Source organism: Brachybacterium ginsengisoli (assembly GCF_002407065.1).
In the GTDB taxonomy this organism is placed as follows: Bacteria; Actinomycetota; Actinomycetes; order Actinomycetales; family Dermabacteraceae; genus Brachybacterium; species Brachybacterium ginsengisoli.
In genome coordinates, this window is sequence record NZ_CP023564.1 from 1425297 (window position 1) to 1482967 (window position 57671).

Annotated in this window: 49 protein-coding genes, 1 other RNA gene and 1 pseudogene (2 of these 51 cut by a window edge); 32 read left to right on the forward strand and 19 right to left on the reverse strand. The window is 70.5% G+C overall.

Going from position 1 to position 57671, the window contains the following annotated elements; genetic code table 11:
• Both CFK41_RS06280 and CFK41_RS06285 read left to right on the forward strand, forming a co-directional pair.
• Nucleotides 1–284 carry the 3' portion of a DUF3499 domain-containing protein gene (locus CFK41_RS06280; RefSeq protein WP_096798887.1) on the forward strand. 115 nt of this gene lie to the left of the window's left edge, so only the last 284 of its 399 coding nucleotides appear in the window; its start codon lies beyond the left edge, outside the window; its stop codon occupies nt 282–284.
• Nucleotides 277–2070, forward strand: a complete 1794-nt coding sequence (locus CFK41_RS06285; protein WP_096798888.1) for a phosphomannomutase/phosphoglucomutase — start codon at nt 277–279, stop codon at nt 2068–2070. Before CFK41_RS06280 ends, CFK41_RS06285 begins: the two co-directional genes overlap by 8 nt.
• 12 nt (nt 2071–2082) lie before the next feature.
• Here the strand turns inward: CFK41_RS06285 and CFK41_RS06290 are convergent, their stop codons facing one another.
• On the reverse strand, nt 2083–2934 hold the full coding sequence (locus CFK41_RS06290; RefSeq protein ID WP_096798889.1) for an RDD family protein: 852 nt from the start codon (nt 2932–2934) through the stop codon (nt 2083–2085).
• Nucleotides 2935–3050: 116 nt separating this feature from the next.
• Here CFK41_RS06290 and CFK41_RS06295 point away from each other — a divergent pair, with 116 nt between their 5' ends.
• From CFK41_RS06295 to CFK41_RS06305, 3 genes and pseudogenes are all read left to right on the forward strand, one after another.
• Nucleotides 3051–4046, forward strand: coding sequence for a stage II sporulation protein M (locus CFK41_RS06295; protein WP_096800970.1), 996 nt, complete (start codon nt 3051–3053; stop codon nt 4044–4046).
• Nucleotides 4047–4399: 353 nt separating this feature from the next.
• On the forward strand, nt 4400–5143 hold the full coding sequence (locus CFK41_RS06300) for a phosphotransferase (RefSeq protein ID WP_169928793.1): 744 nt from the start codon (nt 4400–4402) through the stop codon (nt 5141–5143).
• Between the two features lie 35 nt (nt 5144–5178).
• Nucleotides 5179–5532, forward strand: a pseudogene (locus CFK41_RS06305) (class I SAM-dependent methyltransferase); the annotation flags it as partial.
• A 536-nt stretch (nt 5533–6068) separates the two neighbouring features.
• Here the strand turns inward: CFK41_RS06305 and CFK41_RS06310 are convergent.
• The 5 genes from CFK41_RS06310 to CFK41_RS06330 are packed head-to-tail and all read right to left on the reverse strand — an operon-like array spanning nt 6069 to nt 11442.
• A complete protein-coding gene (locus CFK41_RS06310; protein WP_096798891.1) occupies nt 6069–7367 on the reverse strand; it encodes a DUF58 domain-containing protein in 1299 nt (432 codons plus the stop codon).
• Nucleotides 7368–7377: 10 nt separating this feature from the next.
• Nucleotides 7378–8406: an AAA family ATPase gene (locus tag CFK41_RS06315; RefSeq protein ID WP_096798892.1), complete on the reverse strand. Its 1029-nt coding sequence runs from the start codon at nt 8404–8406 to the stop codon at nt 7378–7380.
• Nucleotides 8403–9611 carry a DUF4350 domain-containing protein gene (locus CFK41_RS06320; protein WP_096798893.1) on the reverse strand — a complete coding sequence of 403 codons (1209 nt, stop codon included), beginning with the start codon at nt 9609–9611 and terminating at the stop codon, nt 8403–8405. Before CFK41_RS06320 ends, CFK41_RS06315 begins: the two co-directional genes overlap by 4 nt.
• Nucleotides 9608–10300, reverse strand: coding sequence for a DUF4129 domain-containing protein (locus CFK41_RS06325; RefSeq protein WP_227873232.1), 693 nt, complete (start codon nt 10298–10300; stop codon nt 9608–9610). The genes CFK41_RS06320 and CFK41_RS06325 overlap by 4 nt, the downstream gene beginning before the upstream one ends.
• 2 nt (nt 10301–10302) lie before the next feature.
• A complete protein-coding gene (locus CFK41_RS06330; protein ID WP_096798895.1) occupies nt 10303–11442 on the reverse strand; it encodes a glycerophosphodiester phosphodiesterase in 1140 nt (379 codons plus the stop codon).
• A gap of 225 nt (nt 11443–11667) precedes the next feature.
• Here CFK41_RS06330 and mtrA point away from each other — a divergent pair, with 225 nt between their 5' ends.
• The 7 genes from mtrA (at nt 11668) to secA (ending at nt 22021) form a co-directional block, all read left to right on the forward strand.
• Nucleotides 11668–12363 (forward strand): MtrAB system response regulator MtrA, encoded by a 696-nt coding sequence (gene mtrA / locus CFK41_RS06335; RefSeq protein ID WP_096798896.1) that lies wholly within the window; start codon nt 11668–11670, stop codon nt 12361–12363.
• 16 nt (nt 12364–12379) lie between these two features.
• Nucleotides 12380–14101 carry an MtrAB system histidine kinase MtrB gene (gene mtrB / locus CFK41_RS06340; RefSeq protein WP_096800971.1) on the forward strand — a complete coding sequence of 574 codons (1722 nt, stop codon included), beginning with the start codon at nt 12380–12382 and terminating at the stop codon, nt 14099–14101.
• Nucleotides 14098–15801, forward strand: coding sequence for an LpqB family beta-propeller domain-containing protein (locus CFK41_RS06345; RefSeq protein ID WP_096798897.1), 1704 nt, complete (start codon nt 14098–14100; stop codon nt 15799–15801). The genes mtrB and CFK41_RS06345 overlap by 4 nt, the downstream gene beginning before the upstream one ends.
• A 111-nt stretch (nt 15802–15912) precedes the next feature.
• Nucleotides 15913–16701: a ComF family protein gene (locus tag CFK41_RS06350; protein WP_096798898.1), complete on the forward strand. Its 789-nt coding sequence runs from the start codon at nt 15913–15915 to the stop codon at nt 16699–16701.
• Nucleotides 16702–16865: 164 nt separating this feature from the next.
• Entirely contained in the window at nt 16866–17537 is a 672-nt protein-coding gene (gene hpf, locus CFK41_RS06355) for a ribosome hibernation-promoting factor, HPF/YfiA family (protein ID WP_096798899.1), read from the forward strand.
• A 102-nt stretch (nt 17538–17639) separates the two neighbouring features.
• Nucleotides 17640–18902 carry a winged helix-turn-helix domain-containing protein gene (locus tag CFK41_RS06360; protein WP_096798900.1) on the forward strand — a complete coding sequence of 421 codons (1263 nt, stop codon included), beginning with the start codon at nt 17640–17642 and terminating at the stop codon, nt 18900–18902.
• Nucleotides 18903–19000: 98 nt separating this feature from the next.
• Complete coding sequence (gene secA / locus CFK41_RS06365) at nt 19001–22021, forward strand: preprotein translocase subunit SecA (protein WP_096798901.1); 3021 nt, start codon at nt 19001–19003, stop codon at nt 22019–22021.
• Nucleotides 22022–22041: 20 nt separating this feature from the next.
• Here the strand turns inward: secA and CFK41_RS06370 are convergent, their stop codons facing one another.
• The gene (locus CFK41_RS06370) at nt 22042–22443 is read right to left on the reverse strand and encodes an Rv3235 family protein (protein ID WP_096798902.1); all 402 of its coding nucleotides are present in this window, start codon (nt 22441–22443) and stop codon (nt 22042–22044) included.
• On the reverse strand, nt 22440–23270 hold the full coding sequence (locus CFK41_RS06375; protein ID WP_169928794.1) for a LysM peptidoglycan-binding domain-containing protein: 831 nt from the start codon (nt 23268–23270) through the stop codon (nt 22440–22442). The genes CFK41_RS06370 and CFK41_RS06375 overlap by 4 nt, the downstream gene beginning before the upstream one ends.
• A gap of 315 nt (nt 23271–23585) precedes the next feature.
• Between CFK41_RS06375 and CFK41_RS06380 the strand changes: the two genes are divergently transcribed.
• Nucleotides 23586–24131, forward strand: coding sequence for a hypothetical protein (locus CFK41_RS06380; RefSeq protein ID WP_096798904.1), 546 nt, complete (start codon nt 23586–23588; stop codon nt 24129–24131).
• 39 nt (nt 24132–24170) lie between these two features.
• Here CFK41_RS06380 and CFK41_RS06385 read toward each other — a convergent pair whose 3' ends face one another.
• Nucleotides 24171–24410 carry a helix-turn-helix domain-containing protein gene (locus CFK41_RS06385; protein ID WP_096798905.1) on the reverse strand — a complete coding sequence of 80 codons (240 nt, stop codon included), beginning with the start codon at nt 24408–24410 and terminating at the stop codon, nt 24171–24173.
• Nucleotides 24411–24635: 225 nt separating this feature from the next.
• Here CFK41_RS06385 and CFK41_RS06390 point away from each other — a divergent pair, with 225 nt between their 5' ends.
• Genes CFK41_RS06390 through CFK41_RS06400 form a run of 3 tightly spaced genes read left to right on the forward strand, consistent with a single transcriptional unit; the run spans nt 24636 to nt 26985 of the window.
• Nucleotides 24636–25280, forward strand: coding sequence for an SAF domain-containing protein (locus CFK41_RS06390; RefSeq protein WP_227873233.1), 645 nt, complete (start codon nt 24636–24638; stop codon nt 25278–25280).
• On the forward strand, nt 25277–26542 hold the full coding sequence (locus tag CFK41_RS06395) for an AAA family ATPase (protein ID WP_096798906.1): 1266 nt from the start codon (nt 25277–25279) through the stop codon (nt 26540–26542). The genes CFK41_RS06390 and CFK41_RS06395 overlap by 4 nt, the downstream gene beginning before the upstream one ends.
• Nucleotides 26539–26985, forward strand: coding sequence for a DUF6912 family protein (locus CFK41_RS06400; RefSeq protein WP_096798907.1), 447 nt, complete (start codon nt 26539–26541; stop codon nt 26983–26985). The genes CFK41_RS06395 and CFK41_RS06400 overlap by 4 nt, the downstream gene beginning before the upstream one ends.
• A 120-nt stretch (nt 26986–27105) precedes the next feature.
• Here CFK41_RS06400 and CFK41_RS06405 read toward each other — a convergent pair whose 3' ends face one another.
• Entirely contained in the window at nt 27106–27612 is a 507-nt protein-coding gene (locus CFK41_RS06405; protein ID WP_096798908.1) for a DUF2505 domain-containing protein, read from the reverse strand.
• Nucleotides 27613–27724: 112 nt separating this feature from the next.
• On the opposite strand from CFK41_RS06405, the gene CFK41_RS06410 reads away from it, so the two are divergent.
• Nucleotides 27725–29218: a sensor histidine kinase gene (locus CFK41_RS06410; RefSeq protein WP_096798909.1), complete on the forward strand. Its 1494-nt coding sequence runs from the start codon at nt 27725–27727 to the stop codon at nt 29216–29218.
• Nucleotides 29219–29422: 204 nt separating this feature from the next.
• Here CFK41_RS06410 and CFK41_RS06415 read toward each other — a convergent pair whose 3' ends face one another.
• Nucleotides 29423–29671, reverse strand: coding sequence for a WhiB family transcriptional regulator (locus CFK41_RS06415; RefSeq protein ID WP_015776066.1), 249 nt, complete (start codon nt 29669–29671; stop codon nt 29423–29425).
• A 377-nt stretch (nt 29672–30048) separates the two neighbouring features.
• Between CFK41_RS06415 and CFK41_RS06420 the strand changes: the two genes are divergently transcribed.
• Nucleotides 30049–30471, forward strand: coding sequence for a hypothetical protein (locus tag CFK41_RS06420; protein ID WP_096798910.1), 423 nt, complete (start codon nt 30049–30051; stop codon nt 30469–30471).
• Between the two features lie 72 nt (nt 30472–30543).
• Here the strand turns inward: CFK41_RS06420 and CFK41_RS18230 are convergent, their stop codons facing one another.
• The 6 genes from CFK41_RS18230 to CFK41_RS06450 all read right to left on the reverse strand — a co-directional run bounded on the left by CFK41_RS18230 (nt 30544) and on the right by CFK41_RS06450 (nt 38018).
• Nucleotides 30544–33063, reverse strand: coding sequence for an FtsX-like permease family protein (locus CFK41_RS18230; RefSeq protein WP_096798911.1), 2520 nt, complete (start codon nt 33061–33063; stop codon nt 30544–30546).
• Complete coding sequence (locus CFK41_RS06430) at nt 33063–33800, reverse strand: ABC transporter ATP-binding protein (protein WP_096798912.1); 738 nt, start codon at nt 33798–33800, stop codon at nt 33063–33065. Before CFK41_RS06430 ends, CFK41_RS18230 begins: the two co-directional genes overlap by 1 nt.
• Nucleotides 33801–33967: 167 nt before the next feature.
• On the reverse strand, nt 33968–34669 hold the full coding sequence (locus tag CFK41_RS06435) for a response regulator (protein ID WP_096798913.1): 702 nt from the start codon (nt 34667–34669) through the stop codon (nt 33968–33970).
• A complete protein-coding gene (locus CFK41_RS06440) occupies nt 34666–35970 on the reverse strand; it encodes a sensor histidine kinase (protein WP_096798914.1) in 1305 nt (434 codons plus the stop codon). The genes CFK41_RS06435 and CFK41_RS06440 overlap by 4 nt, the downstream gene beginning before the upstream one ends.
• Nucleotides 35971–36109: 139 nt before the next feature.
• Nucleotides 36110–36856, reverse strand: a complete 747-nt coding sequence (locus CFK41_RS06445) for an SOS response-associated peptidase (RefSeq protein ID WP_096798915.1) — start codon at nt 36854–36856, stop codon at nt 36110–36112.
• Nucleotide 36857: 1 nt separating this feature from the next.
• Nucleotides 36858–38018 (reverse strand): YihY/virulence factor BrkB family protein, encoded by a 1161-nt coding sequence (locus tag CFK41_RS06450; RefSeq protein ID WP_096798916.1) that lies wholly within the window; start codon nt 38016–38018, stop codon nt 36858–36860.
• A gap of 197 nt (nt 38019–38215) precedes the next feature.
• On the opposite strand from CFK41_RS06450, the gene CFK41_RS06455 reads away from it, so the two are divergent.
• The 11 genes from CFK41_RS06455 to smpB all read left to right on the forward strand — a co-directional run bounded on the left by CFK41_RS06455 (nt 38216) and on the right by smpB (nt 50235).
• A complete protein-coding gene (locus tag CFK41_RS06455; protein WP_227873234.1) occupies nt 38216–38494 on the forward strand; it encodes a hypothetical protein in 279 nt (92 codons plus the stop codon).
• Between the two features lie 190 nt (nt 38495–38684).
• A complete protein-coding gene (locus CFK41_RS18045; RefSeq protein WP_174705962.1) occupies nt 38685–38891 on the forward strand; it encodes a hypothetical protein in 207 nt (68 codons plus the stop codon).
• Between the two features lie 316 nt (nt 38892–39207).
• Nucleotides 39208–39999: a hypothetical protein gene (locus tag CFK41_RS06465; protein ID WP_096798917.1), complete on the forward strand. Its 792-nt coding sequence runs from the start codon at nt 39208–39210 to the stop codon at nt 39997–39999.
• A gap of 97 nt (nt 40000–40096) precedes the next feature.
• Complete coding sequence (locus CFK41_RS06470; RefSeq protein ID WP_096798918.1) at nt 40097–42487, forward strand: DEAD/DEAH box helicase; 2391 nt, start codon at nt 40097–40099, stop codon at nt 42485–42487.
• Nucleotides 42488–43311: 824 nt separating this feature from the next.
• Nucleotides 43312–43719 (forward strand): pilus assembly protein TadG-related protein, encoded by a 408-nt coding sequence (locus CFK41_RS06480; RefSeq protein WP_227873235.1) that lies wholly within the window; start codon nt 43312–43314, stop codon nt 43717–43719.
• Nucleotides 43716–44861 (forward strand): glycerate kinase, encoded by a 1146-nt coding sequence (locus CFK41_RS06485; protein ID WP_096798920.1) that lies wholly within the window; start codon nt 43716–43718, stop codon nt 44859–44861. The genes CFK41_RS06480 and CFK41_RS06485 overlap by 4 nt, the downstream gene beginning before the upstream one ends.
• A 73-nt stretch (nt 44862–44934) precedes the next feature.
• A complete protein-coding gene (prfB, locus tag CFK41_RS06490) occupies nt 44935–46050 on the forward strand; it encodes a peptide chain release factor 2 (RefSeq protein ID WP_096798921.1) in 1116 nt (371 codons plus the stop codon).
• A 172-nt stretch (nt 46051–46222) separates the two neighbouring features.
• The gene (gene ftsE, locus CFK41_RS06495) at nt 46223–47338 is read left to right on the forward strand and encodes a cell division ATP-binding protein FtsE (RefSeq protein ID WP_096798922.1); all 1116 of its coding nucleotides are present in this window, start codon (nt 46223–46225) and stop codon (nt 47336–47338) included.
• A complete protein-coding gene (ftsX, locus tag CFK41_RS06500) occupies nt 47335–48252 on the forward strand; it encodes a permease-like cell division protein FtsX (RefSeq protein ID WP_096798923.1) in 918 nt (305 codons plus the stop codon). Before ftsE ends, ftsX begins: the two co-directional genes overlap by 4 nt.
• Before the next feature lie 2 nt (nt 48253–48254).
• The gene (locus tag CFK41_RS06505; RefSeq protein ID WP_096798924.1) at nt 48255–49580 is read left to right on the forward strand and encodes a M23 family metallopeptidase; all 1326 of its coding nucleotides are present in this window, start codon (nt 48255–48257) and stop codon (nt 49578–49580) included.
• Nucleotides 49581–49728: 148 nt separating this feature from the next.
• Nucleotides 49729–50235: an SsrA-binding protein SmpB gene (gene smpB / locus CFK41_RS06510; RefSeq protein ID WP_096798925.1), complete on the forward strand. Its 507-nt coding sequence runs from the start codon at nt 49729–49731 to the stop codon at nt 50233–50235.
• A 27-nt stretch (nt 50236–50262) separates the two neighbouring features.
• Here the strand turns inward: smpB and CFK41_RS06515 are convergent, their stop codons facing one another.
• A complete protein-coding gene (locus CFK41_RS06515; protein ID WP_151904696.1) occupies nt 50263–50835 on the reverse strand; it encodes a hypothetical protein in 573 nt (190 codons plus the stop codon).
• Nucleotides 50836–51050: 215 nt separating this feature from the next.
• On the opposite strand from CFK41_RS06515, the gene ssrA reads away from it, so the two are divergent.
• Nucleotides 51051–51421, forward strand: a transfer-messenger RNA (tmRNA) gene (ssrA, locus tag CFK41_RS06520).
• Nucleotides 51422–51491: 70 nt separating this feature from the next.
• On the opposite strand, the gene CFK41_RS06525 is transcribed toward ssrA, so the two are convergent.
• Complete coding sequence (locus CFK41_RS06525; protein WP_096798926.1) at nt 51492–53519, reverse strand: glycoside hydrolase family 3 N-terminal domain-containing protein; 2028 nt, start codon at nt 53517–53519, stop codon at nt 51492–51494.
• Nucleotides 53520–53732: 213 nt separating this feature from the next.
• On the opposite strand from CFK41_RS06525, the gene CFK41_RS06530 reads away from it, so the two are divergent.
• Both CFK41_RS06530 and hrpA read left to right on the forward strand, forming a co-directional pair.
• Nucleotides 53733–54680 carry a phosphotransferase gene (locus CFK41_RS06530; protein ID WP_096798927.1) on the forward strand — a complete coding sequence of 316 codons (948 nt, stop codon included), beginning with the start codon at nt 53733–53735 and terminating at the stop codon, nt 54678–54680.
• A gap of 73 nt (nt 54681–54753) precedes the next feature.
• Nucleotides 54754–57671 carry the 5' portion of an ATP-dependent RNA helicase HrpA gene (hrpA, locus tag CFK41_RS06535; protein WP_096798928.1) on the forward strand. The gene runs 1024 nt beyond the window's last position, so the window shows 2918 of its 3942 coding nt (coding positions 1–2918); its start codon is at nt 54754–54756; its stop codon lies beyond the right edge, outside the window.

Genomic DNA, 57671 nt, shown 5'->3' on the forward strand with positions numbered 1-57671 from the left:
CCCACGCCTACGACCTCTGCCGGGACCACGCCTCACGCATGACGGCACCCCGCGGATGGGAGCTGCTGCGGGTCGCCGGGGCGGAGGAGGTCAGCGACGATCTGGTCGCCCTGGCCGATGCCGTGACGCGTCGACAGGACCCCGCGGAGACCACCTCGCCCGCGACCGCACCGGGCTCCGGGCGGACCCCGTCCACCCGCCCGGGCGTCGAGCACCGCGCCCCCGGGCCGGGCGAGCAGACCTCGCCCCGCCACCTCCACGTCGTCAGGAGCCCCCGTGACTGAGCAGAGCACCCCACAGACCTCCGCCGCCCCCGGGCGCAGCGATCTCTCCGGCATCGTGCTCGCCAACGACGTGCGCGGCCGCGCCGGTGACACCCTCACACCGGAGATCGCCCGTGCCCTTGGTGCGGCCTTCGCCGACCAGCTGGATGCCCCCGCGATGATCGTCGCCCACGACATGCGCCTGAGCTCACCGGAGCTGTCGCGAGCGGTGATCGAGGGGGCCGTGCGTCGCGGTGCGATCGTCGCCGACGCCGGGCTGTCCTCGACCGATCAGCTCTACTGCGCCTCCGGCCTGCACCACGCCGCCGGCGTGATGGTCACCGCCTCCCACAACCCCGGCGGTGACAACGGCTTCAAGCTGTGCCTGCCGGGTGCTCGCCCCATCGGGCGGGACTCCGGTCTCGAGGAGGTCCGTCGCGGAGCCGAGGCGTATCTCGACGCCGGCGAGATCCCGCAGAGCGGCGAGGGACGCGCCGAGGGCATCGACACGCTCGAGGACTACGTGGCAGCTCTCCAGGGCCTCGTCCCCCTGCCCGCCGGGCGCTCCGTCAAGGTCGTCGTCGACGCGGGCAACGGCATGGCCGGGCGCACCGCGCCCGCGGTCCTGGGGACGCTCGACCAGGTGGAGCTCATCGGTCTCCACCTCGAGCTCGACGGCAGCTTCCCCCACCATCCTGCCGATCCGCTGCGGCCGGAGAACCTGCGCGACCTGCAGGAGGCGGTGATCCGGGAGGGGGCCGACCTCGGTCTCGCCTTCGACGGGGACGCCGATCGCTGCGTGGTCCTGGACGAGCACGGGACCCCGGTGCCGCCCTCGGCGATCACCGCCCTCATCGCTCAGCGGGAGATCGCGCGTGCCCGCGCGGGCGGGCAGGACCGACCGGCCGTGGTCGCGAACCTGGTCTCCTCCCGTCACGTCGCCGAGGCGGTCCAGGAGGCGGGCGGCGAGCACGTGCGCACCCCCGTCGGTCACACGCTGATCAAGACGATCATGGCCGAGCACGGTGCGGTCTTCGGCGGGGAGCACTCCGCGCACTACTACTTCCGCGACTTCTACTTCGCCGACTCGGGCATGCTCGCCGCCCTGCACGTGCTGACCGCGCTGGTCGAGACCGACGGCACGGCCTCCGAGCTGGTCTCGGCCCACTCCCCGTACGTGGCCAGCGGGGAGATCAACTCCCGCGTGGCCGACGCGCCCGCGGCCCGGGAACGGGTGCGCGCGCACGTCGTCGCTTGGCCCGGGGTGAGCACCGATGATCTCGACGGCCTCACCGTCGAGCACTGGGGTGAGGAGCTCCCGGCCGAGGAGCGGTGGTGGTTCTCGCTGCGCTCCTCGAACACCGAGCCGCTGCTGCGCCTGAACGTCGAGGCTGTGGAGGAGGCGACCATGGTCCGGATCCGGGACGAGGTGCTCGCGATCGCGACGGCCGACGCGACGGGGATGCCTGCTGCGGGCGACGGCGCTGACGACGCGGCCGACGGAGCCTCGGCGGTTCCGCTCGGGAACCCGGATGACACGAGGTCGGCTGACGAGACCTCGGCGGCCGTCGGCACAGGATCACCCGCCGGCACGGAGCTGCCCGCCGGCACGGAGCTGCCCGCCGGTGCGAGCGGCGCGGACGTCCCCGAGTGGGTGCGGTCCATCCTGCGCTGCCCCGACTGCGGCGGCGAGCTGCGCGATGTGGAGCGTGCCCTGCAGTGCACGAGCTGTGCTCACGTCCACCCGGTCGAGGGCGGCATCCCGGTGCTGATCGAGGGGCGGAACGAGGCTCCGACGCCGTCCTGAGCTCCGGACCGCTCAGGCGGTGAACGGCGTGGAGCGCACCTCGAGGGACAGCTCCCGCTGGCGCTCCTGACGTCGGCGCAGCAGCTGCTCGTCCCGATGCGAGCGCTCGGAGGTCACCGCCGCGAGGAACTCCTCGGGATCGGTCCCCGGCGGCGGAGCCGGGGCCACGTGCGGCAGGGTGCGGTGCAGCAGATCGCGGGACAGCTGCCGCCGCGACTCGGGGTTGATCGTGGCGGCCCGGGGCAGGAACGAGCGGATGTCCTGCATGAGGGGGAGCGGGAGCCGGCCGACATCCGCGCTGCGCGCCCAGTCCCGCAGCGACTCCGGCACCTCGACACGCTGCGGGGTCATGCTGCGCATGCGCTCCTGGATCACCATCGTGCCGGCCAGGAGATCACCCACCCTCCGGGATCGGCGATCGATCACCGAGCAGGTCAGCGCGACCGCCCCGGAGGTGGACCAGATCTCGAACATCGCCATCACCGCGCGGAGCAGGCTCTGGCGCACGTGCACCGGGCCGCCGTCGTCACGCACCACGCGCGTGCCCATCGCCAGGCGACCCACCGAGCGCCCGCCCAGCAGCAGCTCGCACAGCACGGGATAGCCCACGTAGGTGAGAACGGACATCAGCACGACCCCGGCGGCGAGGTATCCGTCGTCCAGGTCCATGCGCGCCGCGGCCCAGACCAGGCCGATCGAGCCGCCGACGAGCAGGGCCAGCTGGAGCACTCCGTCGATCGCCGCGGAGATCATGCGGACCGCGAAGGACGCCGGGCGCAGATCGAGCACGACCGCGTCGCCGGTGACCAGGGCATCGTCGGCTCGTGGGGAGGAGACCGCTGCTGCCGCGCCGAGAGATGCCATGGGCCCATCCTGACACCGCGGTCGGTTCCGCGTCAGTGCCGACCGTCGGCTTCCGACGCCCTGGCGTCCGACTTTCGTCGGCGGTCCGCGGCGAGGCGGGAGCCTAGTCTGGCGTGGTGGACACCGACGCCTTCATCGCCGTGCACCGACCGCAGTGGGAGCGGCTCCAGCAGCTGACGCGGAGCCGCGCTCTCGACGCGGCCGGCATCGATGAGCTGCTCTCCCTGTACCAGGAGACCTCGACCCATCTGTCCACCGTCCGATCCACCAACCCGGACCCGGCGCTGATCTCGCGCCTCTCCCTGCTCGTGCACCGCGCCCGGCTGCGGATCACCGGGGCCCGGATCCCGCTGTGGAAGCACGCCCGGAACTTCTTCTGGGAGGACCTGCCCTCCACCCTGTACGAGGCCCGATGGACGGTGGCGCTGTCCGCCGGACTCTTCCTGCTGGCGGCCGTGGTCAGCGGTCTGTACTTCGGCCTGGACTCCACGGCGCGGGCGATGGTGGTCCCCGAGGCGGATCAGCGCAAGCTCGTCGAGCAGGACTTCGTGAGCTACTACTTCCAGGGCGAGGCCTCGGGCTTCGCCGCCCAGGTGTGGACGAACAACGCCTGGATCACGGTCCAGGCCGTCGTGTTCGGCGTCACCGGGTTCTGGCCGGTGGTGATGCTGCTGCAGAACGGACTGAACGTGGGGCTGTCCGCCGGGGTGATGGGTGCCCATGGCGGGCTGGGCACCTTCTTCGTGTACATCCTCCCGCACGGTCTGCTGGAGATCACCTCGGTGCTGGTCGGCGCCGGGGCCGGGCTCCGCACCTTCTGGGCCTGGGTGAGACCCGGGCAGATGCCACGGCTGTGGGCGCTCTCCCACGCGGCGAGGGCCCTGGTCACGGTCGCGATCGGGCTCGTGCCGGTGCTGCTGGTCTCGGGATTCATCGAGGGCTTCGTGACGCCGAGCTCGCTGCCGCCCGCGCTGCGGATCGCCATCGGCGCGGCGGCGTGGATCGCCTTCCTGGTGTTCATGCTGGGTCGCGGCCGTCAGGTCCATCGCGCCGGCGTGACCGGCGACCTCTCCGAGGAGCTGGTCGGCGCCCGCGTGGCGACCGCCGGCTGACCGGCGCCGCGGCGCAGGGTCGGCCGATCGTGGTCGGTCCGTCTCGGCACGGCGAGCCTGTCGGGGCCGACCCGTCCGTCGGCTGCAGTCGGCCTGGTCGGGTACTGGCGCCACGGCAACGAGTATGCCGATATCGCCGCAGTCATCGCTCCTGCGCCAGCAGACGTCCATGACGCCACGAGCACCCGCCCTGCGAGGCCTGATCGGACGGCCGCGCCGTGCTGGGCGGTCATACTGGGCTTGTGACGAGCACTCTGAGCGGGTTGCCCCGACACGTGCTTCCCGCCCTGCAGGAGCTGTGGTCGGACTTGCCCTGGCACCGAGCGCGGGAAGCACATGGTGCCTTCCACCATGTGCTGCTGCTGCCTCCGGTCGCAGCGCTGCGGATCCGTACGGGCACCGCGCACGTCTCCGCGATCGACCGTGAGCACTCGGTCGCAGCGGCGCTGTCCGCGGCACGCCTGCGGGTCCCGCGTCCGATCCGGGAGCCCGTGCACGCCACCGGTTGGTCGGCGATGGCTGTCGAGTTCGTGCCCGGGGCCGGTCGCGAGGCACGCACCTGGGAGGAGGACAGGTCCGGCCTCCTCGCGATGCTGGAGAGCCTCGCCGACGCCGGGAGGAGCCATCCTGAGCTCGAGGAGTCGCTCCCGGCGGCGCGGGCGTGGTGCGGCGGCGAGGAGTGGCCCGATCTCGTGGACGAGCTGACCGGACCGGATGCCACCGTGCGGGCCGCCGCACGCCGCCGCGTGGATGCCGTCCTGGAGGTGGAGGCCACGGCGGAGCGCTCGCCGATCCACGGCGACCTCGGCTGGCACAACATCCTGGAGGAGCCCACCCGCGGGCCGATGCTGATCGATGTCGACCATGCGGCCTGGGCGGATCCGGCGATGGACATCGCTCCGCTGCTCGCCGTCTATGGCCGCCGGGCGATGTCCGCGGACATCCCCGACCGGACTCTGGATCGGGCCGCAGCGCATCGACGGGTCCTCTCGCTGCAGGTGGCCGTCGCAGCAGAACTCCGAGGTGACGTGAGGCTGCGGGATCATGCACTGCAGAACTTCGCCCGGAGGATCCGGAGCAGGGACCCGCAGTGGTGACCTCCGCCAGCGGTCCCCCGGGGGAGAATGGTGCCATGCAGAGCCGCAGCGAGGAACGGGACTTCTCCGGATACAACGCCGCACAGGAGGCCCGGCCCGTCCGGCCGCTCGCGGTCGCCGCTGTCGAGGCGCTGGATCTCGGGCCCGCGCGAACCGCGCGCACGGCGATCGAGCTCGGCTGCGGGCGGGGCATCGAGGCACGTTTCCTCGCCGAGAACGAGTTCGCGGTGCACACCTACGATGCCGATCGCAGCGTCGAGCAGCTCCTCGTGGAGCTGGGACAGGTCCTGCCTATCACCCACTCGACCATCGACCTCGCGCAGATCACCGCTCTGCCCTCTGCGGATCTGGTGCTCTCCTGCGCGACGCTTCCCTTCGTGCGCCGGGAGGCGTTCCCGACGCTCTGGAGCATCATCCGGGAGTCGCTGCGCCCGGGCGGGGTCCTCGCCGTGGATCTCTTCGGGATCGTGACGGCTGGGCGGCGACCGACGGCACCTTCCTCACCCGGAACGAGGTGGAGGAGCTCCTGCACGGGCTCGAGGTGGTCGATCTGGTCGAGGAGGAGCGGGAGGGCAGGTCCTTCGGCGGGGCCAAGCACTGGCACACCTACCGCGTCGTCGCCCGGAGCAGCTGAGGCCGCCGCCGCATCGCGTCCGGCTCGCCGTGGTCGGGTACGGGCGCCACCGCGAGGGGTATGCCGATATCTCCGCAGTCATCGCCCAGGCGCCAGCAGACGACCAATGCGGCGGCCGGCCCGAGCGGCCGACGACCAGTGCAGCGATCGGCCCGATCAGCTGACGACCAGTGCAGCGGCTGCCCCGAGCAGCCGACGACCAATGCGGCGGCCGCCCCGCGCTCGCCGTCCCGAGCGCGGCGCGGGAGGGGTCGCAGGACGGCGTCGGACCGGCGACGTCCGGCGACGGCGTCACAGCCGGCCGGCCGCCTTGAGCGCGAGGTAGGCGTCGGCGAGAGCCTGGGGAGCCCGCTCGGGCGGGGCATCGACCACATGGGCGCCGACGCGCTCGAGCGCGTGGGAGACCCCCGCGCGTTCGGTGCGGGCCTGCTCGGCGGCGGCCGCCGTGTACACCGAGTCCAGATCGCCCCGACCGGAGGCGAGCTCGTCGAGAGCAGGATCGGAGACCGAGGCGACCACCAGCGGATGATCCCTGGCCAGCCGTGCGGCCACCGGCAGCAGCCCTCCGTGGATCACCGGCTCCTCGACCGGGGTGATCAGCACGACGAGGGAGCCGCGTCGGGTGCGCTCGGTGATCGTGCTCGCGGCGAGCTCCCAGTCGGTCTCCACCAGGGCGGGGTCCACCGCGGCGGTCGCGGCGACCATGTCGTGCAGCACCTTGGTGCGGGTCGAGCCGAGCACCGAGACGTGGGGGATGCGATCCACGCACACCAGGTCCACGCGGTCCCCGGCCTGTCCGGCCAGGGCGGTCAGCAGCAGCGCCGCGTCGAAGGCGGCATCCAGCCGGGTGGCCTCCCCGAGCCGGCCGGCGGAGGTGCGGGAGGTGTCCACGACGATCAGCACGTGGCGGTCCCGCTCGGGCCGCCAGGTGCGCACCACGACGCTGCGCCGCCGGGCGGTGGCGCGCCAGTCGATCGAGCGCACGTCGTCGCCGTCGACGAAGTCCCGCAGGGAGTCGAACTCGGTGCCCTGTCCCCGCTGGTGGATGGCGGCCAGGCCCTCGATCTCCCGGAGCCGCTGGACGCGGGAAGGGAGGTGTCGGCGGGAGCCGAAGGGATGCAGGGCGAGGAGCCTGCCCGGGGCGTCGACCGCAGCGGTGCGCCGTGCGAGGCCGAGCGGGCCCCGCGAGGCGACCAGCAGGGCCCGCGAGCGATGCTCTCCGCGCCGGGTCGGGGTGAAGACCTGGTTCACAGCCCGTCGCTCCTGGGCGGGGAGGCGCAGCGCGGAGCGCTGTGCATCGAGCCCGGCCGTCGGGTTCCAGGCGTCGCGCACCTCGAGGGAGGCGTTCCGTGAGGTCGGATTGATCAGCAGCAGGCGTCCGGTGACGGTGTTGCCGAGCCGGACCTGCGTGGGGGACTCCCGTCGGACGCGCAGGCGGCGCGGGTCCGCGGCCAGCAGCGCATCGGCGAGGACCACCAGGGCCCACACCACGGCCAGGAGCGCCAGCACCCACCACCGGGGCCACAGCACGATCACCGGCAGCGCGAGCAGCGCCACCAGTGCCGCGCGAGGGGTCAGGGAGATCCGCATCGGCGCGTCCTCAGCGGGGGACCGGCACGGAGGCGAGGGTGGCGGCGAGGACGGCCTCGACCTGGGTGCCCTCGAGCTCCGCCTCGGTGGTCAGCCGGACGCGGTGGGAGAGGGTCGAGGGAGCCATCGTCTTGACGTCGTCGGGGGTGATGAAGTCCCGCCCGGTGAGGTAGGCCCAGGCCCGAGCGGTGCGCAGCAGCGCGATCGCGCCACGGGGCGAGACCCCGAGGGCGAGGCTGGGGGAGCGGCGGGTCGCCCGGCACACGTCGACGATGTACTGGACCACCGGGTCCTCGGCGACGACGCGGGCCACGTCCTGCTGGGCGCGGTGCAGCGAGGGGACGTCCACCACGGCGCGCAGACCCGTGGCGGCGAGGTCCGTGGTGTCGAAGCCGTCCGCGTGGCGGCGCAGCACGTCCACCTCCACCTCGCGATCGGGCAGGGGCATCACCGCCTTGAGCAGGAAGCGGTCCAGCTGCGCCTCGGGAAGCGTGTAAGTGCCGTCGAACTCGATCGGGTTCTGGGTGGCGATCACGAGGAACGGGTCCGGCAGCGGGCGGCTGGCGCCGTCCACCGTCACCTGACGCTCCTCCATCGCCTCGAGCAGCGCCGACTGGGTCTTCGGGGGCGTGCGGTTGATCTCGTCAGCCAGCAGGAGGTTGGTGAACACAGGTCCCTCGCGGAAGACGAGGTCGCTGGTGGTGTTGTCGTAGATCAGCGAGCCGGTGATGTCGCCCGGCATCATGTCGGGGGTGAACTGGACGCGCCGCATGCGCACATCCATGGCGGCGGCCAGGGAGCGCACCAGCAGGGTCTTGGCCACGCCGGGAACGCCCTCGAGAAGTACATGGCCGCGGCACAGCAGGGCGACGACGAGGCTGGTCACCGCAGCGTCCTGGCCGACGACGCCCTTGTGGATCTCGTCCGAGAGCAGCTGCAGCCGGCTGCGCGAGTCCTGGTCGAGGTCCGGTCCGGAGGGGGCGGGGGCACCGGTTCCGTGGGCGGGTCCGGGAACGGCGCCGGGGGTGGTGTCGGTCATCGGTCGATCTCCTTCTCGAGATGGTCGAGGTCGTGCGCGAGACGGACGAGGTCCGGATCGCTGGTGACGGGGGTGGGGCCGAGCAGGGTGCGCAGCTGTTCCGGGGTGCGCCTCGAATGCGGGGCGAGCGCCGCGATCAGTCCGTCGAGGGAGGACTCATGGTGCAGTCCCAGACGGTCGGCCAGGCGGATGGAGGTCGCCGTGCGCAGCGATGCGGCGGCGGCATCGCGGGACCCGGAGCGCTGGAGCAGCCGTGCGCGACCCAGCACCAGCTCCTGGGGTCGGACGGTGACGGGCAGAGGTTCGATGACCACCGGGCCGAACCGCCGACCGAGGGCCACGAGCGCGACGACGGTGACGAGCAGCAGCCACAGCACGACCGGACCCGCCCAATCGGGAAGGAAGCCGAGCGGGGTCTGGGAGGTGGCCGCCATCGGGTCGTTCGCCGAGGGCACGTACCAGCTGAGATCGTCCTGGGCTCCCAGCAGGTTCAGGGCCAGCGCGGAGTTGTCGGCGTGGCCCACTCCGGCGTTGGTCAGGAGGTCCGCACTGCCCAGCACGACCAGCCCGTCGTCCTCGACCACGAGGGAGCCCTTCTCGGTGCTGAAGCAGCCCTGGGTCCCGTCGGCGGGCCGGTAGAGGAGGGCGGCGCTCCGGATGGTGTCCGCCTCGGCGGGGATCTCGAGCACCCGCGCGCGGTGGGAGAGGTCGGCGCAGCCGGGGCCGGCATCGACCCGGGCCTTCGTGCGCAGCGATCCGACGGGGGTGATCTCCGAGCCGAGGGAGGACAGGGCCATGCCATCTGGCTGGACGAGCACCAGGGTGCCGCCGGTGCGCTCCTGCGCCTCCGCGAGGGCGGTGAGCTGCCGGTCGCCGAGGCGGCCGGGGTCCGTGACCAGCACGGTGCTCCCCTCGTCGAGGGCGTCGACCGCGTCGGCCGTGTGACGGTCCACGTCGACCGTGACCCCGAGGCCCTCCAGCACCTGGACCACTGCCTTCGAGCCCTGCGCGGTGGGTGCGTCGGGTTCGAGGGGACCATCGCGGTAGTGGCCGCGCGCCACGGCGGCGAGCACGGCGGCGAGAACTGCGATCACCATGATGGTGACGAGGACGGGGTGCCGGCGGTCGGTGTCGGGGACGGACGACGGGCCCGTCGGGCCCTGGGCGGTGCGCGCGGACAGGGCGGCGGCAGGGGCGAGGCTCATGCTGCGCCGCCCGTCCCGGTGGTGGGAGCGCCCGACGCGACGGAAGCCTCCGCGCCGATGCCCGACGGCTCCAGGGCCGAGAGATCGGGGGAGGACTCGGCGATGTACACGGCAAGACGCAGCAGGTCATCCGCCTGCTTTGAGGAGGCCTGCCGGTGCGAGTAGGCGGCGGTGTCGAAGGCGTCGGCACCGCGCTGCAGGCGCCCGCGCAGCTCCGGGAAGGAGGCGCTGGCGCGGGAGGCCGCCTCGTGCGCGGTCATCCCGGCGGCGACGTCGAGCAGGGTCCTCTCCTCGAGGTCGCGCACCAGGGCGCGCAGCGCCAGCACCGTGCCGTCGTCCAGGCGGCCCGCGGCGATCGACTCCTCCGCGGCCCGGCGCAGCTGGGCGGCGCTGAGGACGGGCTCGGCGTCGAGCTCCGGGTCGACGGAGAGGGCGTGGCTGCGGCGGATCAGCCCGGTGCGTCGCAGCACCAGGAAGGCGGCGGCGCCGAGGGCGAGCAGGATCAGCACCGCGATGCCGGCCTGGGTGGTGGACGAGCCGTCGATCCCGTCGAGGACTCCCACCAGCCACTTCTCGATGGAGCCGAGCAGCCACTGGATGAAGCCGGGGGAGTCGTCGTACTCGGCCTTGGACAGCTCCTCGAGGGTCCGTGTTCGGGCCTCGTCGGGATCCAGAGGAGGGCCGGCCATGATCATCGTGCGCCGCCCTCGGCCCAGGCGTCCCGCGCCCGACGGGTCAGCTCCACGTCCCAGGCCTCATGACGCATCCGGCTGTCCGCGTAGACGGCCACGAAGCCGGAGGAGAGGAACGGGGCGAGCACGAAGGTGGCGGCGTAGCTGCCCAGCATCGTGAGGATCGTCAGCACCACCACGCCCGCGACCACGCCCTCGAAGCCGGTCGCGAGCAGGATGACGAGATAGGCGACGAAGGCGACGGTTCCGAAGACTCCGCTGATGACCTGCACCGCGAGGTAGTAGACGAGGTACACAAGCAGCGAGGTGCCCAGCACCCGCCACATCCTGCGCCCGCGCGTCAGCACGAGGCTCCGGCGGATCGCGCCGAGCACCGTGGCGTCCTCGAGGACGAGGGCCGGGACCGCGAGCAGGGTGCGCGCCCAGATCCAGAGGACCGCGAGTGCTCCGAGCACGGCTCCGATCACGATCGGCACGACGGTCAGCCAGCTCGCCTCCTGGAGCACCAGGACGGGCACCAGACCCAGGCCCACCAGCAGCACGAGGGCCGCCATGCTGAGCACCCCGATCAGCAGGCTCACGGCCGTGGCCGGCAGCCAGCGCCGACGCATCGTCGCCCACATCTCGGAGGTGGGCGCGTGCTCGCCCACTGCCTCGCCGAGCGCGACCCGCGTCAGGGCCACGGTGACCAGCGCCGTGGAGACGAGGCTGATCACCGTGGTCACGGCGGTGGAGACCAGGAAGAGCACCAGGTCCCTCAGCGAGCTGAGACCGGTGACGTCGCTCGTCGCCTCGGTGTCCTCGATCATCGACTGCATGTCGCCGAACATCGGCACCATGGATGCCCCGGTCGCGAGGGTGATGATCACGAAGGCGACGCCGTAGACGGCGGCGGCCACGCCGAGGACGGACTTCGGGCGCAGGCGGTAGATCCGCACCGCGGCGCCGAACACCTCCGCCAGGCCCAGCGGGCGCAGCGGGAACAGCGGCAGCGCCTGCGTCAGCTCGCGGCGCGGCCCGCCGGACGCCGGGCCGCCGGGGCCGCTCGACGCGGTCGCCGTGAAGGGCCCCTCCGCGACGGGCGTCGGGTCCGACTCATCGCCGCCGGTCGCCCCCGGGGCGGTCCACTGCGTGCTCATCCGTCCTCCTGCTGGTCGTGGTTCCTGCTGTCCGCACCGACCGTGGCCGAGCGCTCGGGAGCAGAACTCCTGAGGTGACACTACGGAGTGCCGGGCCCCGGGCCGATCCGACGATCGTCGACGACCGTGCATCTTCCGGACACCGCTGCGGGATCGGGCGCCGCCCGCGGACCGGACACCCCTGGCGGGCCGACCTCCAGGGACCTGACCGGGAGCGGTGGCACAATGACCTCCATGACGACGACTTCACGGATCCTCGTGGTCGATGACGATCAGGCCATCGCCGAGATGGTCGGCATCGTCCTGCGCGGGAAGGGCTACGAGGTCGCCACCTCGCCCGACGGCGCCTCGGCCCTCGAGACCTTTCCCCGGCTGCGGCCCGATCTGGTCCTGCTGGACCTGATGCTGCCCGGGATGGACGGCATCGAGGTGTGCCGCAGGCTCCGCCACGAGTCCGGCGTGCCGATCATCATGCTCACGGCCCGCACCGACACCGCGGATGTCGTCGAGGGCCTCGAGGCCGGCGCCGACGACTACCTCACCAAGCCCTTCGAGCCGGAGGAGCTGGTCGCGCGCATCAAGGCCCGCGTGCGTCGGGTCGACGAGCCCACCACGGAGAAGCTGAGCATCGGCGACCTCACCATCGACGTCGACGGCCATGAGGTGCGCCGCGGGGAGGACCTGATCTCCCTGACCCCGCTCGAGTTCGACCTGCTCACCCAGCTCGCGCGCAAGCCGTGGCAGGTGTTCACCCGCGACGTCCTGCTGCGCGACGTGTGGGGCTACCGCCACAGCGCGGACACCCGCCTGGTCAACGTCCACGTCCAGCGGCTCCGTTCGAAGATCGAGCACGATCCGGAGAACCCCGAGATCGTCGTGACGGTGCGAGGAGTCGGCTACCGTGCCGGAGGCGGGTCCTGAGAGCATCGGCACGCAGGTGAGCACATTCCTCGACGACGGGCGGGCCGTCTCGAGGAGCATGCGCCTGGCGCGCGCCGCCGACCCGCGCAGCTGGCCCCTCGCCCTCCGGGTCGTCATGGTGACGACCCTGCTGGCGCTCGTGGCCCTGCTGACCGTCGGCGCCTATCTCTCCTCCGTGATCGCCGACGGGCTCTACGAGCAGCGGCGCGACCGCGTGCTCGAGGACACGCTCGAGGTCAGAGGGGATCTCTCCGAGACGCTCTCCGAGGTCTCCGGGGCGACCAGCACCCAGCAGCAGGACGCCGTCAACGCCTTCGTGCAGACCGCCGGCGGGCAGGGCGGGGGCGACCGGCGCGAGGTGGTCCTCATCCCGGTGGAGACCTCGGGGACGCTGCTGCCGGTGGCCTCCTCGGACGGGTCCCTGTTCAACGAGATCGACGACGAGCTCTCGGCCGCCGTCGGCGAGCAGCCGGACTCACTGTCCTGGCGGTCGATCGGTCGCGAGGACGCCGCGGGCAGGACTCATCCCGCCCTGCTGGTGGGGACCCGGGTGATCGTCCCCGGGGGAGGCTCCTACGACCTCTACCTCGTCTACTCCCTCGAGGAGGAGCAGGAGTCGCTCGCCTTCGTGCAGCGCGTGATCCTCGGCGGAGGGACCGTGCTGCTGGCCCTGATCGTGGGCATCGCGATCGTCGTGGCGCGCATGGTCACCACCCCGCTGAAGCGGGCGGCGCACGCCGCGGAGAGGCTCGCGGCCGGCGACCTGACCAGCCGCGTCGAGGTCGAGGGGGGAGACGAGCTGGCCCGGGTGGGGGACTCGTTCAACGAGATGGCCCGCAACCTCGAGCAGAAGGTCGCCGACCTCACCGAGCTCTCCCATGTCCAGCAGCGCTTCGTCTCGGACGTCTCCCATGAGCTCCGCACCCCGCTGACCACGATCCGCATGGCATCGTCCGTGCTCGACGCCCGCAGCCAGGATCTTCCCGGCGAGCTGCGCCGCACCACGGAGCTCCTCTCGGCGCAGGTCCAGCGCTTCGAGGTGCTGCTGGCGGATCTCCTGGAGATCTCCCGGTTCGACGCCGGGGCCGCGGAGCTCGAGGCCAGCCGGCAGGACATCGACGCGCTCGTCGAACGGGCCCTCGAGGACGTCCGACCGCTCGCGAGCGACCGGGGGTGCGCGCTGGACCTGCACCTGGCCGGGGACGATGTGGTGGCCATCGTCGACGCGCGGCGCATCGACCGGATCCTGCGGAATCTCCTGACCAATGCGATCGAGCACGGCGCCGGGCATCCCGTGCTGGTGCAGACCGCCTCGGATGCGGACTCCGTCGCGGTGGTCGTCCAGGATCACGGCCATGGGATCTCCCCGGAGGCCGCGCAGCGCGTGTTCGACCGCTTCTGGCGGGCGGACCCCTCGCGTGCGCGGACCCTCGGCGGAACGGGGCTGGGGCTCTCGATCTCGGCCGAGGACGCCCGCCTCCATGACGGCTGGCTGCAGGCATGGGGCCGCGAGGGCGAGGGGGCGGTCTTCCGGCTGACCATCCCTCGACGACCGGGGGCGGTGCTCTCCCGCTCGCCGCTGCTGTTGGAGCGCCCCTTCGACGGGTCGGCGGCCGCGGCCGCGGTCTCGTCGACCCCGACCGGGGAGATCAGGGTCGGACCCGGGCTGCTGCCCGATCTGGACGGCACCGCGGAGGATCCGCCGGCCGGTCCCGAGGACACCGGAGGTGAGCGATGAGGCCTGCACGACGCGATGTGCTGCGCGTGGCGGGTGCGGCCGCGGTGCTGGGTCTGGGGGCCGCCTGTGCGCGCATCCCCACCGATTCCCCGGTCTCGAGCAAGGCGCTGACGGGGCAGACCCAGCCCGGCGCGCCCTACGTCCGCGCGCTCCCGCCGGCCGAGGGGGCGACGGCCGTGGAGGTCGCGGCCGGGTTCGTGCAGGCAGGTGTCGGCTCCGAGGAGGACTTCGCGGTGGCCCGGCACTACCTCACCGCGGAGGCCTCTGCCGCCTGGAACCCCGATGCGATGATCACGATCTTCTCGGGCAGCCAGGAGCTGACGGTGAAGAAGGCCGGGGAGGACCAGCTCGTGATCGTCCTCCAGGCCGTCGCGCTGATCGACGAGAACGGTGTGCGCAGCACTCTCGCAGGGCCCGCCTCCCGTGAGGTGGAGTTCGCGGTCGAGGAGGTCGACGGCGAGTGGCGGCTGAGCGAAGTGCCCGACGGGATCTTCCTGTCCGAAGCGACCTTCGAGACGCTGTACTCCGCCGCCCGCCTCTACTTCCTCGACACGCGGGAGCGGCACCTGGTGCCCGATCATCGCTGGTTCCCGGTCCGTCGCGGTGCCTCGGCCGTGCTCGAGGCGCTCGTCGCGGGGCCGTCCCCCTTCCTCGAGGGAGCCGTGACGAACCGGGTTCCCCGCACGTCCGGCGTCGCCGAGGCGGTCAGCTCCACCGGTCCCGACGGCACCACCCAGATCATGGTGCCCGCCGCGGTCGCCCGTCTGGACCTCGTCAACCGCACCCGCGCGCTCTCCCAGATGGAGGCCTCGCTGCGCTCGCTGCGCTCCCTCTCGGGGGTGCGCCTCATGCTCGACGGGCAGGACGTCGCCCTCGACGAGGACCACCGGGTCGAGCGCGCGCTGCCCGGGCATCGGCCGATCGCCGCGGGTGCCACGGGGGTCATCTCGCTCGCGGACCCCGACGCCTCCGCTGCGGCCCCGCAGCTGGTGCCGGACCTCTCCTCGCTCGAGATCTCCTCGCCGGCGATCGCCCAGGACGGAGTGCTCGCCGCGGCGCTGGACACCGAGGGATCCAGCGTGCTGATCGCCACCACGGACGGGTCGCTGCCCCTGCGCGAGGCCGCGACAGGAGGATCCTTCGTGGCGCCCCGGGTGGATGACGCCGGGTACGTCTGGACCTCCATCCGCTCGAGCCCCGGGGCCCTGCTCGCGCTGTCGGGCGAGGGGTCCGATCGCGACGCGAAGGTCGACGCTCCCTGGCTCATCGGCCGGGAGATCCGGGGGCTGGACATCGCGGCGGACGCGACACGGATGATCGTGCTCTCCTCGGACAGCGCGGGGTCCAGGGTGGACCTGTGCGCCGTGGTGCGGGATGAGCACGGCGTCCCCTCCTCGCTCACCGATCCGAGGACCGTGCGCGTCTTCCTCACCGACATCCAGCAGATCCTCTGGTACGACGAGGTGGCTCTGCTCATGCTCGGCACCGAGCCGACGGCGGGGGAGCGGCGGGCGCAGATCCTCGACCTCTCCGGCAGTCGGGAGTCCCTGCCCACTCTCGCCGTCGGCACCCACCGCGTCGCCGGTTCCGTCGTGGCGGAGGCGGTGTGGGCGGGCACCGTCGACGATCGGCTGCTGCGCAGCGACGGCGACGGCTGGACCCCGGTCGAGCAGGAGGGCCACGACCCGGGGTTCTACTGATCCCGGTGCTCGAGGGGACCTGCCGGGCGGTCCTCTCCTCCCCGAGGGCCCGCCGTCCACAGGTTCCGCCGTGAGAGTCCAGCGCGGCCCGCTGCGTGCTGGGATCCGGTCATGGAGATCGACGGGGGATGGATCGCACCGCTGCGGGAGGTGGTCGCCCAGACCTGCGCGCTGGTCGCGCCGAGGCAGTGTCCCTGCGGTGACGAGGGCGCCTGGCTGTGCCGGGACTGCGCGGGCCTGCTGGAGGTCGCCCCGTGTCGGGTCGAGAGCAGCTGCGACGCCCTGCAGGTGCTCAGCGCGGCGAGGGTCCGCGAGGAGCTGCACGGCGATGTGCTCCTGCCCGCCGGCGTGGACCACACCCCGCTGCTGCCGGTGCTCGCGCTGGGCGAGTACGGCGGGAACCTGCAGCGCCTCGTCCTGGCCTGGAAGAACGGCGGGATGATGCATCTCGGAGCGCGGCTGGGACCGGCGCTGGCGCCGGCCGTGAGGGAGCTCGCGGACGCCGCAGGGGTCGGAGACCCGGGGCTCGTCCCCGTCCCGTCCCGGCGCGGCGCACGGCTGCGGCGCGGTGAGGACCACACCTCCGAGCTGGTGCGATCGATCGTGCGCGCCGGCGCCGGGCGCGCCCTGCTGCTCCCGGCCCGACCCACCACCTCCCAGGACGGCCAGGGCGCCCGTCAGCGACGGACCCGACGGATCCGTCTGGACGGGAGGAGGGCGCGGGCTGCGGGACGTCGCCGGCAGCAGGTGATCATCGTCGACGACGTCGTGACCACCGGCGCCACCCTGCGCGGGATGCATGACGCGCTCACGGCGGCCGGCATGGAGGTGCTCGGCGCGGTGGTGGTCGCCGCGGCGCGGATCCCGTCCCCGGAGGCCGCGCCGCACCGGTCCGGATGACGATCCGGACCAACGACGAGGAAACCTTCAGGGAATCGTGGCATGCTTGTGGCACTCGCCACATCAGGGCGGGACCCCCTTCACCAGGAGGTGCGACACCCAGCCGAAGAGCCATCGCGGCCGGGCTCAGAGCGGCCGCATCCTGACAGGAGGAGTACCCACTCATGGAGATCAATGTCGTCGGACGCCACATGGACGTCCCGGATCGTTTCCGTCGTCATCTCACCGACAAGCTCGACAAGGTCACCCAGTTCGCCCCCGCGGCTCTGCGCGTGGATGTCGAGATCTCACAGGAGAAGAACCCCCGACAGGCCGAGCTCAGCGACCGGGTCGAGCTCACCGTGCACGAGAACGGTTCTGTCATCCGTTCCGAGGCACGAGCGGACGACCTCTTCGGTGCGCTGGACATCGCCTACGGCAAGCTCCTCGAGAGGCTCCGGCGCGCACGCGACCGCCGCAAGGACCACCGCCGCGGCCGCGACAAGGCGCACCAGGAGACCGGAGCGAGCCTGCGCACCATGCCCGCCGATCAGGACCTTCCCGCACCCCTCCAGGAAGAGTCGGCGGAACCCGAACCGGAGCGCGAGACCGAGGTCGGCGCCGCCGTGGGCGGGAACGAGATCGATCTGGCCGAGGCCGGCAGCCCGGTCGTCATCCGGAAGAAGAAGCATCCTGCGACACCGATGAGCATCGACGACGCGCTGAATCGGATGGAGCTCGTGGGACATGACTTCTTCCTCTTCGTCGACGCCGACTCGGGCAGCCCCAAGGTGGTCTACCGCCGCAAGGGCTGGAACTACGGCATCATCGAGCTGGAGTCCGAGCTGACCGCCTGACCTCCGCTCACAGACCTCGGGGCGGGAGGAGCCCGATCGGCTCCTCCCGCCCTTCCCTGCCCGTGACCCCGACCTCCCCGACCACGCAGGAGCACCTCGCCGATGAGCCAGACCATCACCTGGACCCGTGCACGTCGGATCGCCCTGCGTGCGCAGGGGATGGGCCGGGCGCGCCGCAGCGAACCGGCGACCGCGGCGAGCAGCCGCCGCGCCCTCGAGCGCACCCTCGAACGCACCCACATGCTCCAGATCGACTCGGTCAGCGTGTTCGCCCGGGCCCATCACCTGCCCGTGTTCACCCGCACCGGTCTCTGGGACCCGTCCGTCCTGGACAGAGCGGTCCGTCCCGGTCCGCGACGCATGCTGCGGGAGTGCCTCGCCCACGAGGCCACCTACGCCGTCCCCGAGGTCCACCACCTGCTGGACTTCCGCCGCCGCGCCGTCTCCGAGCGGGACTGGGGCGTCGTGCGGGAGATCGCGACCTCCTCACCGCATCTCTTCACCGAGATCAAGCAGGTGCTGGCCGACATCGGTCCCGCGAGTGCGGCAGCTGTCTCGCAGCATCTGGGGGACACCGACCGCGGTGAGGGCTGGGGCTGGCGGCGCACCTCGACCCAGTGGGCCGTGGAGTACCTCTTCCGCACCGGCGAGCTGGACTGCGTGGGCCGCTCCGCGCAGTTCGAGCGGCTGTACTCCATCGCGACGGACGACCGCTCCGCCCCGGATCGGGAGTCCTCCCTGCGGGAGCTGGTCGAACGGGCTGCCCGCTCGCTGGGCATCGCCGAGCCCTCCTCCCTGGCGGACTACTTCCGCCTCCGCGCCGGGGACATCGCTCCGGCCGTCGCGGAGCTGGTCGCGCAGGGCCGGCTGGAGCAGGTCACGGTGACGCATCCTGCCGGGGACGTCCCGATGCTCCTGCACCACGAGGCCCCGGCTCCCACCCCGCTGAACGTCGCCGCGCTCGTCAGCCCCTTCGACCCGATCGTCTTCCACCGGCCCCGGCTGTCCCGTCTGTTCGACGTGGAGTATCGCATCGGCATCTACACCCCGGCCGCGAAGCGCACCACCGGCTACTACTCCCTCCTCTTCCTCCTCGGGGACCTGATCCCCGCCCGCGTGGATCTGCGCGCGGACCGCGCCCGCGGGGTGCTCGAGGTGCGCGGCACCTATCGGGAGCCGCTGCCCCACCTCCCGGCGCGCCAGCGGCCGCAGGACCGCGCGATCGCGGAGGCCCTCGCCGGGGAGCTGCGTCGAGCCGCCCTCTGGCAGGGGCTCGAGGAGATCGAGGTCCTCACCGGTCCGGGCACCGGTGAGCTCTCGAGCGCGCTCGAGGCGGAGGTCCGTGCCGGAGCCGACATCGCGTGACGATGCGCGCAGGTGGTCACCTTCTCAGACGGTGACGCTTACGATGGGTCAGGCACCAGCCGCCTCATGGGGCGGACACGCGATCTACGGGAGCACGAGTGGTCAACCTCTTCGACAAGATCCTGCGCGCCGGCGAAGGCCGGGAACTGCGCAGGCTCGCCGCCATCGCCCAGCGAGTGGGGGAGGCAGAGGACGTCTTCACGGAGCTCACCGACGAGGAGCTCCGCGCCGAGACGGGCCATTTCCGGGAGCGTCTCGAGGACGGCGAGAGCCTCGATGACCTCCAGGTCGAGGCCTTCGCGGCCGTGCGCGAGGCGGCTCTGCGCACCCTGGGCCAGCGCCCCTACGACGTGCAGATCATGGGCGGCGCGGCGCTGCATCGCGGCCGCATCGCGGAGATGAAGACCGGAGAGGGCAAGACCCTGGTCGCGACCCTCCCGGCCTATCTCAACGCGCTCGCCGGCAAGGGCGTCCACATCGTGACGGTGAACGACTACCTCGCCGGCTACCAGAGCGACCTGATGGGTCGCGTCTTCCGCTTCCTGGGCCTGACCACGGGCGTCATCAAGTCCGGCATGACCCCGGTGGAGCGTCGCGAGCAGTACGCGGCGGACATCACCTACGGCACGAACAACGAGTTCGGCTTCGACTATCTCCGCGACAACATGTCCCTCTCCCCGGAGGATCGGGTCCAGCGCGGCCACTTCTTCGCCGTGGTCGACGAGGTCGACTCGATCCTCATCGACGAGGCGCGCACGCCGCTGATCATCTCCGGACCCGGCTCCGGTGACGCCAACAAGTGGTTCAGCGAGTTCTCCAAGGTCGTGAAGCTCCTGCGCAAGGACCGCGACTACGAGGTCGACGAGAAGAAGCGCACCGTGGGCGTGCTCGAGTCCGGCATCGACAAGGTCGAGGACCACCTCGGCATCGACAACCTCTACGAGTCCCTCAACACGCCGCTGATCGGCTTCCTCAACAACGCCATCAAGGCGAAGGAGCTGTTCAAGCGCGACAAGGACTACGTGGTCCTCAACGGCGAGGTGATGATCGTCGACGAGCACACCGGCCGCATCCTCGCCGGTCGCCGCTACAACGAGGGCATGCACCAGGCCATCGAGGCCAAGGAGGGGGTGAAGATCAAGGCGGAGAACCAGACCCTCGCCACGATCACCCTCCAGAACTACTTCAAGCTCTACGAGAAGCTCTCCGGCATGACCGGCACCGCCGAGACCGAGGCCGCCGAGTTCATGAACACCTACTCGCTCGGCGTGGTCCCGATCCCCACGCATCGGGACATGCAGCGCACGGACGAGCCCGATCGCATCTACCGCACCGAGAAGGCCAAGTTCGACGCCGTCGTCGAGGACATCGTCGAGCGGCACGAGGCGGGCCAGCCCGTCCTGGTCGGCACCACGAGCGTCGAGAAGTCCGAGTACCTGGGCAAGCTGCTGACCGCCCAGGGCGTGAAGCACGAGGTGCTCAACGCCAAGAACCATGCCGGGGAGGCCGCGATCGTGGCGATGGCCGGCGCCAAGGGCGCGGTCACCGTGGCGACCAACATGGCCGGCCGAGGCACCGACATCATGCTCGGCGGCAACGTCGAGTTCATGGCCCATGCGGAGCTCGAGAAGCGCGGCCTGGACCCGGAGGAGGACCAGGAGGCCTACGAGGCGGCCTGGGACGACGAGCTCGAGCGGGCCAAGAGCGCCGTGGCCGAGCAGCATGACGAGGTGGTCGAGCTCGGCGGCCTGTACGTGCTGGGCACCGAGCGCCACGAGTCCCGCCGCATCGACAACCAGCTGCGCGGTCGCTCCGGCCGACAGGGCGACCCGGGCGAGTCCCGCTTCTACCTCTCGCTGCAGGATGACCTGATGCGCCTGTTCAACTCGGGCGCGGCGGAGTCGCTGCTGGCCCGAGGCGGCGTGGAGGAGTCGATCCCGCTCACCGGCCGGATGGTCTCCGGAGCGATCCAGCGTGCGCAGAACTCCATCGAGTCGCGCAACGCCGAGATCCGCAAGAACGTCCTGAAGTACGACGACGTCCTGACCAAGCAGCGCAAGAAGTTCTACGAGGAGCGGTCGCGGATCCTCGAGGGCGAGGACCTCGACGAGCACATCACGCGCTTCGTCGAGGAGGTCATCGGCGGCACCGTCGACGCCCACACCAAGGGGAAGACCGCGGAGGACGTCGACCTCGAGGAGCTCTGGGGTGCGCTGCGCCCCGCGTACCCGGTCTCGCTGACCGCGGACGAGCTGATCGAGGAAGTGGGCGGCAAGGAGAACCTCGAGGCGGGTGTCCTCAAGGAGGAGATCCTCGCGGATGCTCAGGTCGCCTACGACAAGCGCCGCGAGGAGCTCGGCGAGGAGGGGATGCGGCAGCTGCAGCGCCGCGTCTTGCTCTCGGTGCTGGACCGCCGCTGGCGAGAGCACCTCTACGAGATGGACTACCTCAAGGAGGGCATCGGGCTGCGCGCGATGGCGCAGCGCGACCCGCTCATCGAGTACGAGCGCGAGGGCCACCTCATGTTCAACGACATGATGGCTGGGGTGAAGGAGGACGTGGTCGGCTACGTCTACCACCTCGAGGTCCAGGTCGAGAAGGCCGACCCGGTGGTGCCCAAGGCCGTCAGCGACCTGCTGCGTGGCGCGAGCACCGCGGCCCGCCGTGCGGTCGAGGCCGCCGCGGGATCGACGGCGGCGTCGGCGGAGAAGGATGCCGAGGCCCCGACTCCCGACGTGGAGGCGGAGGGTGCGCCCTCCGAGTCCGTCGCCGGGACGACCGGCGCGGAGGAGGACGCGAGCGACGACCCTGCGGCCGACGGCGACGCTTCCGAGGACGAGGACGAGGACCCGCTCGCCCAGGAGAACTCGGTGGTGCTGCATGCCAAGGGCCTGGACGACGGTCCTGCGGGACGCCAGCTGCGCTACAGCTCGGCCGAGGGGAGCGGCGTGCAGGACGCCTCGACCCTGTCGCGGGCCCAGCGCCGTCACCGTGCACGTCATCACTCGGACGGGGCGGAGACCGCCGCGCACGACACGGTGCAGGACAAGCCCGAGGGTGCTCCCCAGGGTGATGGCCAGAACCGTGCCCAGCGTCGCAGGAAGCGCCGCCGGGGCTGATCCGGCCGATCGGTTCCGACTCAGCCGATCTCCAGCACGGTCACGCGCCAGCCCGTATGGCGCAGCTCCCACCGCATCGCCAGGAATCGTGCACGGTCGGGCTCGCGCAGCACGCAGCTGGCCTCGACCGTCTGCTGGTTGACCACGCAGATCCGCACGCCCGTGACCATCATCTGGCGTTGCGGCGCATAGCCGGTGGTCGCGCGCAGCCGGCGCGTCAGCGAGGCGCGACGCGCGAGGTTCTGCCCCACCTCCGGGGTCACGAGGCGCGCCAGCGAGTTCTCGGGCCGCATGTCGCGCACGATCTCGATGGCACGGCGCGCCACGGGTGCGACCAGCGCCTCGACGGAGCGAGGGTCCTCCGGGGCGAAGGCTGTCGCACCGGCGACGGACTGGGCGGTGCGCTGGTCGGTGGTGGTCATGGCGTGTCCTGAGGGGTCAGTGCGGAGGGGACGGTGAGTTCCTGTCCGGGCTCGAGGAGGTCCGGATCTTCGCCGAGGAGGTCACGGTTGGCCTCGTGCAGCAGCGGCCAGGCGGCGGCGATGTCCTCGGGATCCGACGGCGCGGGCCCCAGGAGCTCGTCCGAGATGCTCCACAGGCTGTCCCCGCGGTCGACGACGACGGTGCGCACCGGCAGCTGAGCCGGTCCGCGGGAGGTCGGGGCGCCTGTCGACGGTCCAGAGGTGCCGGAGCCGGACGCCACGTCTGAGCCCCCGGAAGCAGCTCCCGCCGGGGACGTCCCCGGATCTCCGTCCCAGCCCAGAGGCGGCAGGCGAGGAGAGGTGTCAGGTCGCTCGGCGGCGCCGCCCTCCGGGGCCGACGCCTCGGCTGCGGTGTCAGCGGGCTCGGTCCCGCCCGCGTCGAGCTCTGCAGACTGGGTGAGGGGAGCCGGCTCGAGATCGGGACCGGTCGACAAGGAGTCCTGAGCGGCCAGGCCGGGTGCCAGGGTGAGGGCCGTGGTCGCCGTGGCCACCGCCGCTCCACCCACGAGGCGGCGAGCCAGTCGGGGCGCGAGCACCCGCAGCATGACCAGCACGGCGGCACCGGTCCGGCTGGCTGGGCCGGCGAGCAGGATCATCACCGCGAGTCCCCAGACCAGCGCCAGATAGGCGCACAGCAGAGTGCCCATCACGGCGAGGCCGAGCAGCACCCAGGCGATCAGGGTCTCGTGCCCCTGGGAGGACTCCAGCAGGTCATGCAGGGTGGGGATCGCCAGGCCCATCGCGGCGGCGCTGGCCGCCGCGATCACCCCGCACACCAGACTTGCGCCGGGTCTGGCCGGTGCGGGTGTCGACGTGTCCTCGTGCATGGATCCCCCCGAGAGTCGTGCATCGCCGCGATGAGTGGAAGTCATGCCGGATGATGCAGTTTGATCGCGTTTGGTGTTCGTTGCGATCTTTCCATGCAAAGTAGTCGCATGTGATGTGTTTCGCAAGATCCTTCAGGCACCGTGTGGACGGGGAGCACGTGGGGAGGATGCGTGGTCCAGTCACGGCAGGATGCCCGGTCGTCGGGCTCTCAGCGCGCTGGAGCGCACGCCGGTGCGTGGCCCTACAGTGGGGCCATGCGATTCGAGCGGATCTTCGACGATCTCGAGGGCCAGTTCGCGCACCACGAACAGGAGGAGGTGCGCGCGGTCTCCGAGGACCTCACGCGGGCAGAGCTCGCTCAGCTCACCCTCGCCGATCGCTTCCGAGGAGCGGAGGGCCATCGGCTGACGCTGCATCTCGGCGCGACGCTCCGGGTGAGCGGCACGGTGCAGGAGGTGGGCTCGGACTGGGTCGTGCTCGCGGAAGCCGGGGGGAGGCGCAGCGCGGTGGTCCCGCTGCCCGGGATCGCCATGATCGAGGGACTGCCTCCCCGGGTGCGGCCCGCGGAGGAGTCCCTGCGTGCACCGCGGCGCCTGGGCTCCGTCCTCCGGGAGATCGCGCGGGACCGGAGCGTGGTGCGGGTGGAAACAGCGGCAGGCTCGGTGACGGGCAGGATCGCCGCGGTCGGTGCCGACGCCATGGACCTCCGCTCACTGCCCACCGGGGAGCCCACCTCGGTGCCGGGATCAACTCGGATCACCGTGACGCTCGCGGGGCTGCTGCTCGTGCAGCTGCGGTGAGCTCTCGCACGAGCGGCGCCGAACCGGGGTCCCGAGGAGTCAGCGAGCTCCGTCGGCCTTCGCACGCTCCTGGCGACGCTCCTCCTCGAGAAGGGTCTCCGTGGCCTTGTAGCTGCGCTGGATGTACGACTCGAGCTCCGTGGTCTCGACGCGCCACTGTCCACGGCCACCGACCTTGATCGCCCGGAGCTCGCCGGAGCGCACCAGGGCGTACGCCTGCGAGGCGGAGATGCAGAGCGTCTCCGCGACGTCGCTGAGCGGCACGAAACGAGGTGGCATCGAGGGTCCTTCCGATCATTCCCACCGGGGAGGGTGTTCCGACAGTCTCTCACCTTCGGAGGGTCCGGGATCCCTGCCTGTGGAAGAGTCCCCTGGGAACTGTTGGCAGGCAGCTCGGTGCACCGAGTTCTCCACAATGGGGCGGCTTCGGCCCCATCGGAGCCCTCGCTGACGTAGCCTCCCGTCAGATCCCGGTGACCTGAGCCGGGCGAGGGGGAGGAGCCGATGGTGGGGGCCACTGCAGCGATGATGAGACTGCGCACGCCGCGATGGAAGGATCCGCGGCTGATCGTCGGAATCGTCCTCGTGGTGGCCAGCGTGCTGATGGGGGCGGTGCTCGTCTCCCGTCTCTCGGAGACGACCTCCGTGCTCATCGCCCGGTCGGCGATCGTCCCGGGCGACACGATCAGCGCGGAGGACCTCGTCGCCGTCGAGCTGCGTCTCGGCGAGCAGACGGATCGCTATCTGGGAAGCGTCGACGCGATCCCGGAGGGATCCGTCGCCCTGCGCACGATCCACCCCGGCGAGCTCGTGCCGATGTCGGCGGTCGGGCAGTCGGAGGAGGTCCAGCTCCGGCCGGTGGTGATCCCGGTGGATGCATCGGTCGCGGAGTCCGTCGTGCCCGGGGCGACGGTGGAGCTCTGGCACACCGCGCCGACCACGGAGGACGGCACGGAGATGCGAGCACGGATGCTCGTCCCTGATGCCGTGGTGCGCAGCGTGGACGAGGGCAGCACCTTGGGGATGCAGAAGATGTCCGTCGAGGTGCTGGTGCCCAGCGACAGCCTCGGCGAGGTGCTCGAGGTCCTCTCGCAGGATCAGCAGCTGGATGTCATCGGCATCCCGGGAGCCCACGGACTCGCCCCGTGATCGACATCGTCCTGTGCGCCTCCGGCAGCGACGAGGTGCGCATCGTCCATGACCTGGCGACCGGCCAGGGTGGTGAGGCGCGGGTGGTGCGTCGCTGCGCCGATCTCGCCGAGACCCTCGCGGTCACGGCGGCGGGCATCGGCGACGCGGTGGTCATCGACCTCACGGTCCGCGGCCTCGGGCGCGATGTGCTCACGGCGATGATGCGCGATGCCGCCGTGGTGGGACTGCGGCCGGTCGACTCCCCGGAGAGCACGATGCTCGGACTGCGCCACGTGGTGTCCTCGGAGGCTCCGGTCGAGGAGATCCTCGCGGCGTTGGAGTCGGCCGTCCATGGAGAGACCGCGGAGGACGGCGACTGGGTCCAGGAGGCCGTGCCTCCGGAGCCCGGAGCCGAGGGGCGGATGGTCGCGGTGTGGGGGCCGGTCGGTGGGCCGGGTCGGTCCACGATCGCCGTGAACCTGGCCGCCGAGGCCGCCGCCGCAGGGCGGGAGACGGTCCTGGTCGATGCGGACACCTACGGGCCGGCGCAGAGCCAGATGCTCGGGGTTCTCGACGAGGCACCCGGGCTGGTCGCGGCCGCGCGGGCCCATGATCGCGGCACCCTCGACGAGGAGACGATGGACTCGCTGCTCCCGCAGGTCCAGCCCCGGCTGCGTCTGCTCAGCGGCATCGGCGTTCCCGGGCGCTGGGCCGAGCTGCGGCGCAGCGCGCTGGACGGCGTGTGGAGCGCTCTGGCACGCCGCGGAGGACTGGTGATCGCCGATGTCGCCGCGGTGCTGGAGGAGGACGAGGAGCTCAGCTACGACACCGCGGCACCGCAGAGGAACGCCGCGGCGATCAGCGTCCTCGAGGCGGCGGACGCGGTGATCGCCGTCGTCTCGGCGGATCCGGTGAGCATCACGCGCCTGCTGCGCGACCACTCGCGGCTCAAGGAGCTCGGGGTCACCGAGCTCCACGTCGTCGTCAATCGCGTGGGTCCTCCCGTCCCGGGGGAGCGCCTGCGGGAGCTCATCGGCTCGCGCCTGCCGCTCGCCTCGTTGAACCTGCTGCCGGACGACCCTGCGGCCTGCCGCGCCGCGGCCTGGGACGGAGCTCTGCTGGCCGAGTCCGCCGCGCGCTCCGCCCTGCGCCGGGGCCTCCGCGACCTCGCGGCGTCCCCAGCGGTCCTGGGCGACGCCCCGGCGCCCGTCATCGCCCCCGACCGCGCGGCACCGGCGTGGCGACGACGGCTGGGAGCCGGTGAGAAGATGACCTCATGAGGCTCTATCTCCCGCTGACCCCGCAGGACCGGCCGGCGATCCAGGACGCCCGTGCGAACGTCGACCTCGAGGAGGGGCGTGCGGCGTGGGCCGTGACGAGCGAGGCGAGCGCGGATCGTCCCGGCGAGGACGAGGAGGACCTCGAGTACGAGGCGCTGCAGGACGCGGTGCACGTCGCCTTCACCGGCGCTCGGAGCACGGAGCGGGTGCTCGTCATCGCCGCCGACGTGCCCGATGGCGCCGTCCTGCCGGCGACGGAGGACGGGGGAGCGTTCGGCATCCGCCTCCGCGAGCTCCGCTCGGCCAGGATCGCCAGCTTCCATGTGACCGAGCAGACCGCCGAGGCCGCCGACGCGGACGACACGGACCCGGCGCTGCTGTGGTTCGACGCCGGGGAGGGCTCGGAAGCGCTCGAGTTCCTGGACGCCGCCGCTGGCGCCTGAGCCGCACCCGATCTCCGAACCGCCCGATCTCGGCGCCGCTCAGACGCGGCGCTGCTCAGACGCGGCGCTGCTCGGACGCGGTGCAGCTCGACTCCGGGCCGAGCCCGGAGGTGGAGCCGATCAGTCGGTGCGCGACTGCGCGTAGGACCGCGCGGAGCGCTCCTCGGCACGGAGCACGGTGGAGACGTACGGGACGGCCGCCTTCTCCAGACGCGGCCCCAGCAGCGGGATCTTCGCGACCAGGTCCCCGTCGATCTCGAGGCTGCTGCTCGACTCGCCGCCGGGCACGAGCCGCATCGTGCCGGTGAGACCGGCCGGGGTGCCGGCGACCTCGAGCGTCATCGTCCCCTGACGGGCGCCGTCGGCGCCCGGCGCGGACCAGGCCTGCGTCTCGTGGATGGTCACGGCGGACCCGACGAAGGGCCGCACCATGTCCGGCACCCGATCGGTGGGCATCGCCAGCTCGGTGCGGACCGTGAAGGCCCCGGCGGGGTCGCCCTGCACGGACGACTCCGCCTTCGAGGCACCGAGCGTGGTGCGACGGATCGCGGTGTACTCGGTGTCGGCGTACATGGCGGCGGCATCTGCGGCCGACAGCGGGAGGTTCAACGTCTCGCGAAGCTTCATCCTGGTCCTTCCTCGGAACTGTTCGGCCTCAGCCTAGGGCAGGGGCGACGTCTCTCCGTGACCGACCGCGGGACGGTCACAGGCGGTCGGCTCGGGCACCTATCCTGTCTGCATGCCGAGCCTGTCCAAGTTCCTCGCCGACAACCGTGGTCTCTCCGAGAAGGAGGCCGACTGGTTGCAGCACCTGGTCGGTGACTGGAACCTGCTCTCCGACCTGCTGCGCGCCGACCTGGTGCTGTGGATCCAGGAGGAGGAGGGCGCGCTGGCGGTCGCGCACTGCCGCCCCGCCACCGGATCCACGGTCTATTACGAGGACCCGGTGGGGAGCATGAGCGGCGACGGCCCCGAGGGCACGGAGATCGCCAGGCTGCTGGCAGGGGGCGAGTCCCTCCGCAGCACCATGTCGATGGAGCGCGAGGGCCGCACCGCCGTCGGCCTGCTGGTCCCGGTCCGCAAGAACGGCCGCACCCTCGCCGTGCTGGCGGCCGAGAGCCCGGACGACGACGCCAAGACCTCGCACAACGAGACCCAGAAGAGTCGCCTGGGCAGCAGGCTGCTGGGGATGCTCGAGAACGGTGCCTTCCCCATCGAGGGCGCCCCGATCCCGCCCCGTCGTGGTGCGCCGCGTGTCGGCGACGGCGTGGTCGAGCTCGACGAGGCCGGAGTGGTCCGCTGGATCTCCCCGAACGCGATCTCGGCCTTCCACCGCTTCGGCATCGAAGGGGACATGGAGGGCATCACCCTCGCCGAGCTCTCGACCGAGGTGCTGCAGTCGCGCAGCCCCGTGGACGAGTCCCTCCCGCTGGTGCTGATGGGGCGGGCCGCCTGGCGATCGGACATGCAGGCTCGCGGCGGGACGCTCTCCCTGCGGGCGGTGCCGCTGACGGATCAGGGCACCCGCACCGGCGCGGTGATCCTGGTGCGCGACGTGACCGAGCTGCGCCGCCGGGAGCGCGAGCTGATCACGAAGGACGCGACGATCCGCGAGGTCCATCACCGGGTCAAGAACAACCTGCAGACGGTGGCCGCGCTGCTGCGCATGCAGTCGCGGCGCATGAAGACCGATGAGGCGCGCGAGGCGCTGGCCGAGGCGATGCGACGGGTGTCGACGATCGCGCTGGTCCACGAGTCGCTCCTGCAGGGATCCCAGGAGGCGGTGCACTTCGACGAGGTGATCGATCGGTGCCTGCGTCTCGCCGTCGACGCGGCCAGCGCGACCGTCCACCGGGCGGGATCGCCGCAGCTCGCCGAGGCCCAGGTCGAGGTGCGCACCGAGAAGATCGGTCGGGTCGGATCGATCCGAGCGGAGGAGGCGACGCCGCTGGCGCTGGTCGTCACGGAGCTGGCCACCAACGCCGTCGAACACGGGCTCTCGGAGACCGGGGGAACGCTCACGATCCGCAGCGAGCGCACCGGCTCGCACCTGGTGATCTCCATCGAGGACGACGGTCGAGGGATGGGGGCGGCCAAGCCCACGGGCCTCGGCACCAACATCGCGCTGACTCTGGTGCAGGGACAGCTGGGCGGCACGCTCACGTGGGAGAGCCGTGGCGACGGCGGCACCTGTGCGGTGGTGGACGTCTACCTGGATCCGCTCACGCTCTGAGACCTGCGCTCTGAGATCCTGTGCTCAGAGGTCTCCTGCGGAGCGGTCTCGCGCTGCGGTCTCGCGCTGCGGGACGAGGGTGCCGTGCTTCTCGGGGAGTCCCGGTTCTCGGGGTGCCCCGGTTCTCGGGGGTGCCGGGGCGGAGGGAGCCCGGAGAAGGCCTGCGGCGCCGTGACGGTGAGGTCGCGTCGCCGCAGGGTGGGATCAGCCGGCGCGGCGGGCGCGGGCGTTGCGGCGCTTGAGGGAGCGGCGCTCATCCTCGGAGAGACCGCCCCAGACGCCGGAGTCCTGACCGGACTCGAGCGCGAACTTGAGGCACGCCGTCATGACGTCGCACTTCTGGCACACCGCCTTCGCCTCCTGGATCTGCGTGATCGCCGGTCCGGTGTTCCCGATGGGGAAGAACAGCTCGGGATCATGGTTGAGGCACTCGGCACGGTGGCGCCAGTCCATCGTCACTCTCTCTTTCCAGGACGCCACGCCTCACCCCGTGGGGCGCGACGCGGCGAGGGTCGCTCCCCAGGGGGGCGTTCTCGGGTCAGCGACTCGTCGAGGCGGGACCGGGAGCGGAAGCTCGAGCGGTGCCCGTCGGCGTGACGAGTCGCTGTCCATTCTCTGGGCAGGTCGCGGCCTCGACAAGGGTCTCCGCCCGCCGACCTGGTGTCACTTCCCACACCATCCCCGGACCTCGTGATGCCGGGCACGAAGGCGTTGCATCCGGCCCGGGAAAGTGCTGAGCGGGGCAGGAGCAGGGCGACGGTCGAGGGCCGGTGGGCGATGCGGGTCGCACGTCGGCGGACCCGGCTCCCCACGACCATTACAGTGCCACCATGCCCACCGACTCCCCTTCCTCCGCACCCGCCACCGATGCCGAGGTGGCTGATCCGCGCCGCCGGCCCGTGGTCGCCGCGCTGCTCGGCCTCGAGGCGCTCCTGCTCGCCGCCACCGCCACCTACTGCTTCATCGGGGTCTCGGGCGGGATGCTCGATACGCGCTTCGGGACCGGGCTGGGGATCTTCCTGCTGCTGTTCGCCCTCGCTCTCGCGGTCGCCGCACGGTCGATCCTGGTCAAGGGCCGTTTCGGCCTGGGCTTCGGGATCACCTGGCAGCTCTTCCAGGCGTTGATCGGGGCGAGCCTCCTGCGCGGCGCGCTGTACTGGCAGGGCGCGCTGGCGCTGATCCTCGCAGTAGTGCTGTTCGTCCTGCTGACCAGGCTGGTCACCTCGACACCGCTTCCCGGCCGGGGACGCTGACCCCCTTCCGTTCGAGGCCGACGGGCCCCGCACCGACTCTTCCGGTGCGGGGCCCGTCGGCGTCCTGGCAGGTCAGTCCGCGTCGGCGAGCGCAGCCGCCGGGGCGGTGCGTGCGGCCGCCCTTCCCGGCAGCACCGAGGCGAGGGCCCCGGCGGTCATCGCGAGCACCAGCACCAGGCCCACCTGCACCCAGGGGATGGTGATCGACACCGGATAGCTCGATCCCAGCAGCGCCTGGATCCCGAGGACGCCGTAGATGCTGCCGATCACGATGCCCAGCACGGCCCCGACCACGGCCAGCAGCACGCCTTCCCAGCCGAGCATCGCCCGCATCTGACGCCGGGTGGTGCCCAGCGCGCGCAGCAGGGCGTTCTCGCCGGTGCGTTCGATGACACCCAGGCTGAGCGTGTTCGCGACGCCCACCAGTGCCACCACCACGGCGACCGCGAGCAGGGCGACGGTGATGCCCAGCAGGATCTGCAGGATCTCCGCGTAGGCCTCGCGCTCCGCACCGCCGGCGTCGGCAGATCCCGATTCCCAGCCGTCACCGGCCACCGCTTGGTTCACCGAGTCCATGATCGCCATGGCGTCGACGCCCTCCCGCTCCGGAGTGCCGGGATCGGCGAAGTCGGCGACGACCACGGGCGTGGCCGCGTCCCCGACGAGCTGTTCGAGAGTGGCAGGGGTGACCAGCGACATCTGCAGGTTCGCATCGACCGTGACCGTCAGATCGTGGGTCGCGCCGTCGGCGCCCTCGACCTGCAGGACCTGTCCGTCGGTCACCGAGAAGCGCTCCGCCCGCTCCTGGCCGAGCAGCACCACACCGTCGACCAGATCGTCCGCGGCGTCCGGGCGGTGGGAGGTCTCCCGCACCGTCTCAGGGGAGAGGCCGAAGAGGGTCATCGGCTCGGAGACTCCCACCGGGATGTCCCCGCGCGCGCCCTGCCGGGCCCGGTCGATGCCGTCGATCGCCGAGATCTGATCGACCGCCTGGTCCGGCATCTCCTCGGCGGAGACCACCAGGTCGATGGGGCGCCGGGAGTCCAGCTCGGAGGTCAGCGTGGCCTCGGCAGTGCGGGCGCCCACCGCCATCATCGTCATGAGCGTGGTGCCGATGAGCAGGGCGGCGATCGTCGCCGCGCTGCGGCGGGGATTGCGCGCCACGTTGGCGCTCGCGATCCTGGCAGGCAGCCCGCCGACCCGGCCGATCACCCTGCCCAGCAGCGCGGCCAGCGGGCGCGTGATGGTGACCAGGGAGATCAGCACGCCTGTGAAGCTGAGGACGCCTCCGACGATCGCCAGCAGGATGCCCAGCGAGGGGATGCCGGTCAGGGCGAGGGCCGTGCCTCCGCCGAGCAGCAGGATCCCCGCGACCGCGGCGATCAGCCCGAGGACTCCGCGCACCCCCGGCCCGCGGCGCACCACGGGAGGGAGCGGACGCAGGGCCTGGAGCGGTGCGACGCGGGTCGCGGCGCGCATGGGGGCGAGGCTCGCTCCGAGGGTGATCACGAGCCCTGCCGCCACGGGCAGCAGGAGGGACAGCAGGCTCACCGGGACGAGCACGAGGCTGTCGACCCATCCGAGGCCGGCGGCGCCGGCGAGCGCCGCCTGGACGAGCAGGTGGCCGCCGAGCATGCCGAGGACGGCGCCGATCAGGCCCACGGTCGCGGACTCGCGCAGCACCACCGATCGCACCTGGGCACGGGTCGCCCCGAGGGTGCGGAGGAGGGCGAGGCTGCGGGTGCGCTGGGCGATCGTGACGGCGAAGGTGTTCGCGATGACCACGGCGCTGGTGAACAGGGCGATCACCACGAACACGGCCAGGATCCCCCCGAGGGCGGCGAAGCCCCGCAGGAAGTCCGAGGCCGCCTCCTCCTCGGCGTCGGCGGCGGTGCGGACCGTGAGGTCCCCCGTGTCGGAGCCGGGGTCGGCGACGACGTCCGCGGGGTCGGTGCCCTCGGGGACGCTCGCGAGCCAGACGTCGGTGGTGGTCCCGGCGCTCGGGCCGAGCAGCGCCTCCGCGTTCTCTGGGGTCAGCAGCGCTCGGGGCGTGCCGCCGAGCACCGATCCCTGAGGTCCCTTCGCGATGCCGACCACGGTGAAGCGGTGCGTCTCACCGCTGGTGGACCTGTCGGCGGGCAGGGTGACGGTGTCGCCCAGGCCCACCTCGAGCGCGGCGGCGGCCGGCTCGTCGAGCACGATCTCCGACGCGGAGCTCGACGGCCTGCCGTCGGCGAGAGCCGTGGAGGTCTCCTGGCCCGGGGGGAGCATGGCGGTGGAGACGAAGACGGCGCCGCCGCCGGCGGAGCTGAGCTCCAGGTAGGTCTGCAGCTGGGGCCAGACGTTCTCGGTCCCGGCGACCTGGGGTGCCTCGAGGGGCTCGGCGGCGCTCCACTGCTCGTCGGTGAGCGGGCGCTGGATCTCGAGGTCCGCCCCCTCGAAGCCCTGAGCGGCCTGTGAGCGCAGGGAGGCCTGCATGAGGTTCCCGGCGATGACCATGACGGCCACGAAGGCGCAGGACAGCGCGATGGTGACGACGGCCGCGACGTGCCGTCGGATCGGGGTGAGCGTGATGCGGGCGGGGCGTGCCATCAGCGGGTGCCCCGCAGGTCCTCGTCGGAGGCGATCCGGCCGTCGGCGAGGGTGATGATGCGATCGGCACGCTCGGCGGCCTCGCGCTCATGGGTGACCATGACGACGGTCTGGTCGAACTCGTCCACGCTCAGGCGCAGGAAGTCCAGGACCTCCTCGGTGGAGTGCGAGTCGAGGTTGCCGGTCGGCTCATCGGCGAAGACGACCGCCGGCGAGGTGACCAGGGCACGGGAGATCGCGACGCGCTGGATCTGGCCGCCGGAGAGCTGCGAGGGCAGGTGGGAGAGGCGGTCGGTGATGCCGAAGGCGGTGGTGAGCGTCTCCAGCCAGGCGCGGTCCGCGCGTTTGCCCGCGAGCTCGAGGGGCAGCAGGATGTTCTGCTCCGCGGTGAGCATGGGCAGCAGGTTGAAGGACTGGAAGACGAAGCCGATCTGCTCGCGGCGGAGCCTGGTGAGGGCGTCGTCGCCCAGGGTCGTGATCTCCGTGCCGTCGAGCACGATCGAGCCGGAGTCGACGACGTCGAGCCCGGCCAGCACGTGCAGCAGAGTGGACTTGCCGGATCCGGAGGGGCCCATGATCGCGGTGAACCCGCCGCGGGCGACGTCGAGATCGACGCCGTCCAGCGCGGTCACGACGCCGGCGCCGGTGCCGTAGGTCCGGCTCACGTCGCGGGCGACGATCGCGGGCGGGAGCGCGTCCGTGGGGGTCGGGGGAGCGGCCTGGGGAGCGGTGGTCATCGGTGGTCCTTCGCGAGAGGTGCAACGGTCATCACCGATGCTCTCCCGCGTCGTCCGCCGACGTCGTCAACCCCTGGGAGGTCCCTGCACGGAGATGATCCGCTCCTGGTCAGAGCGGAGTCATACCGTGGTCTGACGCCTCCTGCCGGATCCGGCCGAGAGCTCTCTCAGCCGGCGCCGGGGGCGACCAGGCCGGTCTCGAAGGCGATGATCACGGCCTGCACCCGGTCCCGGGCCCCGAGCTTGGAGAGCACCCGGCCCACATGGGTCTTCACGGTGGCCTCCGCGACGAAGAGCTCCGCCCCGATCTCCTGGTTCGAGAAGCCTCGACCCATCAGCACCAGCACCTCCCGCTCGCGCTCGGTGAGCGGGGCGAGGATCGAGGTGTCCTGCTCCTCGGGCTCCGGCGCGGCGACCACGCGCTCCAGCAGGCGGCGGGTGGCCGACGGGGCGATCACCGCGTCGCCGCGGTGGACGGTGCGGATCGCGCCGAGGAGGTCCTCGGGCTGGGCGTCCTTGAGCAGGAAGCCGCTGGCCCCGGCCCGGATCGCGGCGACCACGTACTCGTCGAGGTCGAAGGTGGTCAGCACGATGATGCGGGGGGCCCGCTCGGGAGGCAGGTCGGCGAGGATCTCGGCGGTGGCCTCGATCCCGTCCTTGTGGGGCATGCGCACGTCCATGAGCACCACGTCGACCCGGCGTCCCCGCAGCTCGCGCACGGCCTCCGCGCCGTCGGAGGCCTGGACCACCACCTCCATGTCGTCCTGCGAGTCGATGACCATCGCGAACCCTGCCCGCACCAGCGGCTGGTCGTCGACCAGGGCGATGCGCAGGGGGAGGTCCACGGGGCGTTCGGTCGGTGAGGTCATCGGAGCTCTCCTCGGAGGGGACGGACGGGGGCGGCCGGGGGGACGGGGCGGGCAGGTGACGAGGCCGAGCGGGGGGTCGCCAGCGGCACGACGGCGCGCACCCGATAGCCGCGGGAGGGGAGCGGCTCGGCCCGCAGCGTGCCGCCGAACACGGACATCCTCTCGCGCATCCCGGTCAGGCCGTGGCCCAGCCCGTCGGAGTCGGGGTCCACGCCCTGGCCGTCGTCGAGCACCTCGATCGTGAGCTCCTGGGGCGTGCGACGGATCCGCACGCTCGCACTCGCGCCGGGGCCCGCGTGCTTGAGGACGTTGGTCAGGGACTCCTGGACCAGGCGGAACACGGACATGCCCATCGCCTGGGGGAGATCCGAGAGGGCGCCCTCGATCTGCAGCTCGGTCTCCAGGCCGGCGCTGCGCACGCGATCGATGAGATCGGGGAGCATCTCGGGGCCGGGCTGCGGCCCGTAGCTCGTCTCGTCCTCCTGGCGCAGAACGCCGAGCAGCGAGCGCATGTCCGCGAGCGCGGCGCGTCCGGTCTCCCCGATGGTGCCGAGCACCTCCGCGGCCTTCTCCGGCTTCTGGGAGGCGACGAAGCGGCCGCCGTCGGCCTGCGCGATGATCACCGACAGCGAGTGGGCGACCACGTCGTGCATCTCGCGCGCGATGCGGCTGCGCTCCTCGGAGACGGCGAGGGCCGTGCGCTGCTCCCGCTCGCGCATCGCCTGCTCGGCACGCTCCCGGGTGAGGGCGAGCTGGCGCACCCGGGCGCGCTGCAGGTTGGCCAGCGCCCACACGGCGATGATGGTGATCGTGCCGACGACGGTCAGCACGCCGAAGGCCGTCACCGCCTCCCAGACGCTCGCGTACGGGGACCGGAGCGCCTCGACGGCCGCCACGGTGGCCTGCACGAGCACACCGAGCATGCCGGCGGCGACGCCGATGGCGTGGACCACGCCGCCGCCGTACGCGACCGCGCAGAACATCGCGTAGAACGTCATGATGTCGCCGGCGACCACGGGGGTGCCCACCGCGACGTGCAGCACCGCGAGGGAGCCGATCACGAGCACCCCGGTCAGAGGGCGCACCCGGCACAGCGCGCCGACGGCGACCATCGGCACCGAGAACAGGGTCCACCAGCTGATCGAGCCGGTGAGGACGGCGAACACGAGCAGCAGGAAGGCGGCGGACCCGAAGACCAGCAGGTCGACGGTGCCGGGGTTCTCGACGATCCATCGGAACGGATCGATGCGCCGGGTGCGCGGCGACGGCGTGCCCGGAGCCTGTGCGGTCCCATCGGTCATGGTCTCGAGGGTACGGGGCCTGGTGCGCGCGGACGTCAGACCGCGGTCGGACAGGAGCCCGGGTGGTCTGGCCGGTGCGTCACATCGTGCCGGACGATCGGCCGATGGGACCGGAGCGGAGAGCACGGCTCCGAGAGGTTCAGAGCAGCCGCTGGGGTCCCTCGAGCAGCTCCGGACCGTCGTTGCCCACCTTCCCCACCGCGGGATCCACCTCGCGCACGGACAGGGTCGCATCGTCCAGGAGGTGGGAGTCCTCGAGGATCCACTCCTGCGCCGCGTGGCGGTCGTCCATCGAGGTGTCGAGCCAGGAGTCCACCTCGTCGCGCCGCAGCATCACCGGCGTGCGGTCGTGGAGCTCGGCGAGCTCCCCGGTGGCCTCGCGGGTGATGATCGTGGCGGAGAGGAGGAAGGTGCCGTCCTCGCTCGCCGCCGGGCCCTCATGGCCGCCGGGGCCCTTCCACCAGGACACCAGCGCCGCCATGAACAGGGGGGAGCCGTTCTCGGGCGCGATGAAGTAGGGCTGCTTGCGCTTGCCCTTCTCGTCGTGCGCCCACTCGTAGTAGCCGTCCATGGGGACGATGGCCCGGTACCGGCCCAGGCTCCCGCGGAAGCTGGGCTTCTCGCCCAGGGTCTCGCGGCGTGCGTTGAACGTGCGGGAGGAGAAGGAGGCGTCCTTCGCGAAGGGCGGGAGCAGGCCCCAGCGCGCCGCGCGCAGGGCGCGCACCACCTCGCCGGACTCCTTGTCGACCGATTCGGTGACCACGTGGATCGGCGCCGTGGGCGGGATGTTCCACCGGCTGCGCAGATGCGGGTCGGTGAGGTCCACCGCGCCGAGATCGTCGATCAGCGGCTCGATCTCCTGGAAGAAGGCGAAGCGTCCGCACATCTCAGGAGTCCTTCGTCTCCGCGCCGGTCTCGCCGTCGGCATCCACGGCGGGCACTCCGTTGCGCGGGGTGAGGCGGGCATCCTCGCCGGTGTAGGCGTCGGCGTCGTGGTGGAGGTTCTGCAGGCGGATGTCGCGGCCCTCGTCGACCAGCTTGTCGTGCTTGGCCTGCGCCTTCTCCGCGCCGGTCGCATCGCGCATGGGCAGGGCGAGGGAGTCCTCGGCGGGTTTGCCGGCGGAGAGCTCGCGGACCCGCTCGTACTCCGCGTCGACCTCGGCGCCCATGATGATCACGATGTTGATGACCCACAGGGCGAACAGCACCGCCATGATGCCGCCGATGGCGCCGTAGCTGGAGTAGCCGGCGACGGTGCCCATGTAGATCGACAGCGCGACCGCGGCGACGCCGATGCCGACGATCGCGAACACGCCACCGGGAGAGATGAAGCGGAAGGGCTTCTTGAGGTTCGGCGCGCCCCAGTACAGCAGCGAGATCAGCGCGAAGGCGATCAGCAGGATCACCGGCCACTTCACCCACGTCCAGATCGGCAGGAAGGAGTCCAGGAGGAAGGAGAGCACACCCTCGGCCCCGATGGTCGAGGAGATCGGGCCCAGCAGGCCCTGGACGATCGACTCGCTGAGCAGGATCGAGATCATCACCAGCAGGATCCCGAGGATCATGGCGATCGTCAGCAGCAGCATCGTGCCGTTCATGCGGATCGGGCCGCGCCCCTCGGGCACGTCGTAGATGTGGTTGGCGACGCGGCCGTACGCCTTGATGTAGCCGGAGGCGGACCACAGGGCCGTCGCGATACCGATGATCAGGGCGACCGTGCCGCCGGTCGAGGAGCCCATGAGCGAGGTCACGGTGGACTTCACCGCCCCGTCGGCGCCGAGCCCGCTGCCGCCTGCGGCCTGGTTGATGAGGTCGACCAGCAGGGCGGCGATCTGATCCTTCATCCCGGACAGCAGGAGCGTGGCCAGTGAGAACAGGGCCAGCAGGGTCGGGGCGATCGAGAGCACCATGAAGTAGGTGAGCTTCGCGGCCTGGTCGGTGCCGCCGTCGCGCCCGAACTCTGTGAGCACGCGCTTGGCCATGTACTTCAGGGTGGTGCCGTTCAGCGACGGGGCGGCATCGCCCTCGGTGGTGCTGGAGTGGGCCATGAGGGTGCTCCTGGGGTCGGGTGGCTCACGGACTGCTTTCATCCTGCCATGGGAGAGGGCCGGGAGAGTTATCCACAATTGCTGAGAGTGCCGTTCATGAGGCGCTGATCCGCCCTAGAGTGACGGGGATGGCGCGGGGTGCGTCATCCGACGAACGGCACAAGAGGACCTCTCGGCAGGGGCCTCGGGGGGATGGGATGGACGCCGCCACCATCATCGAGAGCGAATCGCGCGAGCTGATCCGCCGGCGCGGGCTGGACGTGCACGCCGACCAGCTCGAGCCGCTGATCCGCGAGGTCATGACGCACTACGACCGGAGGTCCTCCTCCGGCGAGGTGCCCGTGCTGCGCGATGACGACGAGACCATGGTCGCCGAGGTCGCCGCCCGGATCGGCGGTTTCGGACCGCTGCAGGAGATGCTGGACGATCCGAGCATCGAGGAGATCTGGCTGAACACGCCCGCGCGAACTGGATAGCCGCTCCTCTGTCAACAGGCGGTTCCGGAGCGCAGAGCAGGGTGTCTTCAGCTTCTTCAGTTCGATCCTCACCGAAATCACCGGCCGCTCCAACTGCCTCGAACTTGCCCTGCTGCTGGTCTACGGGGCTGCCGCCCTGGTGGGCAACACGATCGCCAACCGGGTGGCGGATCGAACTACGATCTCCACGTTGCTGATCGGCACCGTGCCCAACGCGCTTTTCCTGGCTGGCTTCGCGCTGTACACCGGGGTTCCGCCGCGGGCGCTGGTGTTTATGCTCGGAATCGGACTGGTCGGAGTGACGATGAACCCGGCGATGGTGTCAGCGTCCAGCGCGCCGGGGCTACGGCACCGCTGGTCAATACCATCCATGCGTCGTTCATCAGCCTCGGCGTGATGCTCGGCTCGGCCATCGGCTCTGCGCCGCACCCGGCCTTCGGCTTGCGGGCTCCTTTCGTGTTGGCATCTTCATGGCGATACTTGCTCCTCTTGCCATCGCCCCTGCACTGGCAGGCCCGTATCTGCGCAGCGGACGCAAGGAGCGCAGGGCAGAGCCAGTGCCTGCGTCAGCCTGAGTCGAAGCCCATCTGCCATTGCGCTGGTGGGTTTCACCTTGCCTCGCGGCGACTGCCGGAGGTGGCTGATCGTCGACACGGGGCTTTCACGAGCCGCAAGTGACGCGCTGCCGGAGTGTTAAGCGATAGCTTTGAGTCATGGAGGGCATCGACGTCGAAGTGACAGAGAGCGCCACGCTTGTGATTGTTCGCGCGATATCCGAGGATTTTCGCGCCCACGTGCGTGGCCGGCTTGCTGAGTACTGCTATGGCGCGGTGACTGTGAGCGAGGATCTGAACTTCTACTCGTTCGAGAAGACGGTCGCAGAGTTTCTCCGTCGGTATGACCCGAAGCCCCGGACGACGCAGCTCGGCATGGCCGGAGAGCTGATCGTTCACGTCCTTATGCCGCTTCTTCACGCTGAGCTGACGTCCGCTGCTGTCTACTTCAACAAGGAAGAACGCAGTATCAAGAAGGGGTTCGACTTGACCTTCTTGGGATCCAGCGACACGGCTTTCTGGTATGGCGAAGTGAAGTCGGGGGAGGTGTCGGCATCCAGCAGCGCAGACGAGAAGGCCGCCTCCCTGATCGAGATCGCGGCGTCATCACTTGCGTCCATGCTGGATGACGCCCATCACTTGTCACGTTGGGATGCTGCCTTGAACGACACTCGTCTCACCCTGGAGGGCGGGTACGCGAGTACTGCCCGAGAACTTCTGCGAAGTGATAGCGAGACAGTTCGCCAAGGTGGCGCGATCAGGAAGCGTGCCGTGCTTGCCGGCGCGGTGATGCATGAACTCGATCACTGTGAGGTGACGAACGAAGGGATGCAACAGATTCTTGATTCGATATCGACGGGCGAGGACTTCGCGGATGTCCGGATTCTCGTAATCCAGCAGGATGCCCTGGAAGCAGTCGTCGAGCACTTACGCGAGGTAACAATTGCCTAACCCGGTCAATCTGACACTCAGGCAAGTTCGCAATGCTCGCAACCTCTCGGGGTCCAACTTCGCCAGAGTTTACGAAAAGCTCGTCACTGGAGCGGCGATGTCGGACAAAGAGTACATCGACGTGCTCCGATTCGGCGTGTTTATGTCGCGCTCAAGCGACGATGCTGTTCAACGACTTGGCTACCGAATCTTCCTGCAATACGGTGAGGCGACGGGGGACTATGAGCCCCTGCGCGAGATCGCGCAGTCTCGCGATCTCATCCCGTTGGTTGCTGCGATAGAACGTCTTCATCCGTTGCTCGTAGAGGATACGTCGCTTTCAGAAACGTTCTTTGCCGCACACTCGACCAACTTCGAGGAAACGGTTGGACTGCGCAGAATCTACCGAACGCGAGGGCAGATGGAGTTGCGCGAGTTCAACGCACGTGAGCCCGACGCGGTTGTGGTAGCGCCGACCTCGTACGGCAAGTCGGAAATGCTGATCGATAAGGTCGTTTCCAACTTGCAAAGCCGCACTTGCGTGCTGGTGCCTTCGCGCGCCCTCATCGCACAGACAAGGTCCAACATCGTGGCCGATGACCGTGTGCGTGATTCTCGTGTTCGCGTTATCACCCACCCCGAGGCATTCAACCATGATGTTCGGTTCATTGCGGTGATGACGCAGGAACGTCTGCAGCGTCTGCTGGTTGAGAACGTTGATCTTGAGATCGACCAGCTCTTGGTTGACGAGGCGCACAATCTGCTACCGGGTGATACCCGAGCGATCGATTTGTCACAGGTGATCCTCATCGCCCGATCTCGGAATCCGCAGCTGGCGATAACCTATTACACTCCGTTCATTGCCTCCCCGGAGAATCTCCGCCATGTAGACGGCGCGGATCAGGCGACCCTGGCCAAGGCTGTCAACGAGCATGTGAAGATCGAGCGCTTCGTGATCACGCCACCGGGGGAGCCGCACCGGCTCTACGACCAATTTCTGAACGAGACCTTCGAATTGGGTGCCGAGACGCCCGCTGACGAGGTCGAGGCAGTGCTGCAGGCGGGGGCGCATCGGAATCTCGTCTATGTGAACCGGCCGAAAGACGCACAAGACCTCGCATCGCGGCTCGCGTCGCATAGACCCGCTGTCGATCTATCACCTGCCGCAACTCGGGCTGTCGCTGCTATCGCGGATCTCATCGACCCGCGCTACAGCCTTATCGACGCAATCAAGCGCGGCGTCACGTTCCATCACAGCCAAGTGCCTGATTCCCTCCGCCTCTACATTGAGGAGCTGTTCCGCGACGATGATTCGCCGGACCCCCGGTTTATCGTCACGACCTCGACGCTGCTCGAGGGCGTAAACACGCCAGCGGACCGGCTCATCATGATGACGGGTACTCGCGGGCGCGCGAACCTGTCTCGATCCGCCTTCAGGAACCTGGCTGGAAGAGTGGGCCGGTTCAGTGAGGTGTTCTCTCCAGAGCGCGGCGATCTTTCGCTGCTTCAGCCCCGGATTCATCTCATACCCAGTAGCTATGCGCGTAGAAACTGGAACGTCGACTCGTTCCTCAGCTCGGTCGCTAATGTCGCGTCTGTCGTCGAAGACAAGGTGCAGAATCCGCTTCTGGAGAAGGCCGAGGAGGTCTCCGACCGCCAGGCCGCGTTGGAGTTTCTCGAGAACATCGAGTCGGGCGTTACCACCGTGGTCGGGGCGCGCATCGCGTCCACCGAGGTCGGGCGGCTCTGCTACCGGCACGGGGTTCGCGACTTCGACATCATAGACTTGGAGAAGACACTGCAAGAACGTGTTGACGAACGCGCCGACAATGAGCAGATCGACGATGTCGAGGCGCTTCTGAATGCGATCGTCGAGATCTTCCTGACGGGTATCGATCTACCCGACGGTGACGACTTGGCGCGAGTCCGCGACACCGTCGGGGCACGTCGTTTTTACGGCATGTTCTTGGATTGGCGAAGTCGAAACGAGCCGTTCAGGCGGATGATATCCCACTTCGTCAGGTACTGGTCGAACCTTACCGACGAATACGTCTACGTCGGCCATCGGTGGGGCGAGGTGCGTTACGGCGACGGATTCCGCGAGCTGTTCGTGCAGATGCAGACCAAGTCCCGGGCACAACTAGTGAATCTTGCGGTGGTCAAGATCAAGGAGGAGCAAGACTTCGTTGACTTCCGGTTGCTCAAATACATCGAGATCTTGTTTGACCTGGAACTGGTGTCCGAGAGTCTGTACCACCGGATCAAGTATGGGACCGATGATTCTTATCTGATCTGTCTGCTACGGAACGGCTTCTCGCCCGAACTCGCCCGGCTTGTGAAGGACGATTACGGGGCTCTGGTCAAGGTCAATTCACCTCTGAATCAGGTTGCGGTAGGTCCCGAGTTACCCGATGCGATGCGACGAGATGACCGTAACGACATCTTGGCCTACGAGGCTCAGACGTTGGTTAACGTGGGCCTGGACTTCGACGGGCTGCTCCTTCCCTGACGAGGCGCTCGACTCTCTGTGATATGGTGAGAGCTGTCTCATCGCCAGAAGTACTTCACTCGCGCCATCGAGGTCGACGTAGATTTCGCTGAGCTCCAAGAAGGTGGCGCCCTGTTGGGGGCAGCCCGCATTTCGCGCTGTGCGCTACCGCTCGATCTCAAACCAGACTGGCTCGAACCACTTCTCAGTCGGTCACTGAGATGGAGGGCGGAGATGCCCCGGCGACGGCCTTAAAAGCGCAGTCCCATTCGTGGGGCGTGTCTTGCGAAAGGCGGTTGTTGCAACCAGGGTTTCCGGGGGTGCTGGCGGTTTCGAAGACTGGGGCAATTTTCCGCCTTTCTGTGTCGAGCACGTGGATGTTAAGGTCGGTGTTCCCGAACGAGAGGTCTGAGTTTTGCTGTTCGAATAGGTGGACTAGATGGGGAGAAGCTGTCCAGCCGCGTCTGAGGTGAGGTATTAACCTTCCGCCGTCGCAATGGAGTCAGTGAACTCGACTGAGTAGATGGTTAACGTGACGTTGCCGGTCGTGGAACTGTCACCGACACCGTAGGTATCAGGCTCTGATTCAGCAGAAGGGGGTGTTGGTTCTGACACCTTCGGCTCTGTGGTGGGACGCCTAGACCCGTGCGCCTCCCCGGGCGTAGGGCCGTCGCGCAGGTACGGATCCCGGTGCCCGTGCCGGGCCTGGGCCCGGTGCTGGGGCAGTCCGGTCCGGTGACCGTCGGCGCCTCCCATGCCGTGCAGGTCGACCAGTACAGCGCGGGGCGATGATGCGCGACCTGCTCCGCACCCTCCGGGCCCGAGCGCTCGACGCCCGAGGATCGATGACCGTTCTGAGCACCGGTGTCCTGGTGGTCATCCTGATGGTGATCGCCGTCGGGACCGCCATCACCGGTGTCCAGCTCGAGCGCAACGGCCTGCAGCACGCCGCGGACAGCGCCGCGCTCGCCGCCGCCCAGTCGGTGGATCCCGCCCGGATCTACACCGACGGCGAGGGGGCGGCGATCCACGAGGGCTCCGCCCGTGCCGCCGCGGAGGCGCACCTGCGCGAGTACCCGCACGAGACCACCAGCACCGAGGACATCCACATCTCGTCCCTCACCGTCGACCCCGACGGCACCGTGCACGTGGTCCTCTCCGCGCGGACGCATCCGCCCCTGGCAGGATGGTTCACGCGAGGGACCGGCACCGCCATCCCACTGACCGTCGACGGAGAGGCCCGCGCCCGATGACCCCCACCGTTCTGCTCGCCCCGGACAAGTTCAAGGGCACGCTCACCGCCGCCCGGGTGGTGGATTTCCTGCGCCGGGGCATCGCCGAGACCGCCCCCGAGCTGCGTCTGCTGTCCTGTCCGATCGCCGACGGCGGCGACGGCACCGTCGATGCGGCGCTCGCCGCCGGGTTCACGGCACAGGCCGCCACCATCACCGGACCCACCGGGAGCTCCCGGCCCGTCCGCTGGGCGCTGCGCGACGAGGTCGCGGTCCTCGAGCTCGCCGAGTCCGTCGGCCTCCAGGCACTCCCCGGGGGCGAGCTCGCCCCCCGCACCGCCTCCACCCGGGGACTCGGCGACCTGGTGCGCGCCGCCGTCGACGCCGGTGCCCGCACGATCATCGTCGGCCTCGGAGGCAGCGCCTCGACCGACGCCGGCACCGGACTCCTCCAGGGCCTCGGTGCACAGCTCCTCACCGCCGACGGCACGGACATCGGCCCGGGGCTGGACGGCCTCGGCGCCCTCGTGAGTGCCGACCTCGCCCCGGCGCTCGACCTCCTGGACGGCGTCACCCTGATCGCCGCGAACGACGTGACCAACCCGCTGCTCGGCCCCGACGGCGCCGCCGCCGTCTACGGGCCGCAGAAGGGCGTCGCCGCCGCCGAGATCGACGTGGCCGACGCCCAGCTCGCCGCGGCCGCCGACGTGCTCGACCCCGATCGCACCCACCGCGACCAGCCCGGAGCGGGAGCCGCCGGAGGCACCGGCTTCGCCCTGTTCCTCCTCGGCGCCGCGCAGCGCTCCGGCGCCGATGCCGTGTTCGAGCTCGTCGGCGTCGACGCGCTGCTCGCCGAGGCCGATGCGGTCGTGACCGGCGAGGGCAAGCTCGACGTCCAGACCCTGCAGGGCAAGGGGCCGGCGGAGGTGGCGCGCCGAGGGCATGAGCGCGGACTGCCCGTCGCCGCTGTGGCGGGCGCCGTCACCCTCGACCCGCAGCAGCTCGAGCAGGCCGGGATCGGTGTCGCGTGGGATCTCACGTCCCGCGCCGGATCGACCCGGCGCGCCCTCGAGGAGGGGGAGCAGCTGCTGGTCGAGGTGGGCCGCGACCTCGGCATCTGGCTCCTGGAGTCGATCGGGCACGCCACGGGGGAGAGCCGCTGAGCCCCGCGCCGGAAGTCCCCGCGACCTCGGGTGCGCGGCAGAAGCCCAGCCCTCTGCCGTAGACTCACGCCTCGTGGCTTCCATCGACTTCTCCGTAGAGATCCCCCGGCTCCGTTCGACCCTGTCCTCCATCGAGCAGGTGACGGACGTCGACGCCCTCGACGCGAAGATCGCCGACCTGGAGAAGCAGGCCTCCGCCCAGGACCTGTGGGACGACGTCGAGAACGCCCAGAAGGTGAGCTCCGCCCTCTCGCACGCGCAGGCCGAGCGCCGCCGAATCTCCGAGCTGTCCTCCCGCATCGAGGACCTCGAGGTGATGGTCGAGCTCGCCGCCGAGGAGGACGACGCCGACACCCTCACCGAGGCCGAGAACGAGCTGGTCTCCATCCACAAGACCCTCGACGAGCTCGAGGTGCGCACCCTGCTCGCCGGCGAGTACGACGAGCGCGACGCGGTGGTGACGATCCGTGCGGGCGCCGGCGGTGTCGACGCGGCGGACTTCGCCGAGATGCTCATGCGCATGTACCTCCGCTGGGCCGAGCGCCACGGCTACGCCACCAAGGTCATGGACACCTCCTACGCCGAGGAGGCGGGCCTGAAGTCCGTCACCTTCGAGATCTCCGCCCCGTACGCCTACGGCACCCTCTCCGTCGAGGGCGGCACCCACCGCCTCGTCCGCATCAGCCCCTTCGACAACCAGGGACGACGCCAGACCTCCTTCGCCGCGGTCGAGGTGATCCCGCTCATCGAGACCACCGATGCGATCGAGATCCCCGAGAACGACCTCAAGATCGACGTGTTCCGCTCCTCCGGCCCCGGCGGCCAGTCGGTCAACACCACCGACTCCGCCGTGCGCATGACCCACCTCCCCACCGGCACCGTCGTGTCGATGCAGGACGAGAAGTCGCAGATCCAGAACCGCGCCGCGGCGCTGCGGGTCATGCAGTCCCGCCTGCTGCTGCTGAAGAAGGCCGAGGAGGCCGCCGAGCGCAAGGAGCTCGCCGGCGACGTCAAGGCCAGCTGGGGCGACCAGATGCGCTCCTACGTGCTGAACCCGTACCAGATGGTCAAGGATCTGCGCACCGAGTACCAGGAGGGCAACCCCTCCTCGGTGTTCGACGGCGAGATCGACGAGTTCATCGACGCGGGAATCCGCTGGCGCGCCGAGCAGGGCAAGCTCGAGAGCTGAGCGGTGCGCTCCGGCGCAGGACGCCGGAGCAGCCCGCGGCGTCGGCCGACGTGACCGGCCGCACGCACACTTGACCAGGTTTTGACCTGGACGCTGTCGCCAGCGGAGTCGAATCCGGTGCCTTCCCACCTACCCTGGGTGAGGACGAATTCCCCCGACGTGACAGGCACCCGTGATCCGTTTCGACGACGTCACCAAGACGTACATGCGTGGACAGCGACCCGCTGTGGAGAATCTCGACATCGAGTTCACCCGCGGGGAGTTCGTGTTCCTGGTGGGAGCCTCCGGATCGGGAAAGTCGACCCTGATGCGGATGGTCCTCAAGGAGGTCGCCCCCAGCCGGGGCACGGTCTACGTGGCCGGCAAGGACCTCTCCCGCATCCCGTCGTGGAAGGTCCCCGCGCTCCGCCGCGACATCGGCATGGTGTTCCAGGACTTCCGCCTGCTGCCCTCGAAGACGGCGTACCAGAACATCGAGTTCGCGCTCGCCGTGATCGGCACCCCCCGCAAGGTGGTGCGCCGCCTGGTCCCCGAGATGCTCGAGATGGTGGGCCTGGAGGACAAGGGCAAGCGGCTCCCGCACGAGCTCTCCGGCGGTGAGCAGCAGCGCGTGGCGATCGCCCGCGCCTACGTCAACCGTCCCTCGATCCTGCTGGCCGACGAGCCCACCGGCAACCTCGACCCTGCGACTGCCGGCGGCATCCTCGATCTCCTCGCCGAGATCAACGAGCGCGGGACCACGGTGGTGATGGCGACCCACGACAGGTCGGCCGTGGACCGGATGCAGCGCCGCGTCGTCGAGATGGTCGGCGGCATCGTGGTGCGCGACGAGGAGCAGGGCAGCTACGAGACCCCGGCGCCGGTCAGCGTCATCTCCGGCAACCTGCCGGACGACTCCGCGCACCGCGACGAGCACCCGCTGGACGACGAGATGTCGCGCGACGATCCGGAAGACGCCGGGGCCGAGGGGGGCAGCACCGACGCGGACCGACGCGAGGACGAGGCGTCCCCGGTCGCCTCGGTCCGTGATCGCGACCGCGCCGAGACGACCGCTCCGACCCCGTCCGATGAGGACCCGGGGGAGACCGGAGACCCGGAGACGACCGGGGAGCCGGAGGAGCGGACCGAGCACGACGGCGAGGACCACGATTCGGCCGACGACATCCTCGAGGAGGATCTGATCGACGAACGCGAGGCCCGCCAGACCCGCGACGAGGACGACGCCTTCGCGGAGGATCCCTTCGTGGACGATCCCTTCACCGACGAGACCGAGGGGGATCGGCGATGAGGGCGCGGTACATCCTCGGGGAGATCCTCACCGGACTGTGGCGCAACATCGCCATGGTCATCTCCGTCGTCATCGTCACCGCGGTCTCGCTGACCTTCGTGGGCACCGGCGCGCTGATGCAGAAGCAGATCATGGACATGAAGTCCACGCTCGTCGAGCAGTCGCAGGTGACGATCTTCCTGTGCTCCCCGCACTCCACAGCCTCCTCCTGCGCGGGCGGTGCGGCGACCGACGCCCAGATCGACTCGGTCCGCGAGGCGCTCGAGGGAGACGTCCTCTCGCCCTACATCGCCTCGTACTCCGAACGCTCCCAGGTCGAGGCGCTGGAGATCTACCAGGAGCAGTTCGCCGGCGAGAGCTTCGTGTCGAACTTCTCCGCCGAGGACATGCCGGTCTCCTTCCACATCACCCTCCAGGACGCCGACGACTCCGCCGCCGTGGTCGAGTTCTTCCAGGGCCGTGACGGCGTGGACGAGGTGACCGACCTGCTGAGCACCTTCGCCCCCTTCATCGACGTGCTCAACCAGTCCACGATGTTCGCCCTCGGTCTGGCCGTGCTGATGCTGATCGCGGCGCTGCTGCTGGTGGCGACCACCATCCGGATGTCGGTCGCCGGGCGTCGCCGCGAGATCGCGATCATGCGCCTGGTCGGCGCCTCGAACCTCTTCATCCGCCTGCCGTTCCTGCTCGAGGGTGCGGTCGCGGCGATCATCGGCGGGCTCATAGCCTCCGGGATGCTCTGGGTGGGGCTGCATTACATCGTCGAGGGATGGCTCGCGCCCACGCTCGGCGAACAGCTGATCACGGTGGGCACCGCCGACCTGATCTGGGCCGCACCGCTGCTGGTGGTCCTCGGGGCCGCCCTCTCGATCGCCTCGTCCGTCGTGTCCCTGAACCGTTACCTGAAGGTGTGAGCATGGTCCTCCGCAGCCTCCGCCGCCCCCTGTGCATGGTCGCCGCCGCCCTGGTGGCGCTGCCCATGCTGGTCGTGCCGATGACGTCGGCCTCGGCGGACGGCACCAAGAGCGACAAGATCGCCGAGCGGTCCCAGATCGATCAGCAGCTCGAGGACCTCCGCATCGAGCTGAGCGACGTCAACTCGGAGCTCTCCGACACCTACATCGCGCTCGCCGAGACGGAGCTGCTGATCCCGCAGGCCCAGGAGGACCTCGAGAACGCGCAGAAGGAGCTCGAGAAGGCCCGCGAGGAGGACCGGAAGATCGGGGAGCGGCTCACCGAGGCCGAGTCCGAGGAGGAGCGGCTCTCCGGGCAGGTCGAGCAGGGCCAGGAAGAGGTGGACACCGGCAACGAGGAGCTCGCCTCGGTGGCGCTGAACGCCTACAAGGGCGGGGGAATGCCGAACCCGTCCACGATCTACATCGGCAACCAGTCCCCGCAGGACGCCGTCGACCGCTCGATGAACTACCGCCTCACCATGGCCTCGCAGGGAAGCAACCTGGACACCCTGCGCACGGACCAGGCCGTCACCGAGAACTCGGCCGAGCGCCTGACGGCGGTGCGCGAGGAGATCAAGCAGCTCAAGAGTGACTCGGAGGACGCTGTCCAGCGCACCGAGACGGCGGAGGAGGAGGCGACTCGGGCGAAGGAGTCCCTGGACGCCCTCTACGAGACCCAGAAGACGCAGCGCTCGGATCTCGAGACCCAGAAGAAGAAGCATGAGGGCGACCTCTCGACGCTGGAGACCCGCGGCTCGACGCTGGACACCGAGATCGAGGAGCTGGCCCGCCAGGAGCGCGAGCGTGCGGAGCGCGAAGAGCGGGAACGGCAGCAGAACCAGCAGCAGAGCAGCGGTGGCGGAGGCTCTTCGAGCAGCTCGTCGAGCACCTCCGGCGGCTGGATCTACCCGGTCGACGCCCGCCTGAACTCGAACTTCGGCTGGCGCGTGCACCCGATCTACGGGACCAGGAAGCTGCACGCCGGGGTCGACTTCCCGGTCGCCTGCGGCGTCCCGGTCAAGGCCGCCCACTCCGGCCGGGTCATCGCCCGGACCCACAACAGCAGCGCGGGCAACAAGATCGTCCTCAGCCACGGCATGATGAACGGGCGCCTGATCACCACCTCGTACCATCACCTGCAGGGCTTCGCCCAGCCGGTCGGGGCGCAGGTCTCCGCGGGCACCACCGTCGGGTACGTCGGCACCACCGGGTCCTCGACCGGCTGCCACCTCCACTTCGAGGTGCACGAGGACGGCAACGCGGTCAACCCGGACAAGTACATCTGACCCGGCTCCGCCCGCCGGGCGCCGTGACGGCGACGCCCTGCGCGAAATCCGCTCGCGACCGGCGGTGACCACCGCGTAAGCTGGGACATCCGGTCGCAGCGTGCGGCCGCACCCTGAACAGAACGCGACGAACGGCAGGAGGGACCCGATGTCGGCGAAGAAGGCTGCCGCGAAGAAGGCCGCTGCGGACGACGGGCCCACCAAGAAGCTCATCGCCTCGAACAAGCGCGCCCGGCATGACTACTACATCGATCAGACCTGGGAAGCCGGCATCGTGCTGACCGGGACCGAGGTCAAGTCCCTGCGGGACCGCGGAGCCTCCCTGATCGACGGCTACTGCTACATCGAGGGCGGCGAGGTGTGGATGGACAACGCCCACATCGCCCCGTACGTGAAGGGGACGTGGACCAACCACGCCGCCCGGCGCAAGCGCAAGCTGCTCCTGCACAAGGTCGAGATCGAGAAGCTCGCCAGCAAGTCCCGCGAGAAGGGCTTCACGATCGTGCCGATCGAGATGTACTTCCTGGGATCCCACGCCAAGGTGGTCATCGGCCTGGGCCGCGGCAAGAAGGAATGGGACAAGCGTCAGACCCTCCGCGAGAAGCAGGACCTCCGCGAGGCGCAGCGCGCCATGCGCCAGCGCGAGCTGGCCTGAGCCGCCCGCTCCGACGCCTCTCCGGCCTCAGGCCGTGAGGTCCTGCCGGGCGAGCCGCGCGAGCGTCTGCCGGCTCGAGGCGATGGCGCTCTCGTCGGCCACCCCGAGCCGTTCACGCATGAACAGCGCCCGGCGCGCATCCTCCAGGGCCGCCTCCCAGAGTCGCGCCGCGGCGAGCCCCCGACTCTCCCGCAGCTCCGCCTGAGCATGGTCGAAGCGGCTCTTCGCCCGGTGCTGGAACACCGTGGCCAGCACCGACATCGACGACGGGGACGTCGGGTCCTCGAGCCCGGTCTCCTCGGCGGCCAGGTCCAGCTGCTCCTCCGCGGCGACGAAGGCGCCCTGCCACTGCAGAACATGGGCGTACCGGGCCCGGCGCACCGCCCGCATGACGGGGGAGATGCCCTCCTCGGCGAGGGCCAGCCGACCGGCGATCGCCGCATCGTCCAGCCGACCGAGCATCCGCAGGTAGGCGACTGTGCGCGGATCCTGCGGATGCTGGGCGCACCAGGCGGCCAGCGCCTCGGGATCCGAGACCTGCTCGCGCAGGGTCTCGTCATCGATCGTGACCCGGATGCCTGCTGCGTCGAAACTGCTCACGGTGCCATCATCGTCCCTGCCCGCAGGCAGGTCCAGGGCAGCCCGCTTCGCCGTGAGCTGAGGGATATTCGTTTCGGTTCTCCGGGGCGGGGTTGTAGAGTAGGGGGACGACGCATGGGGAGACCCGGCGTCGGTGGATGTTTGACAACAGAAGAGTGAGTGCACGGAGACAGCCCAGTCGGGCTGTGAAGAGTCTGTTCTGCATACCCACGCCAGGGGCCGATCGGTTTCGACGGTAGTTGTCCAGCAAGGGGAAGCGGGCCGAGAACCCAGAGTCATCTCGTTAATGTCCTCTGGAAACCAATAAGTGCCGAACCCAAGCGCACTGACTTCGCTCTCGCTGCCTGATCAGCGTTAGCAGTCTGGAACCCCGGGGGTGCTCCTGACCCGGATCGTTCCATCATCTAAGGAGCCACTGCTGCCGACCCTCGTCATCGGGGAAGGATGAACACCTCAGAGTGACTGAGTCCGTCGACGACGCGTTCGCACGAGCGTCGGGACTGAGAAAACGCCATTGTGAACTGCGCCCGGAGAAGCCCTCGCTCCGCACTATCGGACGCGGGTTCGATTCCCGCCGGCTCCACGACTGCACTCACCACGAGAAGCCCCCTCACCTGCACTCACGTGCCGGGGAGGGGGCTTCTTGCGTTGTCGGCTCAGACTTCGAAGGTCAGTCCGTGGCCGAGCTCGTAGCGGTGGCCGTCCGCATCGACGTACACGTACGGGCGCCCGTGCATGTGCTGCTCCTTGGCGAAGCCGGGCACGTCGTTGGGGGAGGCGCAGCGTCCCTCCTCGTCGACCGCGACCGCCGCGGCATCGATCGGGAAGGTGATCGGCAGGCGACCGGTGGGGGAGAAGCCGCCCAGCGCCGCGTCCACCATCGTCGCGTAGTCGGACTCGAAGCCCACCAGCAGCGCGTCGGCGAGCGGCTCGACGGTGTCCAGCAGCCACGGGTACATCGCGTTGAGGCCGACCACCATCGTGCCCACGTCCTCTCGGATGCGGGCGAGCTTCGCGGTGTCGATGTGCGCATGCTCCCCGATGCACAGATCCGTGATGCCCACGAAATCGAAGTAGGAGCCGACGAACGGCTTCATCAGCACGATGGCGACATCGGCTCCACGATGGTCCGTCGTGAAGGTGATCTCCGGATGCGCCTGCTCGAGGCGGTCGCGCAGCGCGTCGAGCGCCTTGACCGTGATGCCCCGCTCCATGAGCTCGACGTAGACGGTGCGCCCGGCGAGCGCCTCCACCGACAGCGGCAGCGTGCTCTCGTGGTTCTTGGCGAGCACCACGGACCGGCGGTGCGCGTCCGCGGCGGCGGCCTGTGCCTCGGCGTTCGCGACCACGCGGTCCGCCTCCTCGGGATCCGCGTACGGGTTCTCGAACAGCCCCAGCGTGAACAGCTCCTCGAGCAGGAGCGCCGCCGCCTCGTCCAGACGCTGCGTGGTGAACTGGCCGGTCACATAGGCCTCGCGCACGGAGGCGACGTCGTTGGTGTCGGCGAACATGTCGGTGCCGGCCATGACGGCCCGGCCCGCGCGCTCGGCCGGGGTGAGCTCCTCCACGCCCCAGGCCATCTTCGAGAGGATCCCGGAGTCGGAGTTGATGTAGCCGCGGTGGCCCATGGCCCGCAGCAGGTCCAGGATCTCGCGGTTGAAGGCGAAGCCCACCTGCTCGAAGTCCGTCACGCGTCCCTGCGGGGTCGAGGACTTCTCCTCCGAGGGGATCGCGTAGTACGGCATGATCGAGGAGGTGCCGGCATCGATCGCGGCCTGGAACGGCGGGAGGTGGTACTCCTCGAGCGAACCCGGCGTGGGGTAGATGTTGAAGCTGCCCTCGGCGTAATGGGGGTCCGTCCCGTTCTCGCGCGCGCCGCCGCCCGGGAAGTGCTTGACCGTGAGCGCGACGCCGTCGGCCTCGAGCCCGTCCTCCCCCTGGAAGCCGCGCACCACGGCGTCCATGGCCTGCGCGACGAACGCGGGATCCTCCCCGAACGTGCCCTGCCCGCGGAACCAGCGCGGGTCGGTGAACACATCGGCCATGTACATGTAGCCCTTGCGCAGGCCCGAGGCGACCCACTCCCGGCGCGAGTGCGCGGCGAAGGATTCGATGACCTCGACCGAGCCGGTGGCGGCGAGCCCCAGGGTGCCCGGCCAGGTGGCGAAGGGCTGGTCCTCGGGGGTGCCGCCCATCGTGAAGGCGCCGGCCTCGTTCTTCGAGTTCGCCGCGACGATCACGGGGATCCCCCAACGGGTGTCCTCGGCGACCTCGTTCATGGCGTTCAGCCAGGTCGCGATGCGTGCACCGGTGGGCTCCTCGCGCATGATGAAGTGCCGCATGTGCATGCCCCGGATCATCTCCGTGGTGCCCTCGAAGGGGATGCCCGCGCTCGTGTGCGGATCGATCCTGATCGGCAGGTGCTGCTCGTCGAGCACGCCGTCGTGGCTGGTGAAGTCCTTGTTGCGCTGTGAGATCCCCATCGGGCGGGAGCTGATCACCATCAGGCCGAGCTTCTCGTCCGGGGACATCCGGGAGACGAGGTCCGCGGCGCGCTCGGCGGGGGAGAGCCGCCAGTCCTCGAAAGGTGTCAGGTGCCCGTCGCCGTCGAGATCGCGGAACTGCAGCCCGTCGACCTCGATGATCTTCTTGAGGCGGCTGGCGAGAGGGATCTGCGGGGTCATCGGGCTCCTCCTGGTGATCCGGACGGGGATGTCCGGCGGCCCGGCGCTTCGGTGCCGCGCTCGTCACGGTAGCCAGGGGCACCTCTCACCAGGAGGTCTTGCCCCGGATTGCCGCTGAGCGGAGCACCTCGCACGGCCCGCGGGATGCCCACGCCGCCGTGGGGAAGGGGAACGGCATTGCCGGGCCGCCCTCGACCGCCGTACCGTGACCGGATGACCGGCATGCCGAGTGTCGCCCCCGCCCCGCCCCCTGCCGACCTCCCGGTGGACCTGCGCCGCATCGAGCTGCTGTGCGCGCGGCTCCGCCCCGAGGAGGACGCCGACCTCGAGCGGATCGTCTGGAGCATCGCGAAGCTGCCGCGCGCCGAGGGCTGGGACAACGCTCTGTGGCCTGTCGGTGCCCTCGGTGGACGTGAGCTCGTGCTGCGCGTCGCCCGGCGGGACATCTCCAAGGCGCTGCTGGGCCGTGAGGTGACCGTGCTGCGGAGGCTGCGCGGCCTGGGCACCCAGCTGCCGATGCAGTTGCCGACAGTGCTCGCCCTCGCGGAGGACGCGATGCTCGTGGAGTGGATCGACGGGGTCACCGCCGCGGACTCCGACCGCGCGACCCGTGCGCGGGTCGCCGGCGACCTCGCCCTCATGCTCGCCACGATCCACTCCGGACCCGCCCCCGAGGTGGGCCGCAACCCGGTGCGCGGCGTCCCGCTGAGCACCCGGGCCGACGCCTTCGAGGCCGATCTGGAGCGCGCCGACCTGCCGCCGGACCTGAGCCGACGGGCACAGGATCGGTGGCACGCCGGTCTCGCCGCGGCGCCCTGGCAGGGACGCGAGCTGCTGCTGCACGGGGATCCGCATCCGGGGAACGTCGTGGTGCCGGTCCGCGGCATGCCGGGCCCCGCCACCCTCATCGACTGGGGCGACACCACTCGCGGCGATCCCGCCAGCGACCTGGGCGGGATGCTCCTGCACGTCCCGTCCGACGAGCTCCTGCAGAGCTACCGCGCCGCCGCGGCCTGGACCGGGATCGACGACGAGGAGGTCTGGGACGCTCTCGTGGCACGGTCCTGGGCCTGGGCGACCCGGATGGCCCTCTCCCTGGTGACCGCCTACGCCGCGGACCTCGGGCTGGGTGCCGCCGGTCACCGGCTGCTCGCGAGCTGACCGCTCCGCGCAGTCCGCGCGGCGAAGAATGCCCGCGACCCGGAGCACGTGCTCCACGTAGAGTGGAGCCGCCATGACCACAGCCTCCTCGACGCCCGACCCGGCCCCGTCCCACCCGGCCCGGACCGATGCCGCCGTGCACCCCGCGACTCCCTCCGAGCCCGCCGGCCCGCGCATCTCCTACCCGGGGGGCCTGCCCGTCTCCCAGCGCCGGGAGGACATCCAGGCCGCGATCCGCGAGAACCAGGTGGTCGTGATCGCCGGCGCCACCGGCTCCGGCAAGACCACCCAGATCCCGAAGATGCTCCTCGAGCTCGGCTACGGCGGTCGAGGGAGGCTCATCGGCCACACCCAGCCGCGCCGGATCGCCGCCCGCTCCGTCGCCCAGCGCATCGCGAGCGAGCTCGGGGAGAAGCTCGGCGAGGGGACCGTCGGGTTCCAGGTCCGCTTCACCCGCGAGACCAGCCGGAACGCCCGCCTGAAGCTGATGACCGACGGCATCCTCCTGGCCGAGATCGGCCGGGACCGGCTGCTGAAGCGCTACGACGCGATCATCATCGACGAGGCGCACGAGCGCTCCCTGAACATCGACGTGATCCTGGGCTACCTGCGCCAGATCCTTCCCCAGCGCCCGGATCTCAAGGTCATCATCACCTCGGCGACCATCGACCCCGAGCGCTTCGCCGAGCACTTCGGCCGCACCCTCCCCTCAGGGGAGCGGGAGCCCGCTCCGATCATCGAGGTCTCGGGCCGCACGTACCCCGTCGAGATCCGGTACCGCCCCCTGGTGCTCGAGCCCGAGGTCGACGAGGACGACGAGCTCGAGGACATCCACTCCATCGAGCGCGACCTCACCCAGGCCATCACCGACGCGGTGGACGAGCTCGCCGCCGAAGGGCCGGGGGACATGCTCGTCTTCCTGCCCGGCGAGCGGGAGATCCGCGAGATCTCCGATGCGCTCACCGACCATCTGTCCCGGGGGACCCGCGGCCGCTCCGCCCTCCCGGTGGAGGTGCTGCCCCTGTTCGGACGGCTCTCCGCCCAGGACCAGCAGAAGATCTTCTCGCCGCCGAAGTCCGGCACCTACCGCCGCATCATCCTGTCCACCAACGTCGCCGAGACCTCGCTGACCGTCCCCGGGATCACCTACGTCATCGATTCCGGACTCGCCCGCATCTCCCGCTACTCCCAGCGCACCAAGGTGCAGCGCCTCCCCATCGAGCCCATCTCCCAGGCGAGCGCGAACCAGCGTTCCGGACGCTCCGGGCGCACCGCCCCCGGCATCGCGATCCGGCTGTTCTCCGAGGAGGACTTCGAGGGCAGGCCCGAGTTCACCGAGCCGGAGATCCTGCGCACCTCCCTCGCCTCGGTGGTGCTGCTGATGACCTCCCTGGGGCTCGGCGACGTGGAGTCCTTCCCCTTCGTCGAACCGCCGGCGGGCCGCGCCATCAGCGACGGCGTGCGCCTGCTCGACGAGCTCGGCGCGATCGAGGACGCTCCGCGCGATCCCGGCGGCCGCCGCCTCACCTCCGTCGGCCGCACCCTCGCCCGCTTCCCGCTGGACCCGCGGATGGCGCGCATGCTCATCGAGGGCCACCGCCTCGGCGCCCTGCGGGAGGTGATGATCATCGTCGCGGCGATGTCGATCCAGGACCCGCGCGAGCGGCCGCTGGGCCAGGAGCAGCAGGCGAAGGAGAAGCACAAGCGCTTCGAGGACGAGACCAGCGACTTCCTCGCCTACCTCAACCTCTGGAACCACCTCCAGGAACGGCGCAAGTCGCTGTCCAACTCCGCGTTCCGCCGCGAGGTCCGCTCCGAGCACCTCCACTACCTGCGGATCCGCGAGTGGTGGGACCTGCACTCCCAGCTGCGGGACATGGCCAAGGACGTGGACCTCTCCCGCAACGACACCGACGCCTCGCCGCAGGCGATCCACCAGGCGCTGCTGGCGGGCCTGCTCTCCCACGTCGGCCTCCAGGACGACCGCACCCGCGAGTACGCCGGCGCACGGGGAGCCCGCTTCGCGCTGTGGCCCGGCTCGGCGCTGGCGAAGAAGCGACCCGACTACGTCATGGTCGCCGAGCTCGTGGAGACCTCCCGCCTGTGGGGTCGCACCGCCGCCCGGATCGACCCGGCCTGGGCCGAGGAGACCGGATCGCACGTGGTCAGGCGCACCCACTCCGCCCCGCACTGGTCCTCCAAGCAGGCCTCGGCGATGGCCCATCAGAAGGTGACGCTGTACGGGGTGCCGCTCGTGGCGGACCGGGTCGTCGGCTACGGGCGCTTCGATCCTGAGGCCGCCCGCGAGATCTTCATCCAGCACGCCCTCATCGAGGGGGACTGGCGCACCCGCCACCACTTCTTCCGCGACAACCAGGCGCTGATCAAGGAGCTCGAGGAGCTCGAGGCCAAGACCCGTCGGCGGGACCTGCTGATCTCGGACGAGCAGCTGTTCCGCTTCTACGACGAGCGGATCCCGGCGACCGTCGTCTCCGGCCGCCACTTCGACTCCTGGTGGAAGACGCAGCGCCACGAGACCCCGGACCTCCTCACCCTCACCGAGCAGGATCTGCTGGCGACCGACGACGGCGCTCGCGAGGCGATCGCCTCGGAGTTCCCGGACACCTGGGTGCAGGGCGACATCACGCTGCCACTGAGCTACTCCTTCGGCGCGGTGGGCGCGAAGGGCACCGACGGGGTCACCGCGACCGTCCCGCTCGCGGTGCTCAACCGCCTGCAGTCCCGCGGCTTCGACTGGCTGGTTCCCGGCATGCGCGAGGAGCTGGTGACGGAGCTGATCCGTTCCCTGCCCAAGCCGATCCGGCGCCACCTGGTCCCCGCCCCGGAGCGTGCCAAGGTGGTCGCGGCGACCCTGCACGACGACGACCCCGACACCGGCGAGGCCTTCCTCGAGGCGGTCGCCGACGAGCTCGTGGGCCTGCCTGGCGTGCCGGACGACCTCCCGCTGTACGGCCCCGAGTTCGACATCGC

Coding starts and splice junctions, on each gene's coding strand:
- CFK41_RS06290 (WP_096798889.1), bottom strand. CDS start 2,934: ATGGCATCTCTCGGCGCGGCAGCAGCGGTCTCCTCCCCACGAGCCGAC.
- CFK41_RS06310 (WP_096798891.1), bottom strand. CDS start 7,367: ATGCGGATCTCCCTGACCCCTCGCGCGGCACTGGTGGCGCTGCTCGCG.
- CFK41_RS06315 (WP_096798892.1), bottom strand. CDS start 8,406: ATGACCGACACCACCCCCGGCGCCGTTCCCGGACCCGCCCACGGAACC.
- CFK41_RS06320 (WP_096798893.1), bottom strand. CDS start 9,611: ATGAGCCTCGCCCCTGCCGCCGCCCTGTCCGCGCGCACCGCCCAGGGC.
- CFK41_RS06325 (WP_227873232.1), bottom strand. CDS start 10,300: ATGGCCGGCCCTCCTCTGGATCCCGACGAGGCCCGAACACGGACCCTC.
- CFK41_RS06330 (WP_096798895.1), bottom strand. CDS start 11,442: ATGAGCACGCAGTGGACCGCCCCGGGGGCGACCGGCGGCGATGAGTCG.
- mtrA (WP_096798896.1), top strand. CDS start 11,668: ATGACCTCCATGACGACGACTTCACGGATCCTCGTGGTCGATGACGAT.
- CFK41_RS06345 (WP_096798897.1), top strand. CDS start 14,098: ATGAGGCCTGCACGACGCGATGTGCTGCGCGTGGCGGGTGCGGCCGCG.
- CFK41_RS06350 (WP_096798898.1), top strand. CDS start 15,913: ATGGAGATCGACGGGGGATGGATCGCACCGCTGCGGGAGGTGGTCGCC.
- hpf (WP_096798899.1), top strand. CDS start 16,866: ATGGAGATCAATGTCGTCGGACGCCACATGGACGTCCCGGATCGTTTC.
- CFK41_RS06360 (WP_096798900.1), top strand. CDS start 17,640: ATGAGCCAGACCATCACCTGGACCCGTGCACGTCGGATCGCCCTGCGT.
- CFK41_RS06370 (WP_096798902.1), bottom strand. CDS start 22,443: ATGACCACCACCGACCAGCGCACCGCCCAGTCCGTCGCCGGTGCGACA.
- CFK41_RS06380 (WP_096798904.1), top strand. CDS start 23,586: ATGCGATTCGAGCGGATCTTCGACGATCTCGAGGGCCAGTTCGCGCAC.
- CFK41_RS06385 (WP_096798905.1), bottom strand. CDS start 24,410: ATGCCACCTCGTTTCGTGCCGCTCAGCGACGTCGCGGAGACGCTCTGC.
- CFK41_RS06390 (WP_227873233.1), top strand. CDS start 24,636: ATGGTGGGGGCCACTGCAGCGATGATGAGACTGCGCACGCCGCGATGG.
- CFK41_RS06400 (WP_096798907.1), top strand. CDS start 26,539: ATGAGGCTCTATCTCCCGCTGACCCCGCAGGACCGGCCGGCGATCCAG.
- CFK41_RS06405 (WP_096798908.1), bottom strand. CDS start 27,612: ATGAAGCTTCGCGAGACGTTGAACCTCCCGCTGTCGGCCGCAGATGCC.
- CFK41_RS06410 (WP_096798909.1), top strand. CDS start 27,725: ATGCCGAGCCTGTCCAAGTTCCTCGCCGACAACCGTGGTCTCTCCGAG.
- CFK41_RS06415 (WP_015776066.1), bottom strand. CDS start 29,671: ATGGACTGGCGCCACCGTGCCGAGTGCCTCAACCATGATCCCGAGCTG.
- CFK41_RS06420 (WP_096798910.1), top strand. CDS start 30,049: ATGCCCACCGACTCCCCTTCCTCCGCACCCGCCACCGATGCCGAGGTG.
- CFK41_RS18230 (WP_096798911.1), bottom strand. CDS start 33,063: ATGGCACGCCCCGCCCGCATCACGCTCACCCCGATCCGACGGCACGTC.
- CFK41_RS06430 (WP_096798912.1), bottom strand. CDS start 33,800: ATGACCACCGCTCCCCAGGCCGCTCCCCCGACCCCCACGGACGCGCTC.
- CFK41_RS06435 (WP_096798913.1), bottom strand. CDS start 34,669: ATGACCTCACCGACCGAACGCCCCGTGGACCTCCCCCTGCGCATCGCC.
- CFK41_RS06440 (WP_096798914.1), bottom strand. CDS start 35,970: ATGACCGATGGGACCGCACAGGCTCCGGGCACGCCGTCGCCGCGCACC.
- CFK41_RS06445 (WP_096798915.1), bottom strand. CDS start 36,856: ATGTGCGGACGCTTCGCCTTCTTCCAGGAGATCGAGCCGCTGATCGAC.
- CFK41_RS06450 (WP_096798916.1), bottom strand. CDS start 38,018: ATGGCCCACTCCAGCACCACCGAGGGCGATGCCGCCCCGTCGCTGAAC.
- CFK41_RS06455 (WP_227873234.1), top strand. CDS start 38,216: ATGGACGCCGCCACCATCATCGAGAGCGAATCGCGCGAGCTGATCCGC.
- CFK41_RS06465 (WP_096798917.1), top strand. CDS start 39,208: ATGGAGGGCATCGACGTCGAAGTGACAGAGAGCGCCACGCTTGTGATT.
- CFK41_RS06470 (WP_096798918.1), top strand. CDS start 40,097: ATGTCGGACAAAGAGTACATCGACGTGCTCCGATTCGGCGTGTTTATG.
- CFK41_RS06480 (WP_227873235.1), top strand. CDS start 43,312: ATGACCGTTCTGAGCACCGGTGTCCTGGTGGTCATCCTGATGGTGATC.
- CFK41_RS06485 (WP_096798920.1), top strand. CDS start 43,716: ATGACCCCCACCGTTCTGCTCGCCCCGGACAAGTTCAAGGGCACGCTC.
- ftsX (WP_096798923.1), top strand. CDS start 47,335: ATGAGGGCGCGGTACATCCTCGGGGAGATCCTCACCGGACTGTGGCGC.
- CFK41_RS06505 (WP_096798924.1), top strand. CDS start 48,255: ATGGTCCTCCGCAGCCTCCGCCGCCCCCTGTGCATGGTCGCCGCCGCC.
- smpB (WP_096798925.1), top strand. CDS start 49,729: ATGTCGGCGAAGAAGGCTGCCGCGAAGAAGGCCGCTGCGGACGACGGG.
- CFK41_RS06525 (WP_096798926.1), bottom strand. CDS start 53,519: ATGACCCCGCAGATCCCTCTCGCCAGCCGCCTCAAGAAGATCATCGAG.
- CFK41_RS06530 (WP_096798927.1), top strand. CDS start 53,733: ATGACCGGCATGCCGAGTGTCGCCCCCGCCCCGCCCCCTGCCGACCTC.